The organism is Streptomonospora sediminis (assembly GCF_054778995.1).
Map to the genome: position 1 here is coordinate 1 of NZ_BAAGYZ010000094.1, position 57671 is coordinate 57671.

Sequence of the window (57671 nt, forward strand, 5' to 3'; positions counted from 1 at the left end):
GTGCCGGTGCCGGAGGCGGCGGGCGCGGCGCCGCCGGCGCCCGGGCCGTCGCCGTCGCCCGGGCTGAGCCGCCCCATCCAGCGTGCGGGCCAGGTCGCGCGGGGGCCGAAGTCCCAGGTGGTCTTGGGCAGCAGGAAGCCGCGGCGGGCCGCGGTGACCACGATCAGCAGTCCGGTGAGGCCGCCCAGCAGCGAGGTGAACTCCACTCCGAGGAAGGCGTTGTAGAGCACCGAGGGGATCGTCATGGAGAAGGCCGCGAACAGCGCGAACGGCCACACTTGCAGGCCATCGGCGAAGCGGCGGCGCTCGCCGTAGAAGCCGCACAGCAGGCAGCACAGGAACAGCGGGATCAGCGTGCCGGTGATGCCGTGCACGACCGCCGTTTGCAGCCCGATCCGCTCGACAAGATCGGGCACCGCCCAGCCCAGTTCCTGTGCCCGCTGTTCAACGGCCGCCGAGCCGGCGAGCCCGCCGTCGACGCCGACCAGGATGGGGGTGCCCACTGCGCCGAAGCTGACCGGGGTGCTCTGGATGATCAGCCCCACCAGCACCGCGGCCATGGCGGGAAAACCCAGGGCCAGCAGCAGCGGCGCCACGATCGCGGCGGGCGTGCCGAACCCCGAGGCGCCCTCGATGAAGCTGCCGAACAGCCAGCCGATGATGATCGCCTGGATGCGGCGGTCGGCGCTGATACCGGTGAAGGTGGCGCGGATGGTGTGGATCGCGCCGCTCTTGGTGAGGGTGGCGAGCAGCAGCAACGCGCCGAAGATGATGTAGAGCAGGCCCGCGGCCAGGATCAGCCCTTGCACCGTGGAAGCGGCGACCGCCGCCCACTCGACCTGCCACACGGTCACGGCGATGATGACGACAACGGCGTAGCCGGCGGGCATCGCGTACTTGGCCGGCCAGCGCAGGCCGACGAGCAGGACGCCGACGACCAGGATCGGTGCGATGGCGAACAGGCTGAGCACGGCGAGGCTGTCCATCCGCTTCACTCCTGGGGGAAGTACACAGTATGCAGTACGCATTACTACGCCGTGAACTTTAGATCACGTCATCCCACCGGGTAAAGGGCACAGTGTGGCCGAGGCCACATCACAGACCACGCCGAACCACAACACGGACCACGGAAATCCGGATCAGCGGACCTTCGGGCCTGCGGGCCTGCGGGTCCGGGGTTCAACCGGTTGGGTCCGGTGCACACCCGCGTACATACCCGCGCGGCGCCCGCAGCCCGGTGCACCCGTGCGTACCGCAGACCGGCCGCCGCGCTCGCGGGCGCGGCGGCCGGGCGGGGTCAGCCGTTGGGGCCGCCGCCCACCGTGGTCTTCTGCACCTGCAGCAGGAACTCGGTGTTGCTCTTGCTGTCCTTCATCCGCTCCAGCAGCAGTTCCAGAGCCTGCTGGATGTCGAGGGCGTTCAGCACGCGGCGGAGCTTCCAGACGATCTGGAGCTCCTCGCCCGACATCAGGATCTCCTCCTTGCGGGTGCTGGAGGAAATGACGTCGACCGCCGGGAAGATCCGCTTGTCCGACAGGGAGCGGTTCAGCTTCAGCTCCATGTTGCCGGTGCCCTTGAACTCCTCGAAGATGACCTCGTCCATCCGCGAGCCGGTCTCGACCAGCGCGGTGGCCAGAATGGTCAGCGAGCCGCCGTTCTCGATGTTGCGGGCGGCACCGAAGAACCGCTTGGGCGGGTAGAGCGCCGTGGAGTCGACACCACCGGAGAGGATACGCCCGCTCGCCGGCGCGGCGAGGTTGTAGGCGCGTCCGAGCCGCGTGATGGAGTCGAGCAGCACCACCACGTCCAGGCCCATCTCGACGAGCCGCTTGGCCCGGTCGATGGCGAGCTCGGCCACTGTGGTGTGGTCCTCGGCGGGGCGGTCGAAGGTCGAGTGGATGACCTCGCCCTTGACCGTGCGCTGCATGTCGGTGACCTCTTCCGGCCGCTCGTCGACGAGCACGACCATCAGGTGGGTCTCCGGGTTGTTCTCGGTGATCGCGTTGGCGATCGACTGCAGCACCATGGTCTTGCCGGCCTTCGGCGGCGAGACGATGAGCCCGCGCTGGCCCTTGCCGATGGGGGCCACCAGATCGATGATCCGGGTGGTCAGGATGTTCGGCTCGGTCTCAAGACGCAGCCGGTCCTGCGGGTACAGCGGCACCAGCTTGGAGAACTCCGGCCGGTTGCGCGACTGGTCGGGGGTCATCCCGTTGATGGTGTCGAGGCGGACGAGCGCGTTGAACTTCTCGCGCCGCTCGCCCTCGCGCGGCTGGCGCACGGCACCGGTGATGGCGTCGCCCTTGCGCAGGCCGTTCTTGCGCACCTGGGCCAGCGAGACGTAGACGTCGTTGGCGCCGGGCAGGTAGCCGGTCGTGCGCACGAACGCGTAGTTGTCGAGGATGTCGAGTATGCCGGCGACCGGCAGCAGGACATCGTCGTCGCTCACGACGGGCTCGGGGGTGTCCTGGCGGTCGCGGCCGCGGCGGTCGCGGCGGTCGCGGCGCCGCCCGCGGCGGCGGCCGCCGCTGAAGTCGTCATCGGCGCCGGCGTTGCCGCGGTTGCCGCCGCCCTGCTGCCCGCTGTCCTGCCCCTTGTCCTGGCCGCCCTTGTCCTGGCTCTGCGGCTGGGAGTCGGCGGCGGAGTCGTCGCGGTTGCGGTTGCGCCGGTTGCGCTGGCGGTCGCGGCTGTTGCCCTGGCCGGACTGACCGCCCTGACCGGACTGGCTACCGCCCTGCTGCTGGCCGGACTGGCCGCCGCTCTGGGAGTCGGGGCCGCTCTTCTGGGAATTGGATGTCTTCGTCACACTGCTCGCGGGGGTAGTAGTGGGGTCGGTACCGTCCGGGGTCCGGTTCTGGTCTGCGGAGTCGTCGCCGCGCTTGCGCGAGGTCCGCCGGCTGCGGGCCCCCTTGTCGGAGCGGTCGGCCTGGCCGGGCTCGGTGCCGCGCCCGCCCGCGGGCTCAGCGGGCTCGGTCTTGGCCGCGGGGGCCGGCTCGGTCTTGGCGGCAGCGGCGGGCTCGGCCGCCGGAGCGCCGGAACCGGCGCCGGAGTCGGCCTCCTTGTCCGGACGGTCCGCGGACTTCTTCGGCGCGCCGTCGGACTGCGGTGCGGAAACGGGCCCGCCCTGCTTGGCCTCGATGGCGGCGATGATGTCGTTCTTGCGCATCCGCCCGGTGCCCGTGATACCGAGACTCGACGCCAGCCGCTGCAGCTCGGTCAGCTTCAGCGCCGACAGACCGGTGGCGCCGGTTCGGGGCCGGGACCTGGACGGCGTGCTCTTTCTCGACGAGGTCGCGGCGTCGCCGGCGTCCGCAGCGGACGCGGTCGTCTCTTGCTGCTTACTGACCGCCGCGTCCGTGTGGAGTTCGGTGGTGTCGCTCACTAAGGGTCCTTCCCAAGGAGCGGGCTCAGGCCGTCATCGTGTCGAACGGCCGGCCCGGTGGTGCGAACCGGCGGGGGCCGGGTCGGGCATGCCCCACGCGGATGTTTCGGGAACCGTCGATCCCCTACCCGATCGCGGCGGGCTCTGGGTATAGCCAGGCGTGAGGGCGCTGAGTCCAAAGGTGCTGCCCGTGAACACTGCCGCCGCCCTCGTCGCACGAGTCGGCGGCACAGTCAGGGTGGACGGAGTCACGGGAGCGCCGCGAACTCAACACAGTGATAACCGTGCGCAGTGATCGCATGGCCAAGACCACGTACACCTTGGACGCGGAAAACACTGTGGCGGATGAGCACACGCCCCGCATCGGGGCATCTGGTGCTTCACTCAGCCTAACATCACCGGAGCCCACAGCTATTCCTTGACACAGGTCTATGAACGGGGAGTTTCGATCCACGCTCCTGCCAGATCCATGGCTAAGGGGCGTATGTGCCAATGTTTACCCGTCCGCTCTCGAATTGAACCAACCAGGTCGTCACTGATTTGCGCGGCATCCCCCTCTTCCGCCGACGTCGTACCGCCTGTGTCCGTGCCGGATTCGGCCAGGACGAGCACCGTGGGTCCGGCACCGGAGACCACCGCCGCCAGTCCGGCGTCTTTGCGCAGCTCACGAACAATGCGGATGGTCTCCGGCATTGCCGGTTCGCGGTAGCGCTCGTGCAACCGGTCCTCGGTGGCTTCCAGCAGGAGTTCCGGTTGGCCGGAAACGGCCGCGACGAGCAGTGCCGCGCGGCCGGCCGTGAATGCGGCGTCGGCGTGCGGCACCGATGCCGGCAGCAACCCGCGCGCCTGCTCGGTGGACAGCCGTTCCCCGGGTACGCAGACGATCGGGCGCAGCCGCGCCGAGGGCGCCACCGCCGCGGCCCGCCAGTCGCCGGCGCCGCGCCAGGCGACCGTGAACCCGCCGTAGACGCAGGCGGCCACGTTGTCGGGGTGGCCCTCGATCTCCGCCGCCAACCGGAACACCCGGTCACGGTCCAACCGCTCGGGCGCGGGCCCGCCGTTCAGCAGGGCCGTGGCGGCGCTGACCCCGGCCACGATGGCCGCGGCCGAGGAACCCAGTCCGCGGCCGTGCGGGATGCGGTTGGTGCAGCGCAGGTGCAGTCCCGGCAACCGCTCCCCCGCCGCATCGAAGGCGGCCCGCATGGCCCGCACAACAAGGTGGGAATCGTCGAGCGGTACCTCGCCGGCGCCTTCGCCTTCGGCTTCGACGGTCAGCCCGCCGCCGGTGAGCCGGACGGAGACCTCGTCGTAAAGGCCCAGCGCCAGGCCGAGGGAGTCGAACCCCGGACCGAGGTTCGCGCTGGTGGCGGGGGTGCGGACGTGCACCCCTGCGGGGCGCGTCTGGGGCATGTGCGGTGCTCTTTCTTCGGGGCAGGACCGGCCGCTGGAACGCGCCACCGCGGGACCGGGCGGGACACGGTGCGGCGCAGGGGTGCTCGCTGCGGCGCCGGTGCGGATCAGGCCAGGCCGAGCGCCGATGCCGCGGCGTGGGCGTCGACGGGCACGGTCGTGGCGGTGGAGGCTCCGGCCAGCGCCCAGTCGGGGTCCTTCAGGCCGTTGCCGGTCACCGTGCAGACCACGCGGGTGCCGCGCTCGATGTGGCCGGCCTCGACCGCCTGCAGGAGCCCGGCGACGCTCGCGGCGGAGGCGAGTTCGACGAACACGCCTTCCTCGGCGGCGAGCATCCGGTAGGCGGCCAGGATCTTGCGGTCGGTGACCGAGTCGATGCGCCCGCCGGAGTCGTCGCGTGCCTGCTCGGCGTAGGCCCACGACGCCGGATTGCCGATCCGGATGGCGGTGGCGATGGTGCGCGGCTGTTCGACGGGGGCGCCGGACACGATCGGCGCCGACCCGCTGGCCTGGAAACCGAACATGCGCGGCGCGGACGCCGAGACGCCGGAGTCGGCGTACTCGCGGTAGCCCATCCAGTAGGCGCTGATGTTGCCTGCGTTGCCCACCGGCAGGCAGTGCACCGCGGGGGCGTCGCCGAGCGCGTCGACGACCTCGAACGCCGCGGTCTTCTGCCCCTGCAGCCGGTAGGGGTTGACCGAATTCACCAGCGCAACGGGGTAGTCGACCGAGAGTTTGCGGGCGAGTTCGAGGCAGTCGTCGAAGTTTCCGTCGATCTGCAGCAGTTTCGCGCCGTGCACGAGCGCCTGGGCGAGCTTGCCCATGGCGATCTTGCCCTGGGGCACCAGCACCGCGCAGGTCATGCCGGCCCGGACCGCATAGGCTGCGGCGCTGGCACTGGTATTGCCGGTGGAGGCGCAGATGACGGCCTTTGCGCCTTCTTCGCCGGCCTTGGTGATGGCCATGGTCATGCCGCGGTCCTTGAAGGACCCGGTGGGGTTGAGGCCCTCGACCTTGAGGAACACCTCGCACCCCGTCAGCTCCGATACCCGGGTGGCGGGAACCAGCGGGGTTCCGCCCTCCTGCAGGGTGACGACCGAGGTGTTCGCTGCGACAGGGAGACGGTCGCGGTACTCCTCGACGACTCCCCGCCACGCCCTTGCCATGCTCACGACAGGGCCCTTTCGAAATGGGTGGACATGCTTATGAGCTTCAGCGGATGAGCACACGCCCGGCGCGCGGACCGCCCCCGCGGATGTACGCGGCAGCGGCGGCGGACGCCTTGCGGTTTTGACCGCGCGGCCTTGCCCCGAGTCTAGAGCCCGGCGCAGGCGGGACGTGCATCCGCTGCCCGTCATCTCAGCAGTTGGGACGGTGTTTTCGGACGCCGCGCCACCGCCGGGCGCGGGCGGCACCCGCCGGCGCAGGGACGGGCCCGGCGCCGGCGGGTGCCCGCCCGGCCCGAGGGGCGGCTCAGGCATCGCCGGAAAACGCCTCGACCCGCATCACGCTGGCCACCGACCGCACCATGTCCAGCCCGCGCAGCCGCTCGACCGTCTCGGTGAGTGCGGCGTCGGGGGCGACGTGGCTGACCAGCACGAGCTGGGCGTCCTCGCCGGACCCCTCCTGGCGGACGTTCTTGATGGAGACGCCCATCTCGGCGAAGACCTCGGCGACCCGGGCGAGCACACCGGGGCGGTCGGCCACGTCCAGGGCGATGTGGTACCGGGTGATGGTCTTGCCCATGGGGTGCACCGGCAGGCCGGTGTCGTGGGCGCCCTCGCCGGTGGCCGTGCGGGCCAGCCGGTTGCGGGCCACCGCGACGAGGTCGCCGAGCACGGCGCTGGCCGTGGGCCCGCCCCCGGCGCCGGGACCGTAGAACATCAGCCGGCCGGCGGACTCGGCCTCGACGAACACCGCGTTGTAGGCCTCGGTGACCGCGGCCAGCGGGTGCTCGCGCGGCAGCATCACCGGGTGGACGCGCACCCCCACCGAGGAGCCGTCCGCGGCGCGCTGGCAGATCGCCAGGAGTTTGACCACGCACCCCATCTCCTTGGCGCTGGCGATGTCGCCGGCGGAGACCTCGGTGATTCCCTCGCGGTGCACGTCGGCCGCTGTGACGTGCTGGGTGTGGAAGGCCAGCCGCGCCAGGATCGCGGCCTTGGCCGCGGCGTCGAACCCCTCGACGTCGGCGGTGGGGTCGGCCTCGGCGTAACCGAGGGTCTGGGCCTCCTCCAGCGACTCCGCGAACCCGGCGCCCTGGCTGTCCATCCGGTCCAGGATGAAGTTGGTCGTGCCGTTGACGATGCCCAGCACCCGCTGGACCCGGTCGCCGGCCAGCGAGTCGCGCAACGGGCGCAGCAGCGGGATCGCGCCCGCCACCGCGGCCTCGTAGTAAATGTCGACACCGGCCTCGCGTGCGGCGCCGAGCAGCGTGGCGCCGTCCTCGGCCAGCAGCGCCTTGTTCGCGGTGACAACGGACTTGCCGGCCTTGACGGCCTCCAGGATCAGCGAACGGGCGGGTTCGATACCGCCGATGACCTCCACCACGACATCGATGTCGGTACGGGTCACCAGGGCCGTGGCGTCGGTGGTGAAAAGTTCCGGATCGACACCTGTGCCGCGGTCGCGCCCCAGGCGCCGCACCGCGATCCCGCCGATCTCCAGGGGTGTTCCCACGCGTGCGGCGAGCTCGGACATCTGCTGCTCGACAAGCCGCACCACTTCAGCACCCACAACGCCGCATCCCAGCAGCGCCACCTTCATCGCCATAGGGGGGTGACTCCCAGTTCTGTCACGTCGTGCCGTCCACTTCGCTTGCCACCGGACCGCGGGCGCGGGCGCCCGGCCGAGGGCGGGTCTGCTGCGCGGCACCCCGCCGCGCCGCGCGGCAGCGGTGCTGCGCGCCGGGAGCAGAGCGCACGCGAGTGATGCGAGTACGCCGCCCGCCGCGGACCGAACCCGTCAGACACGCCCTGGGTCAGCCTACGTCCAAGCGCAGCAGGTCCTCTTCGGTCTCCCTGCGCACCAGCGTCCGCGGCACGCCGTCGCGCACCGCCACCAGGGCCGGACGGGGCAGATGGTTGTAGTTGCTGGCCATGGAGAAGCAGTAGGCGCCGGTCGCGGCGACGGCTACCAGGTCGCCCGGTCGCACGTCAGCGGGCAGGTGCAGGTCGTGCACGATGATGTCGCCGCTCTCGCAGTGCTTGCCGACCAGCCGCGACAGCACCGGCTCGGCGCTGCTGGCGCGCGACACAAGCGCGCAGGTGTACTCGGCGCCGTACAGGGCGGTGCGGATGTTGTCGCTCATGCCGCCGTCGACGCTGACGTAGGTGCGGATGCCCTCGACGTCCTTGACGGTGCCAACCTCGTAGACGGTGATACCGGCCGGACCGGCCAGGGCGCGGCCCGGCTCGACCGCGACGCGCGGCATCGGCAGGCCGTGGGCGTCGCATTCGCGCTGCACGATGTCCAGCAGACTCTTGGCGATGGTCTCGGGCTCCAGCGGGGTGTCGTCCGGGACGTAGGCGATGCCCAGCCCGCCGCCCAGATCCAGCTCCGACAGCTCGGCGCCGGTCTCGCGGTGGATGGTGGTGAGGAACTCGGTGACGCGGCGGGCGGCCACCTCGAACCCGGCGGTGTCGAAGATCTGCGAGCCGATGTGGGAGTGCAGGCCGACCAGTTCGATGTGCTCGCTGGCCAGCAGGCGGTGCACGGCCTCGGCGGCGGCGCCGGTGCTCAGCGCCAAGCCGAACTTCTGGTCGTCGTGGGCGGTGGCGACGAACTCGTGGGTGTGAGCCTCCACACCGGTGGTTACGCGCACCAGCACCTTGGGGATGCGGCCGGCTTCGGCGGCGATGTGTTCGAGGCGGTCGATCTCATCGAAGGAGTCGACGATGATGCGGCCCACCCCGGCCTCCACGGCGCGGGCCAGTTCGGCAGTGGACTTGTTGTTGCCGTGCATGCCGATGCGTTCGGGCGGCATGCCCGCGGCGAGCGCCACGGTCAGCTCGCCGCCGCTGCACACGTCGAGCTTGAGCCCTTCCTCGTGCACCCACCGGACGATGGCCTTGGTGAGCAGGGCCTTGCCCGCGTAGTAGACGTCGGCCCCGGCGTCGCTGAAGGCGCGGCGGTAGCCGCGGGCGCGGTTGCGGAAGTCCTCCTCGTCGAGGACGAACAGCGGGGTGCCGTACTCGGCGGCGAGGCGGCCCACGGCGGCGCCACCGATGGCCAACTCACCGCCCGCGCCGCTGCGCTGGGCGGTGGCCGGCCACACGCGCGGATCCAGCCGCATGAGGTCGTGCGGAGGACTGGGCGGGTGCTCCTCGGGCAGAACCTCCGCGTGGCGCGGGCCGGCGGGGTGGGCGTAACGGCTCATGGTGTGTCTCTCGGCGTATCGGCGGGTGCGGCGGGGTGGTCGGCGGTCGGCGGGGTCGGGCGCGGGTCGGCGAGTGCGGCGGGGTCGGGGCCGGGGGCCGGTGCGGCTGCCGGGCGCCCGGGGGCGCCGGGCCGTCCGGGGTCTCCGGGGCCGGCGCGGGCATCCGCAGTGCCCGGGGAATTCCCGTGCAGCAGCGGCCGGACCGCTCATTGGGACCGGAGTCGTCACAGCCTTGTGGGCGCGGACACACCGAGCAGGAGCAGCCCCGCTTGCAGGACACCGGCCGCCGCGGCGCACAACTGCAGCCGCTCGGACGCCGGCGCAGCGGTGGACGCGGTGCCTGCGGCCTCGGAGCAAAACGCGGTCTCGGCGGTGAAGCCGCCACCGGATTCCCACCACTCATGGTAGGCAGTCGCGAGGCCTTCGAGGTATCGCACCAGCATATGGGGTTCGCTACGCCGCTCGGCGGCGAGCAGCACCAGAGGCCCGTCAAACAACACCGCGGCAAGCCCGGCGGCGGCTGGATCGGCCAGCAGCGCGGCTGTGGGTGGGGGGGTGTCGGGGGTGGTGGTATCGGCGCCGGTGGCGGTGTCGCCGGAGGCGCCGGTGCCGGTGCCGGGCGGAGCGGGGGTATCCGAATCAGTGGCGGTGTCGGCGCGGCTGCCGGTGCCCGCGGCGGTGTCGGCACCAGTCGGGACGACTGCACCCGCATCAGCCGCGGTGTCGGCACCGGAACCGGTGCCCGCAGTAGGACCGGCAGCGGAACCGGTGCCCGCGGCGGTGTCGGCACCGGAACCGGTGTCGGCGGCGGTGTCAGCACCAGGCGGGACGACTGCACCCGCATCAGCGGCGGCATCGACACCACTTCCGGTGCCCGCAGTGGTGTCAGCACCCGAACCGGTGTCGGCACCCTTATCGGTGCCCGCGGTAGGACCGGCAGCGGAACCGGTGTCGGCACCGGTATCAGCGCCCGGCCGGGATTGCGTGCTGGCCGGCCGCCCGCGCGGACCGGAAATGCCCTGGTCGGCGGGCTGATCGATGGCCTGTTCGGTGGGCCGGTCGGCAGGCCAATCGGTGGCCTGTTCCGTGTCCTCGGTTGCCCGTTCGATGACCCGTTCGGTGGGCTGGTCCGTGGCCTGGCCAGTGGTCTGTTCGGTGGCCGGGTCCGCGCCCTGATCGCCGGCCCAGTACGGGGACCGGCTGGCGGGCCGGTCGGCGGGCTCGGCGCGCTGCGCGTCGCGTATCCACCCGAGGGTCGCGACGGCGTGGGCGTGGGCGTAGCGGACCGCGAACGCCGGGTTGGCATGGGTACCGAGTGCCCAGGCGCCGGGGCGCTCGGCGGTGGGTACGGCGGGCAGGTCCGGGCCGGTCTCCTCGCCGGGCCGCGGAGACTCGACCGCCGAGCGGCAGAACGCGTAGCGCGCGCTCGCCTCGCCGACGACCGCGAGCAGCCGGGCCGCGGCCGTCTCACCGCCACCGGGCTCCGGGAGGCCGCCGGGGCCCGGGCCGTCCAGATAGGGATCGCGCCAGGAGGTGCCACCGCCCTCCTGCACACCGGCGGGGGGCGCACCGTGCCGCGGCGCCGCCGCGGCGGCGCGCATGCTGTGGCGGGCGTCCTCGCGCGCCCAGTGCCGTGCCTCGTCGACGGTGGCCGCCTCGTGCAGCGCGGAGAGCGGCACGGCCGACGCAGCGGAGGCGGCTGGGGCGGCGGACGGGCTTGCGGCACCGCGGCCACGAGCGTGACGAGACTCCCCGGGTGCGCCGGCGGAGCCGAAGGAACCCGAGGAACCGGAGCCAACGGAAGTATGAGGAGTGCCGGAAGCGCCAGAGCCGTCGGAAGTATCGGTGCTGCCGAAAGCGCCCGGAGCCGCGGACCGCTCGGACCGCTCGGACCGCTCGGACCGCTCGGACCGCTCGGACCGCTCAGCGGAGCGTGCCGCTGCAAGAGAGCCGCGCAGGTAGCCGTCAGCGTCCAGGGCAGCGGTGTGCACCATCGCGGCGCGGGCCTCGGCTGCCACGCTGACACCGACGAACCCGCCGCCCTCGGCGCCGGCCCGGTCCACCTGCGGAAGGTCGCGGAGCCGCTCCGCCACCGCCGCGGCCAGCTCCGGCGCGGAGCGCCCGTGCACGCGCGCCATGCGCAGCGGCAGCGCCGTCGTGTAATGGGCGGTACTCGGCATGGCCCGCCGCGGATCGGCGGCTGGAACGCGGCCCAGCGGGCAGCCGAGAACCTCGGCCATGGCGCTGCGCAGCAGTAAGTCAACCTGCCGCGGACTAGCCCCTTCGGGCCACCACCAAACGCGCGGCTCACCGGACTCGGCCGACCCCCCGATCGGCCCGGCTCGGCCGGATCCGCCGGGCGGTTGACCGGCCCGGACGGGCTGGTCCGGCGCATCCGGACGCTCCGGGCTGTCCGAGCTACCCGAGCCGTCCGAACCGCCCGGATCCTCCAGCCCACCCGGCCCGCCCCGCCCGTTCGCGGCCACGGATCAGCCGGCCCGCTCGGCCCGGCTGCGTTCGGCCAGGTCGCGAACCAGCCGGATCAGTTCGGTGGGGTCGAAGGGCTTGGTCAGATAGGCGTCGACCCCGATCTCCTCACCGCGCCGCATGTCATCGGCCTGAGCGCGCGCGGTGATCAGCAGCACCCGCATCCCGCGGGTCGCCTCGTCCTCGCGCAGCCGCGACGCGGTTACCCACCCATCGAGCCGCGGCATCATGATGTCCAGCGTGATCACATCCGGTTGGATCCCGCCCACGCGGGCGAGGCAGTCCTCACCGTCAACAGCGGTGTGCACCTCGAAGCCTTCGAGCTGCAGGTTGACGGCGATCAGCTGCCTGATCACCTCGTTGTCGTCGACCACCAGTACCCGTGCCAGCGCATCACCCACGGCCGCGAGACTAACGCCCCACCCCCCACCTCCGCTGGCGATCCGCCAACCCCGCCGATATTGCGCGATGCACCCTGTTCCCCCTGCTACTCTTGATGACGCAAAGCGCCCCCTTAGCTCAGGGGATAGAGCAACGGCCTCCGGAGCCGTGTGCGCAGGTTCGAATCCTGCAGGGGGCACCGCATAGATGGGAACACAACTCCGTGTGTTCCTCATCTTCTCCTCTTTCTGCTCGGTTGAGTTCGATTCTGGCCGATCGAGCACCCGCTCCGCCACCTGCCGGAGTTCAGGCACGGTCTCAGCGGCCAACGTCACGCGGATCGTTACCGTGTTGGTGGGCTTGTCGAAGACGATCTCCAGCCGGAACGCTTCGAAGAGCGCGCAGTAGGGCTTCGGGAACCGAAGCCAAGTCCGCCTCTCCTAAAGGCAGCGCTTCGAGTAGTTCGGGAGTCGCATCCTTGGGCGGGGACTCCTTGAGATCCCTGGACGCGCTCGCGGGTATGGCACGGTCCCCTCCCGCGTGCGCGGGGAGCACCCGCACTTCACGCAGACCCAGCCGCCGTCCGGTGGGACCATCCCCGCGTGCGCGGGGAGCACGCCCCCTCTCCTGCGGGCACCCGCCGATGCCCCGGGACCATCCCCGCGTGCGCGGGGAGCACAGGCAGTCTCACTGTGCCTCAGGGGCGCCGTTTGGACCATCCCCGCGTGCGCGGGGAGCACGAGGCGGCGATACCGCCGGCCTGGGCCATCTCGGGACCATCCCCGCGTGCGCGGGGAGCACGGCCCGTGGGTGGTGCTGATGGTGGCCTTCGAGGGACCATCCCCGCGTGCGCGGGGAGCACGCAACGCGGGGCCTCTTTCATGTGCGGACCGGGGGACCATCCCCGCGTGCGCGGGGAGCACACACCCATGGCAGCCGTCACCAACATGCGCGAGGGACCATCCCCGCGTGCGCGGGGAGCACAAACGCACCTGGGAGCGGGTGCGCCGGGGGTGGGGACCATCCCCGCGTGCGCGGGGAGCACGACGACGCTTCACGAGCCGACCCCGCCTTGGAGGGACCATCCCCGCGTGCGCGGGGAGCACACTGAATGACCTGCGCCTTCCCCGAGCCTATAAGCCGATTTCATTCACTTCACTAGAAACCGGCAAAACACCCACCCTTGGTGACGGGCGCGGATCGGATGCGCCGCTTCAAGGCACGGTGATGACCAGCTTTCCCTGCGTGCGGCCGGTCTCGCCCTGGGTGTGGGCTCGGGCGCCTTCGGCTAGAGGGAAGGTGCCGGAGATGTGCGGGCGGAGCCTGTCCTGGGCGGCCAGGTCGGCGATGGCGCGCATCCCGGCATGGTCGTGCTCGACGAGCAGGGTGACGGCGCGGACCTGTGCCTTCTCCGCCGCTGCCGCCGTGTCCTCGGCGCCCGGCACGAGGGAGACGAGCACGCCACCCGGGCGGAGCACGCTCACGGAGCGGGTGGCGGTCGGCCCGCCGAGGGGGTCGAGGACGACGTCGTAGCGCTCCCCGGTGCTGGTGAAGTCCGCAGCGCGGTAGTCGATGCAGGCGTCCGCTCCGAGTTCGCGCAGGAAGTCGTGCTTGGGAGCGCTCGCCGTCCCGGTGACGTGCGCGCCGCGCTCCTTTGCGATCTGGACGGCGAGATGGCCGACACCGCCGGCCGCGGCGTGGATCAGCACCCGCTGCCCGGCCCGCAGGCCCGCGGTGTCGACGAGGGCCTGCCAGGCGGTGAGCGCGGCCAGTGGTAGAGCGGCCGCCTGGACGTGGTCGATCCCGGCCGGCTTGGCGGCGAAGGCGCGGGCGGGTCCGGTCACGTATTCGGCGTGGGAGCCGGCGCCGTGCGGGTAGGGCAGCATGCCGAACACCTCGTCACCGGGCGCGAAGAGGGTGACGCCCAGGCCGGTCTCCACCACGGTGCCGGAGACGTCCCAGCCGAGGGTCAATGACGGGGGCGGCAGGAAGATACTCGCGGCTCGGTGCTTGAAGTCGGTCGGGTTGAGCCCGGCCGCGTGCACGGCGACGAGGATCTCCCCGGGGCCGGGCGCGGGCCGCGGAAGCTCGGTCAGCTGCAGCACCTCGGGGCCGCCGAGGGCCGTCTGGTGCAGGGCGTGCATCACGGGGACGCCCGCCGGGGCAGGGTTCGCGGCGGTGGTCGGGGCGGTGGCCGAGCTCTGGGAGCCGACGTTTTCCGGGATGTCGGTGGAAGTCATGCCTTAATCCTTGCCGAGCGGTCCGGCCCGCTGCGATGGCAAGAAGGTCATCATCCGATACATTCGAGCCATGCTTTCCGCCCCTGGCGCCCCTCCCGCATCCGCTACGCCGTCCCGCGCGCACGACGCCGCAGACCGCGCGGCCGAACCGGATCCGGCTCCGCGGCCCGGCGCCCACAAGGTCGTCGTCCTTGCCCTCGACGGCGTCTACCCCTTTGAACTCGGCATCCCGCACCGGGTCCTGGGGTCGGCCGACTGCCGCTACGAGGTGCTGTCCGCGAGCGTGGACGGGCAACCCGTACGCACCGACTCGGACTTGACCGTCACCCCCGGGCACGGCCCCGAGGTGCTGGCCGAGGCGGACACCGTGGTAATCCCGCCATACTCGATCTCCCCGGCCTCGGCCGCCGCTGCGGACCCGCAGGCCCTCGCCGCCCTGTCCCGCGTCCGCCCCGGCACCCGTCTGGTCTCCATCTGCACCGGCGCCTTTCTACCGGCGGCCGCCGGTCTACTGGACGGGCGCCGGGCCACCATCCACTGGGCGCTCGCCGATGATTTCCAGCAACTGTTCCCGCGGGTCGAACTCGACGCCGACGTGCTATTCATCGATCACGGCGACGTGCTGACCTCCGCCGGGGCGGCGGGCGGTGTCGACGTTTGCCTGCATCTGGTGCGTCAGGACCACGGCAGCGAGGTCGCCAATCAGGTCGCCCGCCGCTGCGTCATGCCGCCGTATCGGGACGGCGGGCAGGCGCAGTATGTCGAGAGGCCGGTGACGCCGACGAGCCGGACCGGTACCGGGCCGACCCGCGACTGGGCGCTCCAGCGACTGCAACTGCCACTGACGCTGGACGAACTCGCAGCGCACGCGGCGATGAGTACCCGTACCTTTGCCCGGCGCTTCCGGCAGGAGACCGGTTTGAGCCCCGGCCGCTGGCTCACTCAGCAGCGCTTGCGGCGGGCGCGGCACCTGCTGGAGTCCACCGGCCTACCGGTGGAACGGGTCGCCCACGAGGTCGGCTTCGCCACCGCCACCTCGCTGCGGCGGCACCTGGCGGCGGAGACGGGGGTCGCCCCGTCGGCCTACCGCCGCACGTTCCGGGCTTCGGGCCCGACCGCGGGCGACGGCAGGGAAGCGCGGGGCGCCGGGGACCGAGAGGACGTTCTCTCCTGATGTACAGCAGTGATGTGCAGTCGACTGGGCGCGAGGGAGCACTCGGACCGCTGCATCTGGCTGAGGAGCGGTTCGTCCCCATGTAGGCGGGGGTGCGGGGAGCACCGTACCCATGCCTCACCGGCGGTGACGAGCTTGGGACCATCCCCGCGTGCCGGGAGCACCCACCCGCCGTGGGCTGGCGCTGATGCGCCGCGGGACCATCCCCACCATCCCTGCACGTGCGGGGAGCATGGCCTGCTGTCCTCCCGCCGCACCGATTCCCGGGGACCATCCCCGCGCGTGCGGGGAGCACGCCGACGAGATCACCGGAGTGAACGCGTCGGAGGGACCATCCCCGCGCGTGCGGGGAGCACTGAAGTTTGCGCTGAATGTTCCCATTTCGCGGGGGACCATCCCCGCGCGTGCGGGGAGCACGAGGTCGATTTGGTGACGGGAACCCGAGTCGTGGGACCATCCCCGCGCGTGCGGGGAGCACCCTGAATGACCTGCGTGTTTTCCTGGCTCACGGCCCGATTTTCCACACTCCTCAAAAATCGGACAATAGCCGCATCCTTTACATAGTAGAGGCCATCAGCCCCTCATTCGGCCCCGCAGCAGCGCCGGCCAACGGCCGAACCACCCCAACCTCAGGGTCTGTTCACCCAGGTCGAGGCCAGTGAATCAGCCTTCCGGGCACTTGGGGTAGAAAGCTTGCAGCCGTTTCTCCTCTTTCGGTAGCTCGGGACCGTAAGGGCGCTCGAATTCGTCATAGGAGAACTCCGAAGCGCTTTCGGCGCTCACTCCGCCATTCGTGCCCAGGTAGGAGGTTCTCCCCTCCACGCCATCACCGAGGTACTCCCAACCGGCCAGGTCGACGTTGTCGTCGCCGTTGAGGTCGGTCGCCGCAAGTGCACGCAGCTCGCCGAACTCGATGGCGTCGGCCCGCTCGGCCGTCCCGTCTCGGTTCAGCGGGCCCACGCGCAGTTCGCTGGGCTCCGGGTCCATGGGCTCGTCGCCGCCGGGTTCCGCTCCGGTGGCGACCACCAGGTCGAGCAGGCCGTCGCCGGTGAAGTCGGCCGCCGCTGACACGGCCCAATCCTCCTTCCCGGCGCCGATCAGGCCGCGGACACCGACCGGGTCCGTGTGGCCGTCCTCGCCGCCCCAGGCGATCACGACGTCCTCGCCGCTGTCGCCGAGGTCGACGACGGCGTCGTAGTGGTCGTCCGCGTCGAGGTGCCCGATCAGGGCGCCGCTACCGGTCAGGCACGCCGCCCCCTCCGGGCGGATCTTGGACAGCCGGTCAGGGACGGCCTTCTCGGTCGCGGCGGCGGTTTCGCCCGCCTGGACCGAGTCGCCGCTGCCGGAGGCGGCCCCGCCGCAGGCTGCGGCGGGAACGAGCGCGGCTGCGCACGCCGCAGCCGCGGATAGCCGATCGAACCGAATACGCACAGACACCGCTTCCTGAAAAACCGGACGAGATAGGATCCCCCGGTCGGAGCATTACGGGTTCACGCGCTTCGCACGTTTAGCAAAATTCACGTTATTCATTGGAAAGAGGGCAATGGTGCCACAGAACAGTGCTCCGCCCAACCAGGCGAGCCGGGGGCGGCTGCGGGCTGCGTGGACGCTGGTGTTGTTGGCGCCATTGTGCGCGGAACTTACGTTCACGGCGGTCGCGGTGCCGTTCACCTGGCTGCTCTTTCCGCTCCTGATGGTGATGTACGGAGCCGGAGTTCTCCTGGTCCGCGAGGCGGTCGTGCGGGTCGGCGGCGGTTGGCCGAGCCTCGTGCTGCTGGGCCTGGCTTACCAACTGGCCGAGGACGGACTCGGTCTGCAGGCCTTGACCAACGCTCAGATGTACGGTGCGGCCGATTGGGGCTGGCGGGCGCTCGGCGCGAACTGGACCTACTGGGAATCCCAGATCGGCGTGCACGTGGTCTTCAGCGTGCTCATCCCGGTCATGCTCAACGGACTGCTTTTCCCCGCCCACCGCGGCCGGCCCTATCTGCGTACCGGCGGCCTCATTGTTACCGGTGTACTGGCGGTTGTGGGTGTGCTCGGATTGCGGGTGGGCATCTCGGGCACCGAAGATCCGGGGTATCAGACCCCGTGGGGCTGGACCATCGGATTCATCGCCGCCATCGCGCTACTGGCCGTGCTGGCGCTGCGCGTCGCGCCCCGGCTCCACGTGCCCAGCCCGGCTCCGGCGGCATCCGCGCCGAAACCGGTGGTGGCCGGTATTGCGGCGGGCGTCTTGACCACCGCGTTCCTGGGCCTGCTGCTGCCTCCCGGACTCCAGCCCGGCCCGGTGTTCGGCGACGGCTTTCCGCTGACGATTCCGCTGGCCGCCGCGGCCGTCGTGGCGCTCGGGTCCGGATGGGCGATGCTGCGCTGGAGCGCCGCGGCGGGCTGGAGCGACCGGCACCGGATTTGGCTGGCCGGCGGCATCCTGACCACCCATACCGCCTACATGATGCCCGGCTCGCTGGTCGCCGCCATCTCGGGGGCGGTGATCATCCTGTTGGAGGTGGTGCTGCTCATCCTGCTGGCCCGGCATGTCGGAATCCGGGAGCGCACCGCCCTTGCAGCCGACACCGGTTGACGGAGCCGACCGCGCCGACCGCGTCCGAACGGGCCGCAGCGCCCGGCACCTCCGCCACCCCCGCCGCCCGGCATGGCCGGGTCCCTGCTGCGCGGCCGCTGCGCCTTTTGGCGCCGCGCCTTTTAAGTGCCGGTGCCGCCGGGTAGCGGCAGCAGTGGCGCGGTCGCCCTTCTCGTCGTCCCGCGGGCGTACACGCCACCGGATGATCCGCCGAACCCCCGGTCGGAGGTCCGCGTTTCAGGTCGCGGTGGCGGCCGGATTCAGCCCAGGGAGTCCCGTTGCCGTGCCGGGCCGGCCCGGCACGGCGGTCGGCTCCGGAGCGGCGCGGTCGGGCGATCCGGACTCGACCTGGGAGACATGATGCGTGTCGCAGCGGTACGGACCGTGCTGCCGGAGCACTACTACAGCCAGGAGGAGATCACCGACGCCGTCGCGCGGTGGACCGATGCCGATGAGCAGCGGCTGCGCCGGTTCCACTCCGCCACCCAGGTGACCGGGCGGCCGCTGGTCTGGCCGCTGGAGGAGTACCGGACGCTGGACGACTTCACCACCGCCAACAACGCCTTCATCGACAACGCGCTCGACCTGGGAGAGCGCGCGATTCAGGAGGCGCTCGCCCAGGCCGGGGTGGCCGCCGGCGAGGTGGACCGGCTGGTCGTGTGTTCCTCCACCGGCGTGGCAACGCCGACCCTGGATACCCGGTTGGCCCAGCGCGCCGGGTTGCGGGCCGATGCCAAACGCGTTCCGGTGTTCGGGCTGGGCTGCTCCGCGGGCGCCGCCGGGTTGGCGCAACTGCACGACCACCTGCACGGCTGGCCCGAGCAGGTGGCCGTGCTGGTGTGCATCGAGTTGTGCTCGCTGACGCTGCAGCGCGACGACACCTCCACGGCGAACCTGATCGCCAGCGGCCTGTTCGGCGATGGGGCCGCGGCGGTGGTGGCGCTGGGCGAACGGGTGCCCGAGCGCACCGATGCGGCCCGGCGCGGTCCCCGGGTCGCGGCCTCCGGCAGCAAGCTGTACCCCGACACCGGACGCCTGATGGGCTGGGATATCGGCACGCACGGTTTCCGCACGATCCTGGCCGCCGACCTGGCCGATCACGTGCAGTCCGTCCTGGCCGACGATGTCGCCGCGTTCCTCGGCGACCACGGCCTCGCGCCGGGCGATGTGTCGTCGTGGGTGTGCCACCCCGGCGGCCCCAAGGTGATCGACAGGATCGCCGAGGTGCTCTCGCTCAGCCGCAGCGACCTGGACCTTTCCTGGCGGTCCCTGCGGCGGTTGGGGAATCTGTCGTCGGTGTCGGTGCTCGATGTGCTTGAGCGGACCATCGCCGAGCGCCGTCCGCCGGAGGGCGAACCGGGCCTGCTCATGGCGCTGGGCCCCGGGTTCTCGGCCGACCTGGTCCTGTTGCGCTGGTGAGCGCGCCCGGATTCCGGGCCGGGGCCGGCAACGCCTGCCTGCGGCGCCGCGGCTTCTACCGCCGCGCCGCCCCGCCCGCGGGCGCGTCACAGCAGAGTGGTCACCAGGCGGTAGCAGGTGGCGACGATCGCGAGCCACCCGGCGGCGCCGAGCGCGTTCTGCCACCAGCGGTTGCGCATCCGGCCCATCAGGCCGCGGTGGTTGGCCAGCACCAGGATGAGCAGTCCCAGGAACGGGGCAACGATCACGGTCAGGGCCTGGGCGGCGATGATCAGCTCGATCGGCGACGCGTTGGACACGGCGGTGACCACCGCACCGAAGACCAGCACGACGAGGACCGCGCCCCTGACCCGCCGTTCGCGCAGCAGGTTGCCCCAGCCCAGGGCGTCGGAGAGGAGGGTGCCGCCCGCGCTGGCGTTGGCGACCATCGAGGAGAACGCGGCGCCCGCGAACCCGACCGCGAAGACGAGGCTGCCCGCGGTCCCGGCCACCGAGCCCAGGACCTCGCCCAGCCGCGACGCGTCGTCGGCGCCGCCGGTGCCTTGCAGCACGGCCGCGCCGGCCACCATGACCAGGATCGTCATGATCCCGGGCGCCACGATGCCCGGCACGGTGTCGGACAGGGTGGCCTCGCGGTACTGCGCGGGCGTCAGGCCGCGTTCCCGGGTGGTGTAGCCGGCGTAGAAGGCGGCGTTGATGGAGAAGTTCGTGCCGATCAGGGCGATGAGCAGCAGCCCCACCCCCGCGGGCACCGTCGGGACGAACCCGGCACCGACCTCTGCCCAGTCGGGCCGCGACAGCACGGCCGCCGCGACGAAGCCGGCCGCCATGACCGCCACGACCACCAGCGTCATCCGTTCGAAGAGGCGGTAGTAGTCGCGGGCGAACAGCAGCCCCGCCGCCACTGCCGTGCAGGCCAGGGTCCACAGCGCGGGGTTGCCGCCGAAGACCATGGACAGCCCGAGTCCCGCGCCAACGGCGTTGCCGACCGAGAACATCAGGGTGATGCCGAAGACCCCGAGGCCGGCGCAAACCCCCCACCAGCGGCCCAGCGTCCGCTTGGCCGTTTCGATCAGCGAATGGCGGGCGGACAGGCCGATGCGCACGGACATGTCGGTGAAGACGACCATGAGCACGGTCGAGACGACGATCACCCAGATCAGCGCGTAACCGTACTCGCCGCCGGCCTGGATCGCGGAGGCGAGGTTGCCGGGACCGAACTGCCAGGCTCCGACGATGAAGGCGGGCCCCATCAGGGCCAGGGCGCGCAGTAGTCGCGCAATGCGGCGGTGCTTGACCGGGCCGGCCGGCTCGGACCGCCCTCGCATGTCGTGCATGAGATGCCTCCTGCCCCGCCGCACCGCACAAGCGGCGCGGCGGGTCTGTGCGCGGGGGGAGAGAGTGCTTAGAGCAGTCCGGCGTGTTTCAGTCCGCCGGCGATTTCGGAGGTGGCGGAGTCGGCCAGCGGGAGCAGCGGCGCGCGCACGGCCGCGTCCGGGATGACCCCGCGCAGGCGCAGCCCGAGCTTGAGCGCGACCGTGCCCTCCATGTGCGAACCGCGGTGGTAGACGGCCTTGGTCAGCGGCAGCAGCTCGTCGTGCACGGCGCGCGCGGCCGCGTAGTCGCGCGCCTTGCCGGCCGCGACCAGGCGCACCATGGGTTCGGGGGCGAGGCCGCCGTAGCCCACCAGCGCGCCGTCGACGTCGAACATGGTGTGCAGCAGGTACTCATCGTGGCAGGTGAGGATCTGCAGGTCGGGGAATTCCGCGCGCAGGGCGGGGATCTCGGTGTCCCAGCGGCGCATGTTCCGCACGCCGTTCTTGGTGGCGAACACCCCGGGCTGGGCGGCGATGTCGAGCTGGGTCTCCAGGTCGAAGCTCGCCTTGGTGGCATCGGGGTACTGGAACAGGATCAGCGGGAGCCCGGACTCTTCGTGGACGGCGCGGTAGCGCTCCTGGGGGGCTCCCGGCTGGAAGCCGAACCGCAGCCAGCCGTGCGAGGGGTAGAGCAGTCCGGCGGCGGCGCCGGCCTCGGCCGCGCGCCGCGCCTCCAGCGCTGCGTTGCGGGTGCCCTCGGCGGTGATACCGGCGATGATCGGCACTGCGCCGCCGACGGCCTCGACCAGGGTCCGCACCACCGCGGTCTGCTCGTCGGGCGTGAGGCTGGTGCCTTCGCCCGCGTGGCCCAGGCACACGAGCCCGGTGATGCCGTCCATGCCGGCGAGCCAGCGGCCGAGTGCGGCGAGTGCCGCGTGGTCGACGGCGCCGTCGGCGGTGAACGGCGTGACAGGGGCGGGGGTGACCCCGCGCAGGTCGAGTACCATCGAGAACTCCCAAGGGAACGTTTGCGGGAACGTTTGCATTCTGCGGGTGTGACCGGCCGCACGTCAAGTGGTGACCGCGGACTCAATCCCGGCGGGCAGGCGGCGGGCGGCCGTCTACAGTGGCCTAACAAGCACGCAAGCGAAAGGACGCGATGAGCCAGCAGGACGCCGGCACCGGGGACACCCCGCCCCCGGCGGGCACGCCGCCGACGATCCACGACGTGGCCCGGCGGGCCGGGGTCAGCACCTCGACCGTCTCCCGCGCGCTCGACCCGCGCCTGCCCCGTTCACGCAGCGCAGCGGCGGACCGCGTGCGCCAAGCGGCCGAGGAACTCGGTTACACCCCCCACTCGGTGGCCTCCAGCCTGCGCCGGCGCGGGACGAGCACCATCGGCGTGCTGGTGCCGCGGCTGAGCGACACGGTGATGGCCATCGCCTACGAGGAACTGGCCGCCGCCTGCAGCCGGCGCGGCTACTTCGCGATCGTGGCCACCACCCACGACGATGCCGAAACCCAAGGCTCGGCGGCCCGATCGCTGCTGCAGCGCCAGGTCGACGGGCTGGTGCTGACCACCGCCCGGCTCGGCGACCCCTACCTGGCCCGGCTCCGCTCCCAAGGTGTGCGCCACGCTTTGGCGCTGCGCACCGACGGTGTCAGCCCGTCCGCGCTCGGCGACGACGAACTCGGCGGCTACCTCGCCACCCGGCACCTGCTCGACCTCGGCCACCGGCGGATCGCCTGTGTGGCCGGGCCCTCCTACGCTTCCAGCTCCACCGGCCGCCGCGACGGATACCTGCGCGCGCTGCGCGAACAGGGCGTCGAGCCCGACCCCGCCCTGGTGCGCGCCTCGGCGTTCAGCATGGAGGCGGGCGAGGAGGCGGGCACCACGCTGCTGAGCATGGCCGAGCCGCCCACGGCGGTGTTCGCGATCAACGACAACACGGCCATCGGCGTGCTGTCGGCCGCGCACAAGCTGGACCTGGCGGTGCCCGCGGACGTCTCCGTCGTCGGTTACAACGACATTCCGCTGGCCGGCCGCCTTCCGCTGCCGCTGACCACGATGCGGGTGCCGTTCCACGACATAGCCGCGAGCGCGGTCGAACTGCTGCTGGCCGAACCGGCAGACCCGGCCGATCCCGCAGGACCGGCCGCCACTACCGGTCCCGAGGCGCTCCGCCACGTCCACGCCCCCACGCTCATCCCCCGCGCCTCCACGGCCCAGCCCCCGAACGCCTGACCGGGCGCCGGGGAGCGCGGGCGCATCGAGAGCGCAGCAATGCCCTGGACGAGCAATGATTCCGGGCATTCCTGCAGTCGCACCGCTACTGCACCCGGCACAGGCGGCGGGAGCACTGCCGGCTGTTGCCGGGCATGCGCGCCCGCCGCTGCGGGTCACTGCCGGCCGGGTGTCACCCGCAGGAGTAGAGCCGCTGCGCGGAGTCCTGCGAACCGCCCCAGACCGAGGGGTCAACGGGGTCGCAGTGCTGCTCGGCCCATTGCGCGCGGTCGTTGCCGGACTCCTGCATTCCCGGTGGCCCGGTGGCGGAACCGCCGCTCGCGCTCTGCTGGGTGCCCTGGGCGTTCCCGGCACCGGGCATGGCGGCGGCACCGCCGCCACCGCCGGGGCCGCCGCCCATGCCCGAGCCCAGCAGGACGAAGCCCAGCTCGCCGGACTCCTGCCACCGGCTCAGCTGCGCGGTTGAGGGCGCGTCGTCGCCGCCGGTGAAGCCGCCCATGGCGACCACGGCCGCGTCGGAGGCGATGATGTAGGACGCGGCTCCCATGGCCCCGCCCTGCACCGCCAGCGCGACCTTGCGGTCGCCGGCCGCGGACTCGACGTGGTCGAGCAGCGCCTGCTGGTCGGCGGACAGCGACCCCTCCGAGCCGCCTCCCCCGCCGCCGGGCAAACCGCCCGGGGCGGCTGCGCCGCCGCCGGCGCCCTGGCCCGTACCCGCTCGGGCCGGGCCGCTCCCGCTCCCGGTCCCGTCGCCGCCGCTACCGGTACCGCCGGTACCGCTCTGGGCGCCCGAACCATCCGAACCGTCCGCATCGCCCGAACCGTCCTGGCCGCCCGAACCGCCCGAACCGTCCTGGCCGTCCTGAGCACCGGGCGGTTGCATGCCGCCGGCGCCACCCGGCGATCCCCCTTGTCCCCCTGGCCCGCCGCCCGGACCGCCCATGCCGGTCGCCGGTCCCGCCATCGGGTTGGTGCCGTTCATCCCGCCCTGCGCGCCGGCGGCCGCGATCGCCGACCACGCGGCGGGCACCATCAGCACCGCGGCCAGCACCAGCGCCAATGCGGAGCGCGCCGGCACCGCGCGGCCGGTGCGCCGGACCGACAGGATCGCCACCAGCGCCGCCGCGGCCAGGGCCATGGCCGCGTAACCGGCCCAGGCGTGCCAGCCGGGGTTGCGCATCACCACGGCCAGCGCCCAGCACGCCGTGGCGGCCACCGCGATCGGCAGCAGCAGCCGGGCCTTTCCGGCAGAGCGGCGGTACCAGCCCCACAGCCGCACCAGCCCGGCACCGGCGATGGCGCCGATCGCGGGCGCCAGCATCGTCGTGTAGTAGGGGTGCATGATGCCTTGGGCGAAGCTGAGCACCAGGCCCACGACGAGCAGCCAGCCGCCCCAGAGCACCCAGCCGGCCGCACCTTCGCGGTCGAGCGGCCGGCCCGCCCGCAGGCGCAGTATCCCGGAGGCGCAGACCGCGGCCAGCACCAGCCCGCACAGCGGCAGCAGCCAGCTGACCTGCCCGGCGAGCTGGTCGTTGAACATCCGCAGCAGACCGGCGTCGCCGGAGAACCCGCCACCGGGTCCGCCGCCACCGCCGCCGGGCCCGCCCTCGGCCGCGCCGGAGCCCGCGGCCATGCCGGGCGGCGCGCCGCCGCCGGGCCCTTGGCCACCGCCCATGCCGCCGCCGAAGACCCGGCCGAACCCGTTGTAGCCGAAGACCAGGTCCCAGGCCGATCCGTCCTCGCTGCCGCCGATGTAGGGCTTGCCGCCGGGCCACAGCGCGGTCGCGGCCACCCACCAGAAGGAGCCGGCCACCAGTACGGCACCGGCCACCGCAAGGTCGAGCACCTTGCGCACCCACGGGGCGCGGCTCGCGACCAGGTAGGCAAGGACGAAGGCGGGCAGCACCATCCAGGCCTGCAGCATCTTGGTGAGGAACCCGCAGCCGACCAGCAGTGCCGCCAGTGCCAGCCAGCCGGTGGCGCGCGGCCCCGTTATGGCGCGCGTCATTGCGTAGGCGGCGCCCACGACCAGGAGCACCAGCAGCGTGTCGGGGTTGTTGATCCGGTTGATCGCCACGGTGATGGGGGTGAGCGCCAGGATCAGGGCGGCGAGCAGCGCGGCGTGCTCGCCCGCCCAGCGGCGCACGGTGCGGTGCAGCAGGAACACCGCCGCCACCCCGGCCACCGCCTGCGGGAGCTGGATCGCCAACCGGCTGAAACCGAACAGCTTCACCGAGGCGACCTGCAGCCACAGCGCCATCGGCGGCTTGTCGACGGTGATCACGCCGGCCGCGTCCAGGCTGCCGAAGAAGAAGTTCTCGAAGCTCTGCGACATCGACTTGACCGCGGCGGAATAGTAGGAGTTGCCCCAGGAGTCCCCGATCCCCCACGTGTACAGCCCGGCGGCGAGCGCGCAGATCGCCAACAGGGCCCAGGGCCGCCACGTCCGCCATGCCCGCAACCCGGGCACGGTTCGGGGCTTCCCCGGCTTCCCCGGCTCCGGCCGTGCGGCCGCTGGTCCATCCTGGTGTACCTCCGGCTGTGCCGCCGCTGGTGTGGTTCCGCCCCGTCGGGTCGTCATTTCGCCTCCGCGGGTGTCGTGGCGGCCGCCGGGCGGAAGACCCACGACCGCAGCAGCACAAAGCGCAGCGCCGTCCCGAGGACCGACGAGGCCACCAGCACGGCCACCTCCAGCCAGCGGGCCGGGTCGGGTTGGACGGCTTGCAGACCCAGCAGCGCGCCGGAGGTCACCGCGTAGTAGAGCGCGAACACCGCCAGTCCCTGGAAGTGGATCCGCCCGCGCGAGGCGGCGCCGGCCGGACGCAGGAAGGTGTAGCGCCGGTTGGCCTCGGTGTTCCACAGCGTCGTCGCGACGAGTGCGGCCAGGTTGGCGGCCAGCGGCGGCCACCAGGTGCGCAGCAGCGCATAGAGCACCGCGGTGATCACCGTCGACACCAGTCCGATGGCGCCGAAGGAGACCAGTTGCCACAGCAGGCCGCTGCGCGGTGCGGCGAGCACCGCCTGCGGGTGTTCCGGGTTCGGCTCGGGTCGGCGCGGCAGTCCCGCCACGCGTGCGGCGCCGGTGACCTTGGCCCGGGCGACCCGCACCAGCCCGGCCAGGTCGTCCAGCGCGGTGCGGACCACGTCGACCCGGCTGTCGACGTCCTCGACCCAGTCCACCGGCACCTCGTGCACCCGCAGCCCGTTGTACTCGGCCAGCAGCAGCAGTTCGGTGTCGAAGAACCATGCGTCGTCCTGCACCCGCTTGAGCAGCGGGCGGATGACGTCGGTGCGCGCGGCCTTGAACCCGCATTGGGCGTCGGAGAACCGCGCGCCGTGGCTCCAGCGGATGACCGAGTTGTAGCCCCGGGAGATCAGCTCGCGTTTGCTCCCGCGCACCGTGCGCGAACCGGGTGCCAGCCGGGATCCGATCGCGATGTCGGAGTGCCCGTTGACCAGCGGCGCCACCAGCGGCAGCAGCGCGTCCAACCCGGTGGACAGGTCCACGTCCATGTAGACCACGACATCGGCGTCGCTGTAGCTCCAGGCCGTGCGCAGCGCCAGTCCGCGCCCTTTGCGGTCCAGGTTCAGCACCCGGACCCGGTCCATCGACTCGGCCGCCACCTGGGCGACGCCGAGCGTGCGGTCGGTACTGGCGTTGTCCACCACGGTGACGCACCAGTTGAACGGGAGATGCTGCGCCAGGTGCCGGCACAGCACCTCCAGGCAGCCGGGCAGCGACTTCTCCTCGTTGTGGACCGGGATCACGACGTCGACCCACGCGGTCTTCGCGGCCGGCCCGGGTCCGCCGCGGGCAGCGGCCCGCTGCAGCCCTGTCATAACTCCACCGCCTCTCTTCGGCATCGGTTCGCCCCCATCCAGCCGAAGAGGCGTGCGAGACCGCTGGCAGAAGTCTGAGAAAAACCCGAGAACGGGGAATTCCGGAAAAGGTCCTGACCGGCCCGCTTTCTTCCTGCTGCGGCGCATGCGAGGGATATTTCGGAGACCGGGCGGGAAGGCCCCCAGGGGCGGCGTGCGGCCGCGGCCCCGGATCGGCGCCCTGGATTCTTAATCGCCTTTTACCGAATCCACGTGCCGTTTTCGTACCTTGCCGGGTGTTTTCCCTCAGCGAGCGGGGCGGCCGCACGGCCGGGCCGCCGACTACCGAGCGGGCCGGCACGCGCCGGCGCACACGCCCACCGGGAACACCGCCCCAACTGCGGAGTTGCCCACCACGAGGCTTTTCCGGCGCCTGCCGCGGCCGCCGCTGCGCCGTGCGGAACCGGCCGCGCGGGGCGGACGGATGGCGGTGCCCTGTCTGCGGCGCCGGGGCCCGCCCCGCCGTGCGCCCGCGCGTCTTTGCGAAGTGCGCAGCGCACCCGCATGTCTTTTATCCGATGTTTAAATCGAGGGGTAGCGTGGACCCATGGCTACGCTGCGCAGACGAATTCTCGACGTTCTTCCCAGAATCAACGTCCACGTGCGCGACCTCGAACCCGGGGCCGCAGTGGTGTCGAGACGCGACGGCTACCGGGTGACCCCCATGGGGGCGAAGTCCTGGTTGGTCAGCCGGAGCCGGGACGGCTTCACCAAGGCGCTTTCCCGGGCGCTCGCCGACCGCCCCGCCGACGGCAACTGGCGCGCCGTCCCGCTGAGCCAGGGCTCGCGCCTGCTGGTCGACACCGCCGAGGAAACCGGCGACGGCGCCGATGCATGGCAGATGCAGAAGGCCGCGCACAACTACCTGGCCTCGCGCCATGTGGCCTCGCTCCTGCAGCATTACCGCGTGAACTGCGTCTTCGACGTCGGCGCCAATGTCGGGCAGTACGGCCGCAGCCTGCGCAAACTCGGATACACCGGGCGGATCGTGTCCTTTGAACCGGTCGCCGCCACGGCAGCGAAACTGCGGCAGAAGGCCGAACGCGACCCCGACTGGCACGTCTACCACTGCGCGCTGGGCCGCGAGGAACGCGTCGACACCATGAACGTGGTCCAGGGGACCATGAGCTCGATCCTCGGCCCCAGCGAGTTCGGCAGCCGGCGCTACAAGCGGTTCCGCAACACCGCCGCCGAGGACATCCACGTGCGCCGGCTCGACGCGCTGCTGGACGAGGCGCTCAAGGGGATCGACGATCCCCGGCCCTATCTGAAGCTCGACACCCAGGGCTACGACCTTGAGGCCTTTGCGGGCGCCGGCGAGCGCTCCGCCGATTTCGTGGGGCTGCAGTCCGAGGTCGCGCTCATGCAGATCTACCAGGGCATGCCCCGCATGCACGAGGCCATCGCCGCCTACGAGGCCGATGGCTTCGAGATCACCGGCATGTTCCCCGTAACGCGCGAAGAGGCCACCGGGCGCGTGTTGGAGTTCGACTGCGTGATGGTGCGCGCCGGCGCCCTGCCCGGCGCGGCCTGAGGCCCGCCTTCGTCCGGCACCGGTGGGTGGCCGTGCCATGGCAGCCGGTGCGTCCGGGGACGGGGGTGAACACGGGCCCGCTCGCAGAAATGCCCAAAGATCAAAGCTGAGACCGGCATTTCTGCATGATCATCGCCGGGAGCCGGACATAACGGGCGCACAGCCACCCCGCAACCCGACATAACGGACACACGCGCGCTCACCCAGGTTGACCGCCGCCCTCGGCGCCGCTTTTCCGTGCAGACCGCCCGCCGCCCGGCAGGCCGCAAGGCTGCACAGTGGACCCGGGCCGCCCCCTCCGGACACGCGAAGCCGCCCACCCACCGCCCCGGGCCGCCCGCCGCCCTCAGTGCCGCTAAACACACTTCCTGAACCGGGCTTGGCGCCTGCCCGCAATAGGGACATCAAGCCATAAGCAGTACTTATGTGCACCATGGACATGGACGTCTTCCTAATCAGGACATGTTCGTGTTCCATGGGCAGGTCTGTGTCGCGGACCACAGGACGGCGCTCCCCGTATCCGCCTGCACGGGTTCCGGCCATCTGCGGCCGGCCCGGTGGGCGAGCGCGCCGCCGATGTGGCCGCGGTTCCATCGCCGGGACCGCCTGCACCCGTGCCGAAAATCGGCCGCGGGCGGCGGGCCGCGAGCGAGGGGCGGCGGGCTGCCCGATCCACACTGCCACCGCACGCAGCGGTGCTGCCGTGGACTCGCGCCGCCGCGGCCGACAGGCGTGGTACCAACCCCCGACGCGGGTCTGAACGGAAACGAGCTAGATGACTGACACCTTGATCGTGCTGCACACCTCGATAGCGATTATCGGGATTGTGCTGCTGATCCTGGCGGCGGGCGTCGAGCCGGTGATCGCACTGGTCATCGGATCGATCTACCTGGGCCTTGCCGCAGGACTGGGGTTCGAGAAGACCATATCCACCGTCGCACAGGGCTTTGGCGACATCATGGCCGAAGTCGGCCTGCTAATCGGCTTCGGTGTCCTCCTAGGGTCGCTCCTGTTCTCCATGGGGGCGCTCCAGAAACTGGTGGAGCTGCTGCTGCGGCTCCTCGGCCCCCGGCGGCTCCCCTACACGCTCAGCGCGGTGCTGAGCACCATCTTCCCGTCCATCTACGTGGACGTGCAGCTCGTGCTCGCCGCCCCGCTCGCCCGGTCGGCCGCCTCCAGCATGGGCCGCAACGGCATCGGCATGATGGGCGGCTCGCTGAGCGCGGGCATTCTGGTCGGATACGTGTTCGTCATCCCGGGCCTGGGCACCGTGTCGATCGCCGGCCTGCTGGGCGTCCCGCTCGGCAACATGCTGCTGTACGGGTTCGGGGTCGGCCTGGCCACCGCCGTGATCACCGTGTTCCTCTACGGCCAACTGCTGCGGCTGGGGTTCTGGAACCCGGCGAAGGACGAGGTCGCCCTCGCCGGAGCCGGCGCCGCAGAACAGGCCGGCACCGCCGGTGCACAGGGTGGCAGCAGCGGCGGCAGTGGCGGCACCGATACCGAAACCGCCGCCGGCAAGACCGAACCGCCGCGCACCCCGCCGCTGTACATCTCGCTGCTGCCGATCCTGGTCCCGCTGGTCATGATCGCCTCCGGCGCGATCGCCGAGGCCGCCGGCGCCGAGTCGCCCGCGATCGCGTTCTTCGGCGACCCCGTACTCGCCCTGTTCGTCGGCCTGCTCGGCGCCTACCTGCTGTCCCGGCGGGTGATGGGCAATGCGCGGACCAACGAGGCGCTGAACGAGGGCCTCAACACCACCGGCCAGATCCTGCTGGTCACCGGCGTCGGCGGCTCCCTGGGCGCGATCATCGGCGAGACCGCGCTCGAAGATGTGCTGGCCGGCCTCTTCTCCGCCGAGTCGGGCACGCCGGCGATCGTCGCCGTCCTGCTGGCCTGGCTGATCGCGGCGGTGCTGCACCTGGCGATCGGCTCGATCTCGGTCGCCGCCATCACCGCGGCGGGCATCCTGGCCCCGATCATGGGCGGACTGGAGCTGCCACCCGAGGTGCTCGGCCTGGCCATCGGCGCCGGCGCCCTGTTCGCGCTGCACGTCAACAGCAACTTCTTCTGGATGTTCCAGTCGCTGCTCGGAGTCTCGACCCAGGGCGCGCTCAAGGCACTGACCTTCGTGACCGCGCTGGCGTCGGTCGTCGCCCTGGTCATCGTCACCGGAATCAGCGTTGTGGCGTGATCCCGCCCTGCGTGCCGGACGGCCCGGGCCGTCCGGCACGCGGACTCCCAGCACCTCCGGCAGAAAGGTAAGGAAGCAATGCAGCCGCTCCGCGGAGTGACCGTCGTGTCGCTGGAGCAGGCCATCGCCGCGCCCTACGCCAGCCGCCACCTGGCCGACCTCGGCGCGCGGGTCATCAAGGTCGAACGCCCCGGCGTGGGCGACTTCGCGCGCGGCTACGACTCGCGCGTCAACGGGATAAGCTCGCACTTCGTGTGGGTCAACCGCAGCAAGGAGTCGCTGTCGCTCGACTTCAAGGACCCCCGCGGACTCGCGGTGCTGCGCAGTCTGCTCGCCGATGCCGATGTGTTCATCCAGAACCTGGCGCCGGGAGCGGCCGCCCGCGCCGGCCTCGGTGCCGCGGAGCTGCAGGCGCTGCACCCGGGCCTGATCGTCTGCGACATCTCCGGCTACGGTTCGCCGGGCCCCTACGAGACGATGAAGGCCTACGACCTGCTGGTGCAGAGCGAGGCCGGGCTGCTCTCGGTGACCGGCAGCGGCGCGGAGATGGCCAAGGTGGGCATCTCGGTGTCGGACATCGCCGCCGGCATGTACGCCTACAGTTCGATCCTTGCCGCGCTGCTGGAGCGCGGGCGCACGGGGATCGGCGCGCATCTGGACGTGTCCATGCTGGAGGCCACGGCCGAGTGGATGGGCTTCCCGCTCTACTACACCCACGGCGGCGGCGAGCCGCCCCCGCGCGCAGGTGCGGCGCACGCGACGATCTACCCCTACGGCCCGTTCGTCGCCCGCGACCGGCAGGTGGTCATGATGAGCATCCAGAACGAACGCGAGTGGCGCGCGTTCTGCGAGCGCTTCCTGGAACAGCCCCGGCTCGCCGACGACCCGGCCTATGCGGGCAATGCCGCCCGCAGCGGCAACCGCGAGGCGCTGGGGGCGGTGATCGCGGCGCGCTTTGCCGAGTTGTCCGGCGATGAGGCCACCGAACTGCTCGCCGCGATCCCGGTCGCCTACGCCAGGGTGAACAGCCTCGCCGACGTGTGGCAGCACCCCCAGCTCGCCGCGCGCGGGCGCTGGCACGAGGTGGACACCCCCGCGGGCCGGGTCCCGGCGCTCGCGCCGCCCGGCCCCACCGCCGCCGAACCGCGGATGGACCCGGTGCCCGCGTTGGGCGAGCACACCGACGGCATCCTCACCGAGCTGGGTGTGCCGCCTGAGGAGGCCGCCGGGCTGCGGGCCGACGGGGTGGTCTGATGGGTCCGGTGGACCGCGGCGGTGCCGATGGTGCCGGTGGCGCCGATGCGGCCGGCGCGCTGTCGTCGGCCGTCACGTGGCTGTTCGTCCCCGCTTCGCGGCCCGACCGGTTCGCAAAGGCGCTGGGCAGCGGCGCCGATGCCGTGATCATCGACCTTGAGGACAGCGTGCCGGCCGACGGCAAGGACGCGGCGCGGCAGGCGCTGCGGTCCGGGTGGCCGGGCTCGCCGGATCCCGCCGCAGCCGGCGCCGCCCCGGTCGTGGTGGTGCGGGTCAACGCCCGCACCACCGCGGAGTTCGCCGCTGATGCCGAGCTGTGCCGCGGGCTCGGGCCGGCCGCCGTCGTCCTGCCGAAGGCCGAGTCGGCCGACGACGTGCGCAGCGCCGCCGCTGCGTGCGGGGCCCCGGTCCTGCCGCTGGTGGAGTCCGCGCGGGGGCTGATCGGCCTGGCCGGTGTAGCGGGCTGCCCCGACACCGTCCGGCTGCTGTTCGGCGGTGTCGACCTTGCCCTGGACCTGGGTACGACCGACGATGCCGCGTTGGATCCGCCGCGCAGCGACCTGGTGCGCTGGTCGGCGGCCTGCTCGCTGCCGCCGCCGGTCGACGGGGTGACCACGGCCGTGCGCGACGGCGCGGCCGCCACCCGCGACGCCACCCGCGCCAAGGGGTGGGGTTTCGGCGGCAAGTTGTGCGTGCACCCCGCCCAGGTTCCGCTGGTGGCCGCGGCTTTCACGCCCGGCCCCGCCGAGCTGGAGTGGGCCCGCGACGTGCTGGCCGTGGAGCATGCGGGCGCTGCCGAGCGCGGCGGTGAGATGATCGATCAGCCGGTCATCGAACGTGCCCGCCGCCTGCTGCGGCGCGCCGGGCAGGACGGCCGGACCATGTAGGCCGGGGCGCACAGCCGAGGGGGCAGGGCCGGTGGACATCGCCAATCTGCGGGACTTCATCGCCGTCATCGACAGCGGCAGTTTCACCCGCGCCGCCGCCCGGCTGTTCGTCTCCCAGCCGGCCGTCAGCCAGCGCATGACCCAGCTCGAAAACGAGTTGGGGGTGCGGCTGGTGGAGCGCGGCCCCCGCGGGGTGGTGCCCACATCGGCGGGCCGCAGCCTGTACCGCGACGCCCAACGGCTCGTCCGCCAGTTCGACCGGCTCGCCGAGGATGTCGCCGAGGACCGCAGCACCATCCACGGTGCGGTGGCGGTCGGCCTGCCGACCACGGTCGCGGTCTACCTCGCACCGGCGCTGTTCTCGTGGACGAAGCGGCACTTCCCAGGCGTCCACCTGCAGATCTTCGAGTCGATGAGCGGCTACATCCAGGAGCTGCTCGCGGTCGGCCGGCTGGATCTGGCGGTGCTGTTCCGTGCCGACCCCGGCCCGCGGCCCGCCGAGACGGCGCTGTACACCGAGGAGATGTACCTGGTCGGCAAGCCGGAGTGCTTCCCGGCCGCCCTGGGCGGGGCCGAGCCGGCGGCGGAGGCCGGCCTGGCGGGCGAGGTGCGCCTGGCGGAGCTGCGGGACGTGCCGCTGGTGGCCCCGGGCGTCCGCAGCAACCTGCGCGCGCTCATCGACCGGGGCTTTGCCGAGATGGGCGCGGTGCCGGTGATCGCGGGCGATGTGGAGTCGCTGGGCACGATGGTGCGCATCGCCGAGAGCGGCGAGGCGTGCGCCGTGCTTCCGCTGTCGAGCGTCGTGGCGCTGCGCAGCTCCCCCGGGCTGGCGGCCAGGCGGATCGTGGAGCCGGCCGTCGACCGCCACGTCGCCGTCTGCACCGCGTCGGACTACTACGAGCCGCGCGACGCCGTAGCCGCGGTGCGCCACGGCGTCGTCGAGGTGACGACCCGCCTCGCCGACCGGGGCAGCTGGCCCGGTATCCGCCTGGTGCGGCAGTGAACCGCGCCGAGCCCGCTTGCCGCCCGTCGCCGCCCTACCACCGCCCGACCCGCCCCGTTGCCGCCGGGCCGGGCCGCGGCACCCGACGCTATTGCTCCGGCGGTGCGAAGCGCGAGCGCAGGGCGGCCTTGTCGAGTTTGCCGACCGCGCTGCGCGGGAGTTCGGCGGCGAACTCGATGACGGCCGGGATCTTGTAGCGGGCCAGCCGCTCGGTGAGGAAGTCCCGCAGCTCGGCGGCACCGCAACCGCCGCCGTCCGCTGCGCGCACGACCAGGGCGGCTCCGGACTCGCCCCAGGCGGTGTCGGGCACGCCGACCACCGCGCATTCGCGGACACCGGGGTGTGCGGCGAGCGCGGCCTCGACCTCCGCCGGGTAGACGTTCTCGCCGCCGGAGACGTACATGTCCTTGACCCGGTCGGCGATCCGGAAGTAGCCATCAGGGTCGACCCGGGCGGCGTCGCCGGTGTGCAGCCAGCCGCCGCGCAGCGCCGCGGCGGTCTCGGCGGGCCGGTTCCAGTAGCCCGGGGTGACGTTGGGCCCCTCGACCAGGACCTCGGAGGGCCCCGGCCCGGGCTCGGCGGTGCGCACGTCGGTGAAGAACGCGGGCACGCCGGCGCTGCCGGCCTTGCGGGCGCAGTCGGCGACGGGCAGCAGCAGCGCGCCGGGGGCGGCCTCGGTCAGCCCGTAGCCCTGCACGAACGCCAGGCCGCGGCTCATGTAGCGCTCGATCAGCGGCGGCGGCACCGGCGCGCCGCCGCACAGCAGCAGCCGCAGCCCGGACAGATCGGTCTCCTCCCAGCGGGGCGAGCGGGCGATCCGCTCGTACATGGTGGGGACGCCGAACATCACCGTCACGGCGTCGCGTTCGACCAGGTCGAGGGTGCGGTCGGGGTCGAACCGCTCTTCGAGGATGAGCCGCCCGCCCTTGAGCAGGGTGGGCAGACACAGCATGTTCAGCGCGGCGGTGTGGAACATGGGTGCGCTGACCAGGGCGGTGTCGGTGCCGGCGAGGTCGGTGTCGACGACGGAGTTGAGGCAGTTCCAGGTGACGTTGCCGTGGGTGAGCACCACCCCTTTGGGTCGGCCGGTGGATCCGGAGGTGTAGAGCAGCAGGAACGGGTCGGCGTGGCCGATGGGCCGGTCGACCGGCTCGGCGTCCGCGGCCGCGATCGCGTCCTCGATGTCCTCGGTATCCCCGCTGCCATCGGCGTCCCCGGTGCCCTCGGGTGCCGCCGTGCCGTCCGGGGGTGCGGCGGCACCCCCGACGGTCAGCACGCCGCCGACCAGCCCGGCGCCGTGCAGCGCGCGGGCGTCGGCGCGGCGGTCGGTGTCGGCGACGATGAGGGCGGGCGTGCTGTCGGCGGCGGCGGTCTCCAGTTCGGCGCGCGCCAGCCGGGTGTTGAACGGGGTGAACACGGCGCCAAGCAGCGCCGCCGCGAACATGGACTCCAGGAATTCGGGCCGGTTCGCCCCCAGGTAGGCGACGCGGTCGCCGCGGGCCACCCCGCGCTGTTCCAGGGCGCGGGCCAGCCGGGTGGAGCGCTGGTCGAGCTCGCGGTAGGTGGCCGAGCGGCCGTTGTGCAGGGTGGCGGTGCGTGCTCCTGTTCCGCGGCTCCGCCGGGCCGGCCAGGACCCGACGCCGTGGTTGCGCATGGCGGTCTCCGTGAGGTCTCGGGGGGCGGGGCGCGGGGATCAAATGCGCCGGAGGTCGCGTTTGGCGGTTTCGGGGGTCCAGACGGCGGCCAGGGTTGCCAGCAGTGCCATACCCGCGATGTAGAGGCCCACTGCAGCCGACCCGCCCGCGCCGGCGTAGAGCGCGGTGGCGACGATGGGCGCCAGCCCGCCGCCGATCACGTTGCCGATCTGGTAGCCCAGGGAGATTCCGCTGTAGCGCACGCTGGTCGGGAACAGTTCCGACAGCAGCGCGGGCAGCGGGCCGTACTGGAAGGAGACGGCCGTGACCGCGAGGCCGCACGCGAGCACGGCCCACACGATCGATTCGCGGTCGAACATCGGGAAGAACAGCAGGGCGATGACGATCTGGGCGATGCTGCCGCCGAGGAAGACGCGGCGCCGCCCGAGCCGGTCGGTCAGTGCCGCCGAGCCCGCGATGGCGCCGACCTGGATGACGCTGGCGGCGATGACGACCGACAGCAGCGCGTCGCGGGTGTAGGACAGCTCGGATGTCCCGTAGGACAGCGTGTAGGTGAGCACGATGTAGCCCAGGTTGGTGCCTGCGGCGGTGAGGAAGACGGCGCGGAGCACGGCCAGCGGGTGGCGGCGCACGATGTCGAGCAGCGGCACGGACCGCGGCGCGTCCGGTTTGCGCTGCTGCTCCTCGAACAGCGGGCTTTCGTTGACCCGCCGGCGGATGACGTAGCCGACGCCGAGGAGCACGATGCTGGCCAGGAAGCCCAGGCGCCAGCCCCAGTCGCCGAAGGCTTCGGCGGTCATGGCCGAGGCCCCGAGCATGACGAGGTTCGCGGTGATCGCCCCGACCGGCACGCCGAGCTGGGGCGCGGAGCCGTACAGCCCGCGTTTGCTTGCGGGCGCGTGTTCGACGGCCATCAGCGCGGCGCCGCCCCATTCGGCGCCGACACCGAGTCCTTGGGCCAGCCGCAGTATCACCAGCAGGATCGGTGCGGCGACCCCGATCTGGGCGTAGGTGGGCAGCAGCCCGACCAGGACGGTGGCGCCGCCCATGAGCATCAGCGACAGCACGAGCATCCGTTTGCGCCCGAAACCGCGGTCGCCGAGGTGGCCGGCGATGATGCCGCCGAGGGGGCGGACGACGAACCCGACGGCGAACGTGGACAGTGCGGCGAGTTGGCTGGCCAGGGCGTTGTCGGAGGGGAAGAACTGGGGGCCGAAGACGAGCGCTGCGGCGGCTGCGTAGAGGAAGAAGTCGTACCACTCGATGCTGGTGCCGACGAAGCTGGCGAAGGCGATCTTGCGGGCTTCCCGCTGTTTGGCGGCGGTGTCGGTGGCGTCCAGGGAAGGGCCGGTCACGGCGGTCTCCGTCCGAAAGGGGGATGCGCGCCCCTGGGGCGGGCCCGTGGAGGGGGTGGAGCGGGGCGGTGCCCCACCCGCCGGGCGGTCGCCGCGGCGCGTCAGTCGCGTGCGTAGTGGCCGAGTCCGGGGCGGAAGGTCTTGCTGTCGAGGAACTGCTGGAGGCCTTGGCTGCGCCCGTGCTCGGGGTCGAGGAACTGCGACTGCTCCAACTTGGCGTAGAGGTAGTCCTCTGCCTGGTCCCAGGGCATGTCGGCGGCGACCTTGTAGCCGGTCTTGGCCGCGCGCAGCACAACGGGGTTCATGGCGGCGAGCCGTGCGGCGAGTTCGCGGGTGCGCTCGTGCAGCCGGGCCGCCGGGACGGCCTCGTTGACCAGGCGCATGCGTGCGGCGGCGCGGCCGTCGAAGGCCTCGCCGGTCATGATGTGGTACAGGGCGTCGCGCTGGGGGACGACCGCCGCCAGGGCCCGGCTGACCACGCCGCCGGGCGGGATGCCCCAGTTGATCTCGGAGAGTCCGAACCGGGCGTCTTCGTCGGCGATGGCCAGGTCGCAGGCCACCAGCGGGGTGAACCCGCCGCCGAAGCACCAGCCGTTGACCATGGCCACGGTCGGCTTGGGGTAGGCCGATAACCGCCGCCACTGCCATTCGGCCGCGGTGCGGCGGACCCGGTTCTGCAGTGCGGGATCGCCGGCGGCGTCGATGTCGCGGAAGTACTCCTGGAGGTCCATGCCGGCGGTCCACGCCTCGCCCGATCCGGTGAGGACGAGGACGCGGCACCGGTCGTCGCCCTCCAGCGCGTCGAGGGTGGCGGCCATCTCCGCGTTGAGCCGGGGGTTCATCGCGTTGCGCTTGTCCGGGCGGTTCAGGGTCACCCACGCGATCCCCTCGTCGAACTCGACCAGGACCGTTTCCCCCCAGGGCGCGTGCGGTCCGCCGGGCGCAGGTGTGTCCGCAGACACCATGTCAAGCTCCTTTATATAAGGGACGTTGACACGAACATGTAGCAAGGACCTTGATAACCTGTCAACCATGACCGAACGCATCTGCGCCGACGGCGATACCGGTGACCAGCCATCCGATGATCCCGGGCCACGCATCATCTACCTGGTCAAGCGGGTCGAACTCATCGCCAGAGCGCACCTGGACGACATCACCCGGGAACACGGGCTGACCACGCCGCAGTACACCGCCCTGAGCGTGCTGCGCGCCCAACCGGGCCTGTCGGCCGCCCAGCTCGCGCGGCGCTCCTTCGTCAGCCCGCAGGCCATGACCGAGATGGTCGGCGCGCTGGAGGCCAAGGGGATGGTCAGCCGCGAACCGGCCCCGGACAACCGGCGCGTCCTGCGCGCCTACCTCACCGAGGCCGGGCGCGCCGCCCTCGACTCCTGCGACCGCGGCGCCGACCTCCTCGAACAGCACATGCTCCGCGATGTCGCCCCGCACGATGCGGCGGCGCTGCGCCGCGCCCTGACCGCCTGCGCATCCGGCCTCTCCGCCGCCGCCCCAACCGCCCAGGCCGCCCAGGCCGCCCAGGCAGAGACCGCCCCCGTGTGAGCGGGCCGCCGCGGCGCGCGGTCTTGTCCCGGGCACAGGCCGGGCCGTATTTTCATGTCACCCGCTCACCGCCCGCCGGGCCGTCCGCGGGCGGCTCGCCGCAGGTCGTGAGGAGAGGCGCCACATGGAAACCGCCCTTACCCCCTTGGAGTTCGCCCGGCGCACCCGCAGACTGCACCCGCAGCGCGAAGCAGTGGTCGACCAGGGCCTCCGGCTGACCTACGAGCAGTTCTTCGACCGCTGCGACCGGTGGTCGTCGGCGCTGCAGCGGATGGGGGTGGGCAAGGGCGACCGGGTCGCCTACATCGCGCCCAACACCCGCGCCCAACTGGAGTCGTTCTACGCGGTCCCCCAGCTGGGCGCGGTGCTGGTGCCGATCAACTACCGCCTCTCCCCCGACGACTTCGTCTACATCGCCAACCACTCCGGCGCCACGGTGCTGTGCGCACACGCCGACCAGCTCGCGGCGGTCGACGGGGTGCGCGACCGGATGCCCGGCGTGCAGCGCTTCGTGGCGCTGGAAGGCGCCACCGAGGGCTGGGAGGACTACGAGTCGCTGGTCGCGGCGGCGGATCCGCAGTTCACCCGGCCCGATATCGCCGAGACCGACCTGCTGACGATCAACTACACCAGCGGCACCACCGCCCGCCCCAAAGGCGTGATGATCACCCACCGCAACGCCTACATGAACACGGTGGGCACGCTGCTGCACCTGCGCATCGGCCTGGGCGAGCGCTACCTGTGGACCCTGCCCATGTTCCACGCCAACGGCTGGACCTACACCTGGACCGTCACCGCGGCGGCCGCCACCCACGTGTGCCTGCGCGCCATCGACCTGCCCCGCGTCTTCGACCTGATCCGCGACGAGGGGGTGAGCTGGCTGTGCGCGGCACCCACGGTCCTGATCACGCTGGCCAACGCCTCGGAGGAGACCCGCGGCACCGTACCGCCCGGCGTACACGTCGTCACCGCCGGCGCCTCCCCCGCCGCCGACACCATCGAACGCCTTGAGGGCACGTTCGGCTGGACGGTCACCCACGTGTACGGGCTCACCGAGACCACCCCGTTCATCACCGTGTGCGAGCCCTGGCCCGAGCACGCCGGCCTGGCCGGGACCGAACGCGCAGAGGTCAAGGCGCGCCAGGGCGTCGAGCTGATCACCTCGGGCGAACTCAAGGTCCTCGACTCCGAGGGCGCAGAGGTCCCCTGGGACGGTGCGACGGTCGGCGAGATCGCGGTGCGCGGCAACGTGGTGATGGCCGGCTACTACAACGACCCCGAGGCCACCGCGGCGGTCATGGGCGACGGCTGGTTCCGCTCCGGCGACGCCGCGGTCACCCACCCCGACGGGTTCGTCGAGATCCAGGACCGCATCAAGGACGTCATCATCTCCGGCGGCGAGAACATCTCCTCGATCGAGGTCGAGGGCGTGCTGCTGCGCCACCCCGCCGTGCTGGAGGCCGCGATCGTGGGCGTGCCGCACGAGCGCTGGGGCGAGACCCCCAAGGCCGCGGTGGTGCTGCGCGAAGGGGCCTCGGCCACGGCCGAAGAACTCATCGCCTTCGCACGCGACAACCTCGCCCATTTCAAGGCGCCCACACAGGTGGAGTTCGTCGGGCAGCTGCCCAAGACCGCCACCGGCAAGATCCAGAAGTACGTGCTCCGCCAGGGCGCTTCGGCGGTGTCGCGCCAGTAGCGGTAGCAGCGGTAGCGCTGAAAAAGACGGCAGGATGCGCTCCGGGCGGTGGCCGGCCTGCGGCGCCCGCCGCCGCCCGGGCGCAACGGCTCAGCCGCCTGCGATGTCGACGACGATCTTGCCGGTGGTGCGGCCGGTCTCGCCGGCGCGGTGGGCGTCGGCGATCCGCTCCAGCGGGAAGACCTCGCTGACGTGCGGGCGCAGACTGCCCGCCTCGACCAGCCCGGCGATGGCCGACATGCCCGCGTGGTCGGCCTCGACGAGCATGGGCTTGGCGCGGACACCGAGCCGCTGCGCCTCGTCCAGCAGGCCTTCGGGCGGGATCGGGATGATCGTGGCGAGCGTGCCGCCGCTGCGCAGGGTGCGCAGCGACCGGAACGCGTAGTCTCCGCCGATGGTGTCGAGGACGGCGTCGGCCTCCTGGACCACCTCGGCGAACTCGGTGCTGCGGTAGTCGATGGGCTCGTCGGTGCCGAGGTCGCGGAGGAACCCGTGCTTGGGCGCGCTGGCCGTACCGAACACATGGGCGCCGCGGGCCTTGGCGATCTGCACCGCCAGGTGGCCCACCCCGCCCGCTGCCGCGTGCACGAGCACCCGGTGCCCGGCCTGCACACCCGCGGTGTCGACCAGCGCCTGCCAGGCGGTCAGCGCCGCGAGCGGGAGGGCGCCCGCCTCAATGTGCGTGAGCCCGCTCGGCTTGGGCGCGAACGCGCGGGCGGGACCGGTCGCGTACTCGGCAAAGGCGCCCGCCCCGCCCGGGTAGGGCAGCATGCCGAAGACCTCGTCGCCCGGCTCGAAGATCGCGACGCCGACACCCACCGCCTCGACGACCCCCGACACGTCCCAGCCCAGCACGTAGGGCGGGTCGCCGAGGAACCGGCGGGCGGAGCGGTGCTTCCAGTCGGTCGGATTGATGCCGGCGGCGTGCACCCGCACCAGCACCTCGGAAGGGCCGGGCTGGGGAACACCGAGTTCCACTTCGTGCAGAACCTCGGGGCCGCCGTGGACATCCTGGGATACGGCGCGCATCGTCGTGCTGAGAGTCATGCCCCAAACCTCTCCCTCCGCGCGGCCGGAGGCAAGCTGTGTGGCAAGCCGCACACCCCGCGCACCGATCCGCGCGGGCCGGCACCGCGCCGGTGGGCGGCTCAGCCCGTTGACGATCATGCAGAAGTACCCGTCTCAGCTTTGCTTTTTGGGCATTTCTACAGGGTCGGCGCGTCGCCCAAGCGGGCCCTAAGCGTTGCCGCGGCTGCCGGCCGTGGTGAACCGGCGCAGGTCCTCGGGCAGGCCTTCGCGGACCTTGTGCATCACGCCGGTGGTCGCCTCGTCCAGCACTTCGAAGACGACCCGGGCGGAGTACGCCGCCTGCGATTCGTCGGCGTGTGCGCGGGCGGCCACCCGCTGGACGAACTCGTCCTGTCCGAACCGCTGGGTGGGGTCCCACTGGTCGGTGACGCGCCGCACGTTCTCCCCGATCTCCAGCGGGAGCTGCGCGGCGAGGTCGTCGGCGAGATCGGGGTTGATCCGCTCGGCGACCGTTTCCAGAGTCGCCCGGGTGAACGCCTCGGCGGCACCGCGGCTGTCCAGATGCGCGCGGTCCTGTACCTGGCCGATGAACGCGTCGTGCTGCATGTCCCCCTCCAGTCCCTGGGTGGAAGCGGTACCGACCGGGTCCGCGAAGTCCACCGGACGGCCGGACGGTCTTCGTGGTGGGTCCGCTACCACCGGGGCCGCCGGATATGCACCCGCGGCCGCGGCAAGCCCGCCGCAGGCCGGCCGGATCCGGCTCCGGACCCGGATCCGGCTCACCGGCGCGCGGTCCCCTCCGGTCGCCCGCGTCCCGGTTTCACCACCGGTGGCCGGGATAGTCCTCCCCCAGCGACGTGCAGCCGATCGGGAGGTGTCCGATGGTCGCGCATCAGGAACTCGTGGACCGGGTCGCCGCCCGGGTGGGCGGCGCCGATCAGGCGCGGCGGGCGATCCGCGCGGTCGTGCCGTCGGTGGCGCGGCGCCTCGACGACCGGACCCGCCAAGAGCTGCACGCCGGCCTGCCGGATTCGCTGTGGGTCGAACCGCCGCAGGCCCAAGACCCCGAGATCGAACGCGTCGAGCGGGCCAGCGGGACCAGCGGCATCGCCCTGCAGGTCGGCCATGAGCTCGACTGCCCGCCGGAGGAGGGGTTGCACCTCGCGCGGGTGGTGATGGCCGAGATCGCCACGGCCGAGCCCCGGCTCGCGAGCGGTCTCGCAGCCCTGCTTCCGGAGGAGCTGGCCGGCTGGGTCGCCGACCCGGTCGGCTCGCAGGGGCGCGCCGACACCGGCATGACCGGTGAGCCCAGCCGCCTGGACGAGCAGACCCTCGCATCGGTACTGGAGCGCCTGCCCGAGTGGGAAGGCGACACCGGCGGCCTGACCCGCACCGTGCAGCTGCCGCCCGACCGGATCCCGCCGCTGCTGGCCCGCATCGACCGGATCTCCGACCGGGCAGGGCACGCGGCACACCCGCGGCGCACCGCCGACGGAATCGCGTTCACCCTGCGCACCGCTTCGGTAGGTGCGGTCACCACGGCCGATGTGGACCTGGCCGAGCAGATCGACGCGGCGGTCGCCGAGGTGGGTTCGGGCGGTTGACCTTGCAGCGGCGGCCCTTCCGCTACGCACCGTCTGCGGGCGATTGCCCGGCCGGGCCACCGGCGGGAGCCGCCGTGTCGGCGTCAACTTTTGTGGACCGTTCGGTCAAGAATGCGTATCCTGGAGGCATGGCACGTCCACGAGCGTTCGACGAGAAAAAGGTGCTCAACGCCGTCCGGGACCAATTCTGGGATGCCGGCTACGCGGCGACCTCGCTGGAAGACCTGATGCGGGTCAGCGGGCTGGGCAAAGGCAGCCTCTATGCGGCGTTCGGCGACAAGCGCCAACTCTTCCTCCGGGCGCTGCACAGCTACACCGCAGGCATCCACGACCATCTGCGCAGCGCCCTCACCGGGGCCCCGCGGGCCATCGACGGGCTGATCATGCTCCTCGAAGCGCCGATCGACGATGGGACCGGTTCCGGTGCACGGCGCGGCTGCCTGCTGGCCAACAGCACGAGCGAACTCGGCAACGCCGATCCGGAAGTCCTCGCCCACGCCCACGCCGCCTACGAGGCATCCACCGCGCTGATCGCCGGCTGCGTCCGCCGCGCCCAGGACGAAGGCGACCTGCCGGCCGATTCCGACCCGACCGCACTGGCGCGTGCCCTGCTCGCCGCACAGCAGGGGCTCCTGTTCATGAGCCGGACCGGGATGGACGCGGCCACGCTCACCGCCACGGCGCGGTCCCTCAGCGACCGGCTCCTGCCGGCCCGCCCCAGCGAGAGCGCCGGCAGCTGACTGCGCGGAGCGGTGCAGCAGTGTGCACGCCCCCGGCACCGGGCGCCGGTGCGGCGGGCGGGGGAACGGCGGGCGCGGCGGCGCCCTGCCGGCACCCGGGCGGCGCCGGCAGGGCGGGCGAGTGGGGGCGGGCCCGGTTCCCACGCGGGCCGGCCCCCGTGTCTGGCGTCCGCTCGCCTCGCCCCCGCTTTGCGGAGGCACAACCGAACCTAGGGGTGGCATACGACAATTTCCCCGGTACCGTGCCAAGTGCCGGATCAACCGCTGTACGGTGCGATCCGGCGCTCGAATACCGGCCGAGCGCCCTCCGGCACGCCTGGCACGCCTTGTGTTTGCCCAGTGTTCGCCCGCCGATCGCCTGCCGCCGGTATCTTCTGCGCGCAATACCTAGGAACTGGAGTAGTCGGTGGCTGAGCGGCTGATCTTGCACATCGGAGTGCAGAAATCCGGAACGACCTATCTGCAGCAGATGATGCAGGACCGCACACAGGAGCTTGCCGCGATCGGTGCGCTCTTCCAGGTACCGCCGCGGCGGCGCGCGGGGGCGACCCGGGTCAATTACCACGAAACCGCCACGTACGCGCTGCTGGGCAACGAGTACTCGTGGATCACCGAGGAGCGGGCGGCCAAAGAACGCTCGTGGTGGGAGTACCTGCAAAAGCACGTCCGGGCCTGGGAGGGCACGGCCATCGTCTCGGCCGAGGCGCTGTCGGTGGTGCGCACCGAAGCCGCCCGCAAGACCATCGAGGCGTTCGGAGCCGACGACACCCACGTCATCATCACCGCCCGCGGGCTGGGCAAGCTGCTGCCGTCGGTGTGGCAGCAGCACATCCGCAACGGCAAGTCCTCCAGCTTCCACTCGTACCTGCGCCAGCTCGCGCGCCAGCGCGATAAAGGCTGGGACACGCTGGAAGAGGACTACACCACCCACCTGTGGCGCGCGTTCGCGCTGGGCGGGCTCGCCCGGCGGTGGGCCTCGATCGTGGGTACGGACCGGGTGACCGTCATCAGCAACCCGGGCAAGCCCGCCGACGCGCTGTGGCACCGGTTCCTGGAGGCCATGGAGCTTGGCGACACCTCGTCGATCTCCGCGCCCGACACCTCGACCACCGTGCACGGCGGTGTCACGGCGGCCGAGGCCGACGTGCTGCGCACCGTCAACTCCAACCTGGTTGCGGCCGAGTGGCCGCGCGAGGATGCCCGGAAGCTGCGGGCGAAGATCATCGAGGGTTTCGCGCAGCGGTCCCAGCGCGGTCCCCGGCTGGGCATCCCCGCGAACTTCCGCGAGACCGTCGACGCCTGGAGCCGCGAGGACATCGAGGACCTGCAGGAGTCCGAAGTCCGCATCGTCGGCGAAATCGACGAACTGCAGTACTCGGATGCGGCCGAACCCGCCGAGGCCACCGCCACCGACGTTGCCGAGGCCTCCGGTAGCGCGGTCGCCACCGCGGCCGCCTGGTCGCCGGGCTTGAGGAACCCCCTCAACAAGTCCGAGTGATCCGGGCCACTCGGGAAAGCCGCAGCGGCGGCCGGCGCGGCCGAGCGGCGCCGGGCCGCCGTGCCCGGGGGCAGCGGGCGGGCCGCCGCCTCAGTCGCCTGCGGTGGCCTCGATGAGTACCGCTTGGGCGGGAAACAGCCGCGGCATGGGCAGGCCCGCGGCCGCGAGCGCGGTGCCGGTCAGAACCGGCGGCGGGGTGTCGGCGTGCATCCACGCCGGCGCCGCCGCCGAACCGCGGGTGGGGTCGCCCAGTTCGGTGCGGTGGCGCAGCGTGTAGCGGCGGTCGGGGTCGAGCCCCGGCAGCGGGGTGCGGCCGGGCTGCTCGGCCGGAGCGGTTTCCAACCGGGCGTAGCAGAACAGGGCGTGCTCGCCCGACTGCGACACCACGCCGTGCAGCAGCGCGCCGGGGTCGGTGTGCTCGCCCCGCACGGTGCGGCCGGTGTGCAGCAGCGGCCGGAACTCGCGCACCATCGCGGTCCAGGCGGTCAGTGCGGCAAGGTCTTGTTCGTCGCAGGCAGTGAGGTCCCATTCGATTCCGGCGTGGCCGAACAGGGCCGTACTCAGCCGGAAGGCGGTCTCGGTGCGGCGGTGGGTGGTGTGGGCGACGGGCGGGCCCACGTGCGACCCGACAAGCTCGGGCGGCAGCAGCAGCCCGGTCCAGCGCTGGATGGTCTGCCGTTCCACCGGGTCGTTGCAGTCGGAGGCCCAGACCCGCTCGGTGCGGGCCAGGATCCCGAGGTCGACACGGGCGCCGCCGCTGGAGCAGGACTCGAACTCGACGCCGGGGTGGCGTTCGCGCAGCGAGTCGAGCAGGGCGTAGAGCGCGCGGGTCTGCCGGTGGACACCGGGCACGCGGCCGCCGGCGGCGGGTGTGTCCGCGCCCGGCCCGGGGCGGTCGCCGGCCCGGTCGCCTGGCTGGTGGACGGCCTCGTAGAGGTCGCGGTTGTGGTCCCACTTCACGTACCGGATGGCATAGCGCGACAGCAGCGCGTCCAGCCGGTCGTGGATGTGCTGCCAGGTGTCGGGGCGGGCGAGGTCGAGCGCGTACTGGTGGCGCCAGGTACGGCCGGGTTCGCCCTCGGGGTGCAGCAGCCGGCCGGGGTCGGTGCGGGCGAGGTCGGAATCGGGGTTGACCATTTCGGGCTCGACCCACAGGCCGAAGTCCATGCCCAGCGACCGCACGTGCTCGATGATCGGGTCGAGGCCCTGCGGCCAGGTATCGGGGTCGACCGTCCAGTCGCCCAGCCCGGCGCGGGGGTTGCGCCGCCCCGCGAACCAGCCGTCGTCGAGGACGAAACGCTCCACCCCCACCGCCGCCGCGCGGTCCGCGAGCGCGCGCAGGCGGCCGAGGTCGTGGTCGAAGTAGACGGCCTCCCACGTGTTCAGCACGATCGGGCGGGGCCGGGCGGGATGTTCGGGGCGGGCGCGCACGCTGGCGTGCAGGTGCGCCGAAAGGCCGTCGAGTCCGGCGCCGGAGTGCGCGAAGACGGTTTCGGGCCCGCGGTAGGACTCGCCCGGTGCCAGGCGGATTTCGCCGGGGCGCAGCGCCTCGGCGCCGCCCAGCACGGCGGAATGCGCGCCTGCGCCCTCGGGAAGGCGCTCCACGAGGTACTCCTGGTCGCCGCTCCAGGCGACGTGGGCCGCCCAGACCTCGCCGGTGCCGAACCCGAACCCGCGGGTGCCGGCGGCGACCAGCAGCGGGCTGTCGTGGCCGGGGCGGCCGCGCAGGGCGCGCCGCAGCACGGTGCCGTCGGCCATGTCGCGGCGCTGCGGGCTGCGTTCGCGTACCCAGCGGCCGGTGAGGTCGACGGTTTCGGCGGCGCGTGCGGGCAGTGGCAGCAGCACGCGCAGGGCGGCGAGGTCGTAGGGGGCGGGGGCGGCGGCCGGATCGGCCGATTCGGCCGCGGCGGTTGCGCGCACGCGCAGCACCCCGCAGGCATCGAGCCGGTAGTGGAGTCCGACCGAGATGCCGATGGCAGGGTCGTGCAGGTCCAGGGTGAGGAAGTCGGCCGAGTCGTCGGAGCCGGCGCCGTGGCTGCGCAGCATCAGCCGGGGGGCGGTGGCGGTGCCGGCGCGGTGGCCGCTGAGCGCGGGGGTTCCGGCCCAGGCATCGGCCTCAGTGGGCAGCACGGTGAAACCGCGCGGGGTGTCGGGTGCGCTGTCGGGCACGGCGGGCACGGCGGTGGTGCGCAGGTGCTCGGCGAGCCCGGGAGTCAGCGGTCCGGGGTCGGTGCCCCAGTGCAGGACCTCCGGCAGCCCGCCGCCGGCCTTGGGCGCAAGGTCGACGATCAGCCCGACACCCGCCTTGCGCAGCGCGACGACGGGTTCGGCCGGGGCGGGCACCGAGGTGTTCACGGGGTCTCCACAAGGGTCGGGGCGAGCGGCCCTGCCCAGGCTAGAACAGTGTGTCCGAAGTAACGGATAGCGGCTGCGGCGCTGCGGGGAGCCGCTGCGCGGCGCTGCGGCCCGCCGCCGACCCGCAACACCGGGCAACGGCCTTCAGGCGGACTCGCGCACGATCAGCTCCCAGCGCGCGTCCATCACCTCGCCGGGCAGCGGCTCGGTGGAGTCCAGGCGGGCGAACAGGCGGGCGACCTGGGCGGAGAAGTCGAATTCGCGGGCGCCGACCGTTGTCAGGGCGGGGGTGATCACCGCCCCTTCGGGAATGTTGCCGATCCCGGTGACGGCGAGTCCCCCCGGCTGCGGCGCCACACCGATGCCGTGGTCGCGGGCCGCCCACACCGCGTCGATCGCGGCCCGGTCGGTGGCCGAGACGACCGCGGTGGGCGGGTCGGGGCGGTGCAGCAGTTCGCGCACCGCCGCATAGGCGTCGGGGCGGGAGTCGGCCACGGGCAGCACCAGGTCCGGCGCCACACCGATGCCGTGCTCTTGGAGCACCTGCCGGTAGCTGCGCAGTTTCACCGAGCGGGCGGTGCGCCAGCGGTCCTCGCCGGGGTGCCCGAGGTAGGCGATCCTGCGGTGGCCGGCGGCGACAAGGTGCTCGACGGCGGCGCGGCAGGCGCGGGCGCGGTCCTGGCGCACGACGTCGAAGCCGTCGGGGTCGAGGTCGTCGTCGAAGACCACCAGGGACAGGCCCTGGCGCGCGAGGACGGGCGGTTCCAGGGGGTCGATGGGGCAGTCGGGCAGCAGTACCGCGCCATCGACGTAGCGTTCCCGCAGCACTCGCAGCAGCGCATCGCCGGGGGCCGATCCACTCAGCGGCAGCGCCACCACGCCCAGGCCGCGTTCGGCCGCGGCGTCCTGCATCTGCTCGGCCAGCCGGTCCGACCAGGGGCTGGAGGGCGCCGGGTACATCAGCGCGACCAGGCCGCTGCGCCGCCTGCGCAGGCTCCGCCCGGCGTGGTCGACCTGGTAGCCGACCTCGGCGACGGCGCGCAGCACCCGCTGGCGGGTCTCCTCCGGCGGCGGTTTCGCGCCGCCGCGCCGCCCGCTGAGGACGTAGGAGACGGTGGCGGTCGAAACGCCTGCGCGGCGCGCGATGTCGCGCTGGGTCGGTCGGTCGGGAGGCTCCGTCACTGCCACACCTGCAGACTATTCCGCCGCCGCTGGGCGCTGCCCGGCGCCCGGCATGCGGGCTGCGCAAGCGCCGGGCGGGAGCCGGTGCGCCCCTGGACGCACCCGGCGGCGGCGATGTAACGTGCGTCATGTTAATCGAATAACAGCCATCCGAAACCCTGCCTTCCCCACCACCCGACCAGCGCACCGGGACCCCCGGAAACGCCGCCCTGCAGGCCCTACCGCACCGGCCGCCGGAGCCGGAGCGGCACGGTGGACCGCTGCCGGCGCACCGGCCCACCCGCAGGCGCGCCCCGGCGCACCTCCCCCGGACCCTTCGCGACTCCGCGCCCCGACCCGCGGCGGCCGGAGCGTTCGCGCCATCGCCGAACGAAGAAGGCTGATATGACAAGCCCGCAAGAAGCCCCACGCCAGCCCATGTCCAAGGTCGTCGCGGCCAGCCTCTCCGGTGCGCTGCTGGAGTGGTACGACTTCAACCTCTACGGGCTCTCGGCCGCACTGGTCTTCAACGAACTGTTCTTCCCCGACGCCGACCCGCTGATCGGCACCCTCGCCTCGCTGGCGACCTTCGGAGTCGGGTTCGTTTCCCGCCCCATCGGCGCGCTGCTGTTCGGACACCTCGGCGACCGGGTCGGCCGCAAGCAGATCCTCGTCGCGACCATGCTGATCATCGGCGGCGCGACGTTCCTCATCGGGCTGCTGCCCGACTTCAACACCATCGGGGTGTGGGCGCCCACGCTGCTGGTGCTGCTGCGGCTGGTACAGGGCCTCGGGCTGGGCGGCGAGTTCGGCGGGGCGTCGCTGCTTACCGTGGAGCACGCACCCCGCAACCGGCGCGGTTTCTGGGGCAGCCTGCCGCAGACCGGCGGCCCCATCGGCTACCTGATCGCGGTGTCGGTGGTCAGCCTGTTCGCGATGCTGCCCCAAGACGACTTCCTCGCCTGGGGATGGCGCATCCCGTTCCTGCTCAGCGCGGTCCTGCTGGTGGTGGGGCTGTTCGTGCGGCTCAAGATCGAGGAGACCCCGGCGTTCGACCGGGTGAAGCAGGCCAAGTCCCAGGTCCGCATCCCGCTGCTGACCGCACTGAAACGCCACCCGCGCAGCATCATCGTCGGGTTCGGTGCCCGCATCGGCGAAGCCGGCACCTCGCAGATCTACCAGCCCTTCGCCATCAGCTTCCTGACCACGAGCCTCGGGTACTCCCAGGGCGTCGCACTGACCGGCATCATCATCTACAACATCATCGGACTGGCGCTCATGCCCGTGGCCGGGGCCATCTCCGACCGGATCGGCCGCCGGCCGCTGTACATGGCCGGCGGTGTACTGGTGGCGCTGACCGCCTTCCCCTACTTCTGGCTGCTGGAGATGGGCAGCACCTGGTGGGCCTGGACGGCGATGGGCATCGCCGCCATCGGGGGCGCCGTGTGCATGTCCAGCCTGCAGGCAACGCTGTTCACCGAGATGTTCAGCGTGAAGGTGCGCTACTCCGGCATGTCCTTCGCCTACCAGTCCTCGGCGATGGTCGCCGGGTTCGTCCCCGCCGTCGCCACCTCCCTGCTGATCGCGGGCGGCGAGTCGACCTGGCCGGTGGCGCTGCTGGTGGTCGGGCTGGGCGCGGTCTCGGTGGTCTCGACCCTGTTCATGCACGAGACCCGGCACGTCGACACCGCCGAACGCGAATCCGAGGCCGAGGCGGGTGCCGGGGCCGGGGCGCATACCGGTCTGGAAGCGAACGCCGAGGTGGACACCGAGGGGTTCCCCGACATCAAGGACCTGGGCGAGAACTGAGGTTGCGGGCCCGTCCGGTCCCGGTGCGCCGGGACCGGACGGGCCCGCAACCGCCAGTGGGGTCGCGGCGGCCCGGGAGGCGCGCCGCGCAACGGCCGCAACGGCACGGACCACGAGGAACCGAAACCGAGGAACCCGCATTGAGCAGCAGCACATCCGGCGGCGCCCGCAACAACGTCGTCGTGTTCTTCACCGACCAGCAGCGGTGGGACACCACCGGCGCGCACGGCAACCCCCTCGGGCTGACCCCGAACTTCGACCGGATGGCCCGGCAGGGGGTGCACGTGCGCAACTCCTTCACCTGCCAGCCGGTGTGCGCACCCTCGCGGGCCTCGCTGCAGACCGGGCGCTACCCCGCCCAGATCGGCTGTTTCCGCAACAACATCCCGCTGCCCGCCAAAACCCCCACACTCGCCGACCACTTCAACGCGGCCGGCTACGACACCGGCTACATCGGCAAGTGGCATTTGGGCGACACCGGCACCGCCGGACCGGTGCGCCCCGAACAGCGGGGCGGCTACACCGACTGGCTGGCCGCCAACCTGCTGGAGTTCACCTCCGACGCCTACCAAACCACCCTCTACGACGGCGACGACCGCGCCCACGAGCTGCCCGGGTACCGCGCCGACGCCCTGGCCGACGCGGCCGCCGACTACATCTCCCGCGAGCGCGACGCGCCGTTCTTCCTGTTCCTGTCGTTCCTGGAACCCCACCACCAGAACCAGCGCGACGACTACCCCGCCCCCGAGGGCTACGGCGAGCGCTACGCGGGCACGTGGTCGCCCGGCGACCTGACCGCGCTGGGCGGCAACTCCGCCGAGCACCTCGGGGGCTACCTCGGCATGGTCAAGCGGTTGGACGAGTGCCTGGGCCGGGTGCTGGCGGCACTGGAGGAACAGGGGCTGGCCGAGAACACGGTCGTGCTGTTCACGTCGGACCACGGCTGCCACTTCAAGACCCGCAACGACGAGTACAAGCGCAGCTGCCACGACGCCTCGATCCGGGTGCCCACCGCGCTGTACGGCCCCGGCCTCGACACCGGCCGCCCGCTGGAGCGCCTGGTCAGCCACATCGACCTGCCGCCGACCCTGCTGGCCGCCGCAGGACTGCCGGTGCCCGACGGGATGGACGGCCGCTCGCTGCTGCCGCTGGTGCAGGGCGGCGCCGACGACCGCCCGGACGACGTCCTGGTCCAGATCAGCGAGGCGGAGCTGGGCCGGGCGCTGCGGACACCGCGCTGGAAGTACGGGGTTTCGGCGCCCGGCGCCGATGCCTGGGACACGCCCGCGGCCGACCGCTACGTCGACGCCTACCTCTACGACCTGGAGAACGATCCGCACGAGCTGGACAACCTGGTGGCGGACCCGGCGGCGGCCGCAACAGCGGACCGGCTGCGCGCGCGGCTGCTCCAGCGCCTGGCCGAGACCGGTGAGTACCCGGTCATCGAACCGGCGGCCCGCTGACGGGCGGGCGCGCCAGGGAGCGGCAGAGCGGCGCTCGCGGCCGGCGGGTGTTGCGCGTCTCACCCGACCCCATGCCGGTGCCCGCGCACGCCCCGGCGGATCCGGGGTAGGGGCGCTGCAGCCGCCCCCGCGGCACTCGGCCGGCCGGGGGCGGCGGCGCACAGTGCCGCATACGGGCGGTAACGTGCGCCATGGCGACCGCGCAACGGGCGCGCAGCCGCGCGTTCCCGCACCCGGGAACCGTGCGGAGCCGCAGTGGGGAGGCGGCGGCTGCCGCGCCGGCCGCAGCGGCGCCTCCACCGCAACACCGCGAGGAGAATACGTATGGAACTCGACATGGTGGTCGAGATCCCCCAGGGGTCGCAGAACAAATACGAGATGGACCACCGGCTCGGCCGCATCCGGCTGGACCGGACCCTGTTCACCTCGACGCAGTACCCCGCGGACTACGGTTTCATCCCCGATACGCTGGCCGAGGACGGCGAGCCGCTCGACGCCATGGTTCCGCTGGAGAAACGCTCCTTCCCCGGCTGCGTTGTGCGGGTGCGCCCCGTTGCGGTGTTCTGGATGCAGGACGAGCGCGGCCCCGACGCCAAGATCCTCTGCATGCCGGCGGGCGACCCGCGCCTGGACCACATCCGCGACCTGCGCAACCTGCCCGAGTTCCAGCTCCAGGAGATCACGCACTTCTTCGACATCTACAAGCGGCTGGAGCCGGGCAAGAGCTCGGAGGTGCGCGGGTGGCAGGACCGCGCCTCGGCCGAGCAGACCGTGCGGGAGTCCCAGCAGCGCGCCGCCCGCGAATCGGCGCCGTCCGCGGCGGCGCCCGACGAGGCCGCCGCCCAGCAGACCCCGCCCCTGTAGCGGGGCCTTCCGGACGCGCCGCCATCGCAGCGGGGCGCCCGGCACGGTCCGACCCCGCAGGCGAAGGTCCGCCACCGGTACCGGCAAGCCTTCCGGGATCGGCCATGACCGGTACTGCGGCTGCCTGTCAGTCCTTTGAAGTATCTTCCCCGGCACCACGCACCGATTGGGAGGAACGAGAGAATTGACTGACCTGCCCGCTTTCCCGTTGCCCTTTCTCGCATCCCGCAATACAGAGATCGCGGAGCCCCGGACGCTGCGGGAACTGCAGATGATGGAGCTTAGCGCCGAAATCCGGGCGAAGCCGGAGTGGTACGCCAAGATGCACGACGCCGGGATCGTCGCGCGGTGGACTCAGGAGGCCGCCGACCAGGGCCTGACCGAAGCGCAGATCCGCTATGTGCTCGCCGAACTCGCGTATTACGCCGAGCTGCGGGACGACCGGACCGGAATCGAGGTCTCCGCCGTCGACGGGGTGTGGCAGTCGGACACCCTGATCGACGACGGACTCAGGTCCCGGCTGCGCGATGCGGTCCGGGTGCTGGAAGAGGTCGGCGAAGCCGAACAGGATTGGCATCCGGGATCGGACGGCCAAGTACTGGACCTGGTCCATCCCTCGCTGTTCTGCCTCGTCCGCGGGGTGAGCGGCGCACCCGAGGAGGCATGGCAGAGCCCGGCGGCGAAGTGGGGGCCGCGCTACGAGTTCTCGCAGGAGTTCCAGTGGCTGCCCACGGACGTCGAGGTCGGCGGCGACGGTGATGCCGTCTTCCGTTCGTATGTCAACAACGTCCACCCGGTGGCCCATCGCGAACTCGCCACCGTCCTTCCGGTCCTGTTCGCCCGCGTGCGCCCGCTGCTGGAGAACGTGCTCACCGACCTGTGCCATCCGCGCCCGCTGCGGATCGTCGCCGATCCCCACGCGTGGTACGACGAAGCAGCGGACGAGCCGGACGAAGACTCCGACGAGGAAGACGCGCACGAATGGGACTCGCCCCGGCTGACCGTTCCGGACGCGCCGGCCTTCGTCCCGCCCGCATCGCCCGACCCCTCCGCCCGGGTCGACCTGCGCGGCCGCCGTCTCCAGGTCATCGTCAAGCTCGCCAACATTCATCTCACCCCGGACAAGCCCGAATATCACGGCGGTTCCTGGCATGTCGAGGGAATGCTGAACGAGCGGATCGTCTCGACCGCGATCTACTACTGGGACAGCGAGAACATCACCGAAAGCCGGCTGGGTTTCCGGGCGGCGATCGACGACCCGGAGTACCAGCAGGACGACTCCCTCGGCATGAGCGAGGTCTACGGGCTGGACAACGAAGAGCCGCTGAACCAGGTGCTGGGATCGGCCTCGACACCAGCGGGCCGCTGCCTGGCGTTTCCGAACATCCTGCAGCACCGCGTCGACCCGTTCCGCCTCGCGGACCCCACCCGGCCGGGATACCGCAAGATCCTGGTGTTCTTCTTGGTCGACCCGTCGGTGCCGCTCGTCTCGACATCCGATGTGCCGCCGCAGCAGCCGTGGGCCGAGACGTCGACCATGACGCTGGAGCAGGCCAAGGGCTACCGGGAACAGCTCATGCGGGAACGCAAGTTCTTCGTCGACGAAAACAACGAGGAGCTCTACGAGCGGGAGTTCTCCCTGTGCGAGCACTGAACCGCCGCGGCCGCCCGTCCCTGCGGACGTGAGCCCGGCCCGATGCGTTCATCGGGCATGCGGCGGCTGATGGCCGGCCGCGGCGAGGCGGAGCAGGCGGACCAACCGGTCGGTCCAACGAGCCGTGTGCGACCGTGGGGACCGTCACAGTCCGCCCCTGCCCGGCATCCGAGACCGCGTCTGCGGGCGGACGCCGGCCCGGCCCCCGGCCGCCGCGCGGCGGCGACGATCACCAGGAGCACGAGGAGTCCCCTTGCCCAATGACACACCGTTCCCCGACATCGCCCGCACCGCGTGGTCGGCGCTGGAGCCGGTCCACATCCTGGTGTACTTCGTGCCTGAGGGGCCGGCCCGCTACGCCGGCATCGGGCTGGAGCACCGGGCCATGACCTACTTCGCGTCGCGCTCGGCGGCAATGGGGCCGGTCGGCGCGGGCGCGGTGACCGCGGCGTTCTACAACTTCAACCCCAGTGTTGTGCGCTCGGTCATTCCGCAGGTGTGGTCGCTGGCCGCGCCCGAGACCGTGCTGCACGCCCGCTACGGCATCGTCAATGAGGCGCTGCACCGCATCCTGGGCGCGGAGGCGCTCGCCTCGGCGGAGATGGCCGAGGCCGCCGAGCTCGCCCGGTCGGCGGCGCTGGCGGCGGCCGAGTTGGGGCACGGGCGCCCGCTGTTCGCCGGCCACGCCGAACTCGCGTGGCCCGAGGAGCCGCACCTGGTCCTGTGGCATGCGGCCACCCTGCTGCGCGAATTCCGCGGCGACGGCCACACCGCCGCGCTCGTCGCCGCCGGAGTGACCCCCCTGGACGCGCTGGTGACCCACGCGGCCACCGGGGCCTACGGCGTCCGGTTCCTGCTGAAGAGCCGCGGCTGGAGCCGGGAGGACTGGGACGCGGGTGTACGCGGCGCGGCGGAACGCGGCCTGGTCACCGCAGACGAGGACGGCGCGCTCTCACTCACCGACGCCGGGCGCACGCTGCGCAGCGACGTGGAGACCCGCACCGACGCGCTGTCGGCGGAACCCTTTGCCGCGATCGGCAGGAAGGGCGGCGAGCGGCTGGCCGAGCTGGTGGCGCCCTTCGCCGACACGGTCCGCGCCGAGGGCATCCTGCCCGCACCGTGGGTGCCCCGCGGCTGACCGGCACCGCGCGGGCCCGGCCCGCCCGCCGGGCCCGCCGGGGTTCAGCGGGCGGGCCGGGCGTCGGCGCACTAACCTTTCAGGGTGCGCATCAGCTTTGCGAGTGAGCAGGGGCAGGGCCGGGTCAACGAGGACCGGGTGAGCGCCGGCGCCGACTGGGCACTGGTGGTCGACGGTGCCACCGCCGTTGCGGGCGCCGACACCGGGTGCCGCCACGGGGTCGCCTGGTACGCCGACCGGCTCTGCGCCGCGCTCGCCGCCCGGCTCTGCGCCGAACATCCCCCGTCGCTGGCCGACTGCCTGGCGGCGGCGATCGCGGATGTGGGCCGGGCCCACGGCGGAACGTGCGACCTGGACAACCCCGACAGCCCTTCGGCCACCGTCGCCATCGCGCGCCCCGAGCAGGCAGGGGGCGGATCCGGCCCTGAGCCGCCGGGCGCCGCGCGGCGCCTGGAGTACCTGGTGCTGGCCGACTGCACCGTGCTGCTGGCCGAGGACGGCGGGGAGGTCCGCGCCGTGACCGACGACCGGGTGGACCACCTGCCCGGCGGCCGCCCCTACAGCCCCGAGCTCGTACGCGCCCACCGCAACGCCGAGGGCGGGTTCTGGGTGGCCGGTGCCGTTCCCGAGGCGGCGCACCACGCCGTCACCGGGACCTCGCGCAGTGCCGGGGCCAGGTTCGCCCTGATGACCGACGGCTGCGCTCGGCTCGCCGATTACTACGGCCACCCCTGGCAGCAGGTCTGGCGGTGGCTGGAGGAGGAGGGCCCGGGACCGCTCATCGCGCGAGTGCGCGCGCACGAGCAGAGCCGCGGCGTGGCGCGCGGGAAGCTGCACGACGACGCGACCGTTGCGGCGGGCGGATTCGCCCCACCGTGATCATCGCCGGCCTCCTGGGCGGCCGCGCGGGCCCGGTCAAGGCTGGGCGTGCGGTTCCACCTGCCGGTCGCCGCCGCAGGTTCGGCCCTGTTGGCCGGCACCCCCGGCCCGGTCCGGTTGGTCCCAGCGGTCGACGACGGCGACCGGCCCGCCAGTGCCCGACCTGCGTTTCTCCATACCGGCGCTGTCGCACACCAGGGTTATGAAGCTGCGCAGCTCGTCGCAGCCTTCGAAGTCGAGGGCGACGACCTGGAACCGGTCGGCGCGCCCGTTGCGGGTCTCGATCCGCAGCTCGGGCAGTCCGTTGCTGCTGGATCCGAACTCCAGCGACTGCGCGCTGCCGACGTGCATCCGCAGCTGCACGCTGGTTATGTCGCCGAGGTCGTAGTAGCGGGTTTCAGCGCACTGCCCGCGGCGCCGGCGCCGGTAGTGCAGTCCGGTTTCGTCCAGTACGAACGACGCGCGCCCGCGGGAGGCGCGCACGCGCCAGGCCAGCAGGATCATCACCGCCAGGATCGCCACGGCCGCCGCCGCGCTGGCCAGCAGTTCCATGTCGTCGATGCCGCACAGCACCGATACGGCCAAGACCGCCGCCCCGCCGGCCGCCACCTTGGCGAGCTGCTGCCAGAACAGGCGCGTGTCGTCGGTGTAGACCCGTGTAGGCGCTGCTGCCACGAAACGGCTCCCTCACCGTGTGCTTCGACCACGCGGACGGTACCAAATACGCCGAAAAGGAATTTACCCGACTTGTCGCTGTTGCGGGAGTGCCGTTCCACCCCCTTTGGCCGGATGTTTCCGGAATGTGTTTCCCGACCCGGCGCTCCACTCCGCACCGCGGACCGACACGCCGGACCCGCACTCCTGCACCGGCACGGCCGGTCCGATACGGCTACGCTCGTCACATACCATCTGGTCGGTCTGTCGCAGTCCGCGGCACGGCCCCGTCCCGAGCCCACGTTGGGAGACAGCACCCCTATGCGAGCCATCCAGATCACCGAGTTCGGCGGTCCCGAGGTCCTGCAGCCCGCCGAGGTTCCCGATCCGGTGCCCGGCCCCCAAGACCTCCTCATCGAGGTCGAGCGCGCCGGTGTCAACTACGCCGACACCCACCGCGTCGAGGACACCTACCTCTCCGGCAGCGCCCTGCCGCTGATCCCCGGCAGCGAGGTGGCGGGGCGCACCCCGGACGGGCGCCGGGTGGTGGCGATGGTCGACAGCGGCGGCTACGCCGAACGCGCCCTCGCCCCGCAAGCGATGGCCTTCGACATCCCCGACGGCGTCGAGGCGGCGACCGCGCTCTCACTCGTCGTGCAGGGGGCCACGGCATGGGTGCTGCTGCGGCACAACGTGCACCTGAGCGAGGGCGAATCGGTGGTCGTGCACGCCGGCGCCGGAGGGGTCGGGTCCCTTGCGGTCCAGCTCGCCAAGGCGTTCGGCGCCGGACGGG

At 72.3% G+C, this 57671-nt stretch carries 42 protein-coding genes, 1 tRNA gene, 1 pseudogene and 1 CRISPR repeat array (1 of these 45 running past the window's edge); of the genes and pseudogenes, 22 read left to right on the top strand and 22 right to left on the bottom strand.

Annotated elements, in window-relative coordinates; genetic code table 11:
* From ACYVD5_RS17935 to ACYVD5_RS17970, 8 genes and pseudogenes are all read right to left on the bottom strand, one after another.
* A partial coding sequence (locus ACYVD5_RS17935) for an L-lactate permease (protein ID WP_461002218.1) occupies positions 1-986 on the bottom strand: 986 nt, incomplete at its 3' end.
* 311 nt (positions 987-1297) lie between these two features.
* Complete coding sequence (gene rho, locus ACYVD5_RS17940; protein WP_461002219.1) at positions 1298-3382, bottom strand: transcription termination factor Rho; 2085 nt, start codon at positions 3380-3382, stop codon at positions 1298-1300.
* Positions 3383-3811: 429 nt separating this feature from the next.
* Entirely contained in the window at positions 3812-4792 is a 981-nt protein-coding gene (thrB, locus tag ACYVD5_RS17945) for a homoserine kinase (protein WP_461002220.1), read from the bottom strand.
* A 107-nt stretch (positions 4793-4899) separates the two neighbouring features.
* Entirely contained in the window at positions 4900-5958 is a 1059-nt protein-coding gene (gene thrC / locus ACYVD5_RS17950) for a threonine synthase (protein ID WP_461002259.1), read from the bottom strand.
* A gap of 307 nt (positions 5959-6265) precedes the next feature.
* On the bottom strand, positions 6266-7564 hold the full coding sequence (locus ACYVD5_RS17955) for a homoserine dehydrogenase (RefSeq protein ID WP_461002221.1): 1299 nt from the start codon (positions 7562-7564) through the stop codon (positions 6266-6268).
* Between the two features lie 208 nt (positions 7565-7772).
* Complete coding sequence (gene lysA / locus ACYVD5_RS17960) at positions 7773-9170, bottom strand: diaminopimelate decarboxylase (protein ID WP_461002222.1); 1398 nt, start codon at positions 9168-9170, stop codon at positions 7773-7775.
* Between the two features lie 224 nt (positions 9171-9394).
* Positions 9395-9685 (bottom strand): annotated as a pseudogene (locus tag ACYVD5_RS17965) (DALR anticodon-binding domain-containing protein); the annotation flags it as partial.
* Positions 9686-11659: 1974 nt separating this feature from the next.
* Positions 11660-12058 carry a response regulator transcription factor gene (locus tag ACYVD5_RS17970; protein WP_461002223.1) on the bottom strand — a complete coding sequence of 133 codons (399 nt, stop codon included), beginning with the start codon at positions 12056-12058 and terminating at the stop codon, positions 11660-11662.
* A gap of 107 nt (positions 12059-12165) precedes the next feature.
* Between ACYVD5_RS17970 and ACYVD5_RS17975 the strand changes: the two genes are divergently transcribed.
* Positions 12166-12237, top strand: a tRNA-Arg gene (locus ACYVD5_RS17975).
* 327 nt (positions 12238-12564) lie between these two features.
* Positions 12565-13144: a CRISPR direct-repeat array (repeat unit 29 nt; unit sequence GGGACCATCCCCGCGTGCGCGGGGAGCAC).
* Between the two features lie 108 nt (positions 13145-13252).
* On the opposite strand, the gene ACYVD5_RS17980 is transcribed toward ACYVD5_RS17975, so the two are convergent.
* Positions 13253-14182 (bottom strand): NADP-dependent oxidoreductase, encoded by a 930-nt coding sequence (locus ACYVD5_RS17980; RefSeq protein WP_461002260.1) that lies wholly within the window; start codon positions 14180-14182, stop codon positions 13253-13255.
* 166 nt (positions 14183-14348) lie between these two features.
* Between ACYVD5_RS17980 and ACYVD5_RS17985 the strand changes: the two genes are divergently transcribed.
* Positions 14349-15452, top strand: a complete 1104-nt coding sequence (locus ACYVD5_RS17985; protein WP_461002224.1) for a GlxA family transcriptional regulator — start codon at positions 14349-14351, stop codon at positions 15450-15452.
* A 663-nt stretch (positions 15453-16115) separates the two neighbouring features.
* On the opposite strand, the gene ACYVD5_RS17990 is transcribed toward ACYVD5_RS17985, so the two are convergent.
* The gene (locus ACYVD5_RS17990; protein WP_461002225.1) at positions 16116-16883 is read right to left on the bottom strand and encodes a hypothetical protein; all 768 of its coding nucleotides are present in this window, start codon (positions 16881-16883) and stop codon (positions 16116-16118) included.
* A 112-nt stretch (positions 16884-16995) separates the two neighbouring features.
* Between ACYVD5_RS17990 and ACYVD5_RS17995 the strand changes: the two genes are divergently transcribed.
* On the top strand, positions 16996-18036 hold the full coding sequence (locus tag ACYVD5_RS17995; protein WP_461002226.1) for a hypothetical protein: 1041 nt from the start codon (positions 16996-16998) through the stop codon (positions 18034-18036).
* A 357-nt stretch (positions 18037-18393) separates the two neighbouring features.
* Positions 18394-19455, top strand: a complete 1062-nt coding sequence (locus tag ACYVD5_RS18000; RefSeq protein ID WP_461002227.1) for a type III polyketide synthase — start codon at positions 18394-18396, stop codon at positions 19453-19455.
* Positions 19456-19541: 86 nt separating this feature from the next.
* Here the strand turns inward: ACYVD5_RS18000 and ACYVD5_RS18005 are convergent, their stop codons facing one another.
* Positions 19542-20792 carry an Nramp family divalent metal transporter gene (locus tag ACYVD5_RS18005; RefSeq protein ID WP_461002228.1) on the bottom strand — a complete coding sequence of 417 codons (1251 nt, stop codon included), beginning with the start codon at positions 20790-20792 and terminating at the stop codon, positions 19542-19544.
* A 68-nt stretch (positions 20793-20860) separates the two neighbouring features.
* Positions 20861-21817 carry a dihydrodipicolinate synthase family protein gene (locus tag ACYVD5_RS18010; RefSeq protein WP_461002229.1) on the bottom strand — a complete coding sequence of 319 codons (957 nt, stop codon included), beginning with the start codon at positions 21815-21817 and terminating at the stop codon, positions 20861-20863.
* Between the two features lie 113 nt (positions 21818-21930).
* Between ACYVD5_RS18010 and ACYVD5_RS18015 the strand changes: the two genes are divergently transcribed.
* Complete coding sequence (locus ACYVD5_RS18015; RefSeq protein ID WP_461002230.1) at positions 21931-23016, top strand: LacI family DNA-binding transcriptional regulator; 1086 nt, start codon at positions 21931-21933, stop codon at positions 23014-23016.
* A gap of 172 nt (positions 23017-23188) precedes the next feature.
* Here the strand turns inward: ACYVD5_RS18015 and ACYVD5_RS18020 are convergent, their stop codons facing one another.
* Both ACYVD5_RS18020 and ACYVD5_RS18025 read right to left on the bottom strand, forming a co-directional pair.
* Positions 23189-25486, bottom strand: coding sequence for an ArnT family glycosyltransferase (locus ACYVD5_RS18020; protein WP_461002231.1), 2298 nt, complete (start codon positions 25484-25486; stop codon positions 23189-23191).
* Between the two features lie 107 nt (positions 25487-25593).
* On the bottom strand, positions 25594-26856 hold the full coding sequence (locus ACYVD5_RS18025) for a bifunctional glycosyltransferase family 2/GtrA family protein (protein WP_461002232.1): 1263 nt from the start codon (positions 26854-26856) through the stop codon (positions 25594-25596).
* Positions 26857-27442: 586 nt separating this feature from the next.
* Here ACYVD5_RS18025 and ACYVD5_RS18030 point away from each other — a divergent pair.
* The 5 genes from ACYVD5_RS18030 (at position 27443) to ACYVD5_RS18050 (ending at position 33767) form a co-directional block, all read left to right on the top strand.
* Complete coding sequence (locus tag ACYVD5_RS18030; protein WP_461002233.1) at positions 27443-28429, top strand: FkbM family methyltransferase; 987 nt, start codon at positions 27443-27445, stop codon at positions 28427-28429.
* A 775-nt stretch (positions 28430-29204) separates the two neighbouring features.
* The gene (locus tag ACYVD5_RS18035) at positions 29205-30623 is read left to right on the top strand and encodes a GntP family permease (RefSeq protein ID WP_461002234.1); all 1419 of its coding nucleotides are present in this window, start codon (positions 29205-29207) and stop codon (positions 30621-30623) included.
* Between the two features lie 78 nt (positions 30624-30701).
* Complete coding sequence (locus ACYVD5_RS18040; RefSeq protein WP_461002235.1) at positions 30702-31877, top strand: CaiB/BaiF CoA transferase family protein; 1176 nt, start codon at positions 30702-30704, stop codon at positions 31875-31877.
* Positions 31877-32764 (top strand): HpcH/HpaI aldolase/citrate lyase family protein, encoded by an 888-nt coding sequence (locus ACYVD5_RS18045; protein ID WP_461002236.1) that lies wholly within the window; start codon positions 31877-31879, stop codon positions 32762-32764. Before ACYVD5_RS18040 ends, ACYVD5_RS18045 begins: the two co-directional genes overlap by 1 nt.
* A gap of 31 nt (positions 32765-32795) precedes the next feature.
* Entirely contained in the window at positions 32796-33767 is a 972-nt protein-coding gene (locus tag ACYVD5_RS18050; protein ID WP_461002237.1) for a LysR family transcriptional regulator, read from the top strand.
* A gap of 88 nt (positions 33768-33855) precedes the next feature.
* On the opposite strand, the gene ACYVD5_RS18055 is transcribed toward ACYVD5_RS18050, so the two are convergent.
* From ACYVD5_RS18055 to ACYVD5_RS18065, 3 genes are all read right to left on the bottom strand, one after another.
* A complete protein-coding gene (locus tag ACYVD5_RS18055) occupies positions 33856-35421 on the bottom strand; it encodes an acyl-CoA synthetase (protein WP_461002238.1) in 1566 nt (521 codons plus the stop codon).
* A gap of 39 nt (positions 35422-35460) precedes the next feature.
* Positions 35461-36777: an MFS transporter gene (locus ACYVD5_RS18060; RefSeq protein ID WP_461002239.1), complete on the bottom strand. Its 1317-nt coding sequence runs from the start codon at positions 36775-36777 to the stop codon at positions 35461-35463.
* A 101-nt stretch (positions 36778-36878) separates the two neighbouring features.
* Positions 36879-37742 (bottom strand): p-hydroxycinnamoyl CoA hydratase/lyase, encoded by an 864-nt coding sequence (locus tag ACYVD5_RS18065; protein WP_461002240.1) that lies wholly within the window; start codon positions 37740-37742, stop codon positions 36879-36881.
* A 67-nt stretch (positions 37743-37809) separates the two neighbouring features.
* Here ACYVD5_RS18065 and ACYVD5_RS18070 point away from each other — a divergent pair, with 67 nt between their 5' ends.
* Positions 37810-38334 (top strand): MarR family winged helix-turn-helix transcriptional regulator, encoded by a 525-nt coding sequence (locus ACYVD5_RS18070; protein ID WP_461002241.1) that lies wholly within the window; start codon positions 37810-37812, stop codon positions 38332-38334.
* A 124-nt stretch (positions 38335-38458) separates the two neighbouring features.
* On the top strand, positions 38459-40030 hold the full coding sequence (locus tag ACYVD5_RS18075) for a long-chain-fatty-acid--CoA ligase (protein ID WP_461002242.1): 1572 nt from the start codon (positions 38459-38461) through the stop codon (positions 40028-40030).
* Between the two features lie 90 nt (positions 40031-40120).
* Here the strand turns inward: ACYVD5_RS18075 and ACYVD5_RS18080 are convergent, their stop codons facing one another.
* Both ACYVD5_RS18080 and ACYVD5_RS18085 read right to left on the bottom strand, forming a co-directional pair.
* Complete coding sequence (locus tag ACYVD5_RS18080; protein ID WP_461002243.1) at positions 40121-41077, bottom strand: NADP-dependent oxidoreductase; 957 nt, start codon at positions 41075-41077, stop codon at positions 40121-40123.
* Between the two features lie 189 nt (positions 41078-41266).
* Positions 41267-41719 carry a DUF2267 domain-containing protein gene (locus ACYVD5_RS18085; protein WP_461002244.1) on the bottom strand — a complete coding sequence of 151 codons (453 nt, stop codon included), beginning with the start codon at positions 41717-41719 and terminating at the stop codon, positions 41267-41269.
* 221 nt (positions 41720-41940) lie between these two features.
* Here ACYVD5_RS18085 and ACYVD5_RS18090 point away from each other — a divergent pair, with 221 nt between their 5' ends.
* The 3 genes from ACYVD5_RS18090 (at position 41941) to ACYVD5_RS18100 (ending at position 44901) form a co-directional block, all read left to right on the top strand.
* Positions 41941-42663: a 4a-hydroxytetrahydrobiopterin dehydratase gene (locus tag ACYVD5_RS18090; protein ID WP_461002245.1), complete on the top strand. Its 723-nt coding sequence runs from the start codon at positions 41941-41943 to the stop codon at positions 42661-42663.
* Between the two features lie 128 nt (positions 42664-42791).
* Positions 42792-43403, top strand: coding sequence for a TetR/AcrR family transcriptional regulator (locus ACYVD5_RS18095; RefSeq protein WP_461002246.1), 612 nt, complete (start codon positions 42792-42794; stop codon positions 43401-43403).
* Between the two features lie 406 nt (positions 43404-43809).
* The gene (locus tag ACYVD5_RS18100; protein WP_461002247.1) at positions 43810-44901 is read left to right on the top strand and encodes a hypothetical protein; all 1092 of its coding nucleotides are present in this window, start codon (positions 43810-43812) and stop codon (positions 44899-44901) included.
* Positions 44902-44991: 90 nt separating this feature from the next.
* Here the strand turns inward: ACYVD5_RS18100 and ACYVD5_RS18105 are convergent, their stop codons facing one another.
* Positions 44992-47256 carry an alpha-galactosidase gene (locus tag ACYVD5_RS18105; RefSeq protein ID WP_461002248.1) on the bottom strand — a complete coding sequence of 755 codons (2265 nt, stop codon included), beginning with the start codon at positions 47254-47256 and terminating at the stop codon, positions 44992-44994.
* Positions 47257-47400: 144 nt separating this feature from the next.
* Entirely contained in the window at positions 47401-48438 is a 1038-nt protein-coding gene (locus ACYVD5_RS18110; RefSeq protein WP_461002249.1) for a LacI family DNA-binding transcriptional regulator, read from the bottom strand.
* Positions 48439-48822: 384 nt separating this feature from the next.
* On the opposite strand from ACYVD5_RS18110, the gene ACYVD5_RS18115 reads away from it, so the two are divergent.
* The 6 genes from ACYVD5_RS18115 (at position 48823) to ACYVD5_RS18140 (ending at position 56224) form a co-directional block, all read left to right on the top strand.
* Complete coding sequence (locus tag ACYVD5_RS18115) at positions 48823-50226, top strand: MFS transporter (protein ID WP_461002250.1); 1404 nt, start codon at positions 48823-48825, stop codon at positions 50224-50226.
* A 140-nt stretch (positions 50227-50366) separates the two neighbouring features.
* Positions 50367-51689 carry a sulfatase-like hydrolase/transferase gene (locus ACYVD5_RS18120; protein ID WP_461002251.1) on the top strand — a complete coding sequence of 441 codons (1323 nt, stop codon included), beginning with the start codon at positions 50367-50369 and terminating at the stop codon, positions 51687-51689.
* 324 nt (positions 51690-52013) lie between these two features.
* Positions 52014-52553: an inorganic diphosphatase gene (locus ACYVD5_RS18125; protein ID WP_461002252.1), complete on the top strand. Its 540-nt coding sequence runs from the start codon at positions 52014-52016 to the stop codon at positions 52551-52553.
* A gap of 184 nt (positions 52554-52737) precedes the next feature.
* Positions 52738-54207: a DUF4246 domain-containing protein gene (locus ACYVD5_RS18130; protein WP_461002253.1), complete on the top strand. Its 1470-nt coding sequence runs from the start codon at positions 52738-52740 to the stop codon at positions 54205-54207.
* Between the two features lie 253 nt (positions 54208-54460).
* A complete protein-coding gene (locus tag ACYVD5_RS18135) occupies positions 54461-55345 on the top strand; it encodes an SCO6745 family protein (RefSeq protein ID WP_461002254.1) in 885 nt (294 codons plus the stop codon).
* An 84-nt stretch (positions 55346-55429) separates the two neighbouring features.
* A complete protein-coding gene (locus tag ACYVD5_RS18140; RefSeq protein ID WP_461002255.1) occupies positions 55430-56224 on the top strand; it encodes a protein phosphatase 2C domain-containing protein in 795 nt (264 codons plus the stop codon).
* A 36-nt stretch (positions 56225-56260) separates the two neighbouring features.
* Here the strand turns inward: ACYVD5_RS18140 and ACYVD5_RS18145 are convergent, their stop codons facing one another.
* Complete coding sequence (locus tag ACYVD5_RS18145; RefSeq protein ID WP_461002256.1) at positions 56261-56899, bottom strand: hypothetical protein; 639 nt, start codon at positions 56897-56899, stop codon at positions 56261-56263.
* 300 nt (positions 56900-57199) lie between these two features.
* On the opposite strand from ACYVD5_RS18145, the gene ACYVD5_RS18150 reads away from it, so the two are divergent.
* On the top strand, positions 57200-57671 hold the beginning of the coding sequence (locus ACYVD5_RS18150; RefSeq protein WP_461002257.1) for a quinone oxidoreductase family protein. It continues 485 nt past the right edge of the window; only the first 472 of its 957 coding nucleotides appear in the window; the start codon lies at positions 57200-57202; its stop codon lies beyond the right edge, outside the window.

Excerpts from the sequence above, each read along its gene's own strand:
- lysA (WP_461002222.1), bottom strand. The coding sequence starts at position 9,170 with ATGAGCCGTTACGCCCACCCCGCCGGCCCGCGCCACGCGGAGGTTCTG.
- ACYVD5_RS18035 (WP_461002234.1), top strand. The coding sequence starts at position 29,205 with ATGACTGACACCTTGATCGTGCTGCACACCTCGATAGCGATTATCGGG.
- ACYVD5_RS18025 (WP_461002232.1), bottom strand. The coding sequence starts at position 26,856 with ATGACAGGGCTGCAGCGGGCCGCTGCCCGCGGCGGACCCGGGCCGGCC.
- thrC (WP_461002259.1), bottom strand. The coding sequence starts at position 5,958 with ATGGCAAGGGCGTGGCGGGGAGTCGTCGAGGAGTACCGCGACCGTCTC.
- ACYVD5_RS18045 (WP_461002236.1), top strand. The coding sequence starts at position 31,877 with ATGGGTCCGGTGGACCGCGGCGGTGCCGATGGTGCCGGTGGCGCCGAT.
- ACYVD5_RS18070 (WP_461002241.1), top strand. The coding sequence starts at position 37,810 with ATGACCGAACGCATCTGCGCCGACGGCGATACCGGTGACCAGCCATCC.
- ACYVD5_RS18005 (WP_461002228.1), bottom strand. The coding sequence starts at position 20,792 with ATGCACGACATGCGAGGGCGGTCCGAGCCGGCCGGCCCGGTCAAGCAC.
- ACYVD5_RS18075 (WP_461002242.1), top strand. The coding sequence starts at position 38,459 with ATGGAAACCGCCCTTACCCCCTTGGAGTTCGCCCGGCGCACCCGCAGA.
- ACYVD5_RS18040 (WP_461002235.1), top strand. The coding sequence starts at position 30,702 with ATGCAGCCGCTCCGCGGAGTGACCGTCGTGTCGCTGGAGCAGGCCATC.
- ACYVD5_RS18115 (WP_461002250.1), top strand. The coding sequence starts at position 48,823 with ATGACAAGCCCGCAAGAAGCCCCACGCCAGCCCATGTCCAAGGTCGTC.
- ACYVD5_RS18095 (WP_461002246.1), top strand. The coding sequence starts at position 42,792 with ATGGCACGTCCACGAGCGTTCGACGAGAAAAAGGTGCTCAACGCCGTC.
- ACYVD5_RS18090 (WP_461002245.1), top strand. The coding sequence starts at position 41,941 with ATGGTCGCGCATCAGGAACTCGTGGACCGGGTCGCCGCCCGGGTGGGC.
- ACYVD5_RS18030 (WP_461002233.1), top strand. The coding sequence starts at position 27,443 with ATGGCTACGCTGCGCAGACGAATTCTCGACGTTCTTCCCAGAATCAAC.
- ACYVD5_RS17980 (WP_461002260.1), bottom strand. The coding sequence starts at position 14,182 with ATGCACGCCCTGCACCAGACGGCCCTCGGCGGCCCCGAGGTGCTGCAG.
- ACYVD5_RS17995 (WP_461002226.1), top strand. The coding sequence starts at position 16,996 with ATGGTGCCACAGAACAGTGCTCCGCCCAACCAGGCGAGCCGGGGGCGG.
- ACYVD5_RS18010 (WP_461002229.1), bottom strand. The coding sequence starts at position 21,817 with ATGCAAACGTTCCCGCAAACGTTCCCTTGGGAGTTCTCGATGGTACTC.
- ACYVD5_RS18015 (WP_461002230.1), top strand. The coding sequence starts at position 21,931 with ATGAGCCAGCAGGACGCCGGCACCGGGGACACCCCGCCCCCGGCGGGC.
- ACYVD5_RS17955 (WP_461002221.1), bottom strand. The coding sequence starts at position 7,564 with ATGGCGATGAAGGTGGCGCTGCTGGGATGCGGCGTTGTGGGTGCTGAA.
- ACYVD5_RS18065 (WP_461002240.1), bottom strand. The coding sequence starts at position 37,742 with ATGGTGTCTGCGGACACACCTGCGCCCGGCGGACCGCACGCGCCCTGG.
- ACYVD5_RS18055 (WP_461002238.1), bottom strand. The coding sequence starts at position 35,421 with ATGCGCAACCACGGCGTCGGGTCCTGGCCGGCCCGGCGGAGCCGCGGA.
- ACYVD5_RS17985 (WP_461002224.1), top strand. The coding sequence starts at position 14,349 with ATGCTTTCCGCCCCTGGCGCCCCTCCCGCATCCGCTACGCCGTCCCGC.
- thrB (WP_461002220.1), bottom strand. The coding sequence starts at position 4,792 with ATGCCCCAGACGCGCCCCGCAGGGGTGCACGTCCGCACCCCCGCCACC.
- ACYVD5_RS18125 (WP_461002252.1), top strand. The coding sequence starts at position 52,014 with ATGGAACTCGACATGGTGGTCGAGATCCCCCAGGGGTCGCAGAACAAA.
- ACYVD5_RS18000 (WP_461002227.1), top strand. The coding sequence starts at position 18,394 with ATGATGCGTGTCGCAGCGGTACGGACCGTGCTGCCGGAGCACTACTAC.
- ACYVD5_RS18080 (WP_461002243.1), bottom strand. The coding sequence starts at position 41,077 with ATGACTCTCAGCACGACGATGCGCGCCGTATCCCAGGATGTCCACGGC.